General features: G+C 62.7%; 44 protein-coding genes, 2 pseudogenes and 1 riboswitch (2 of these 47 running past the window's edge). Of the genes and pseudogenes, 22 read left to right on the forward strand and 24 right to left on the reverse strand.

Going from position 1 to position 57,671, the window contains the following annotated elements; translation table 11 throughout:
• A protein-coding gene (locus tag V6767_RS09335; RefSeq protein ID WP_448473223.1) for an autotransporter outer membrane beta-barrel domain-containing protein crosses the window boundary here: on the reverse strand, positions 1 to 427 show its beginning. 2,948 nt of this gene lie to the left of the window's left edge; 427 of the gene's 3,375 nt are visible here — the first part of the coding sequence; it begins with the start codon at positions 425 to 427; its stop codon lies off the left edge, out of view.
• A 393-nt stretch (positions 428 to 820) separates the two neighbouring features.
• Here V6767_RS09335 and V6767_RS09340 point away from each other — a divergent pair, with 393 nt between their 5' ends.
• Entirely contained in the window at positions 821 to 1,129 is a 309-nt protein-coding gene (locus tag V6767_RS09340; RefSeq protein WP_448473224.1) for a GNAT family N-acetyltransferase, read from the forward strand.
• Positions 1,130 to 1,238: 109 nt separating this feature from the next.
• Here the strand turns inward: V6767_RS09340 and thiC are convergent, their stop codons facing one another.
• From thiC to V6767_RS09365, 5 genes are all read right to left on the reverse strand, one after another.
• Positions 1,239 to 3,047 carry a phosphomethylpyrimidine synthase ThiC gene (gene thiC / locus V6767_RS09345; RefSeq protein WP_448473225.1) on the reverse strand — a complete coding sequence of 603 codons (1,809 nt, stop codon included), beginning with the start codon at positions 3,045 to 3,047 and terminating at the stop codon, positions 1,239 to 1,241.
• Between the two features lie 100 nt (positions 3,048 to 3,147).
• Positions 3,148 to 3,264: riboswitch (TPP riboswitch) on the reverse strand.
• A 161-nt stretch (positions 3,265 to 3,425) separates the two neighbouring features.
• On the reverse strand, positions 3,426 to 6,575 hold the full coding sequence (locus V6767_RS09350; protein ID WP_448473226.1) for an efflux RND transporter permease subunit: 3,150 nt from the start codon (positions 6,573 to 6,575) through the stop codon (positions 3,426 to 3,428).
• On the reverse strand, positions 6,572 to 7,915 hold the full coding sequence (locus V6767_RS09355; RefSeq protein WP_448473227.1) for an efflux RND transporter periplasmic adaptor subunit: 1,344 nt from the start codon (positions 7,913 to 7,915) through the stop codon (positions 6,572 to 6,574). Before V6767_RS09355 ends, V6767_RS09350 begins: the two co-directional genes overlap by 4 nt.
• A 322-nt stretch (positions 7,916 to 8,237) precedes the next feature.
• Positions 8,238 to 10,619 carry a YbcC family protein gene (locus V6767_RS09360; RefSeq protein ID WP_448473228.1) on the reverse strand — a complete coding sequence of 794 codons (2,382 nt, stop codon included), beginning with the start codon at positions 10,617 to 10,619 and terminating at the stop codon, positions 8,238 to 8,240.
• A gap of 11 nt (positions 10,620 to 10,630) precedes the next feature.
• On the reverse strand, positions 10,631 to 12,196 hold the full coding sequence (locus tag V6767_RS09365) for a proton-conducting transporter transmembrane domain-containing protein (protein WP_448473229.1): 1,566 nt from the start codon (positions 12,194 to 12,196) through the stop codon (positions 10,631 to 10,633).
• A 107-nt stretch (positions 12,197 to 12,303) separates the two neighbouring features.
• Between V6767_RS09365 and V6767_RS09370 the strand changes: the two genes are divergently transcribed.
• Positions 12,304 to 13,176, forward strand: a complete 873-nt coding sequence (locus tag V6767_RS09370) for a LysR family transcriptional regulator (RefSeq protein ID WP_448473230.1) — start codon at positions 12,304 to 12,306, stop codon at positions 13,174 to 13,176.
• Positions 13,177 to 13,224: 48 nt separating this feature from the next.
• On the opposite strand, the gene V6767_RS09375 is transcribed toward V6767_RS09370, so the two are convergent.
• From V6767_RS09375 to V6767_RS09400, 6 genes are all read right to left on the reverse strand, one after another.
• Entirely contained in the window at positions 13,225 to 13,353 is a 129-nt protein-coding gene (locus V6767_RS09375; protein WP_448473231.1) for a hypothetical protein, read from the reverse strand.
• A 45-nt stretch (positions 13,354 to 13,398) separates the two neighbouring features.
• Positions 13,399 to 13,824 (reverse strand): RidA family protein, encoded by a 426-nt coding sequence (locus V6767_RS09380; protein WP_448468042.1) that lies wholly within the window; start codon positions 13,822 to 13,824, stop codon positions 13,399 to 13,401.
• 106 nt (positions 13,825 to 13,930) lie between these two features.
• Positions 13,931 to 15,547, reverse strand: a complete 1,617-nt coding sequence (locus V6767_RS09385; RefSeq protein ID WP_448473232.1) for a hydantoinase B/oxoprolinase family protein — start codon at positions 15,545 to 15,547, stop codon at positions 13,931 to 13,933.
• Positions 15,548 to 15,550: 3 nt separating this feature from the next.
• Positions 15,551 to 17,599, reverse strand: coding sequence for a hydantoinase/oxoprolinase family protein (locus V6767_RS09390; protein ID WP_448473233.1), 2,049 nt, complete (start codon positions 17,597 to 17,599; stop codon positions 15,551 to 15,553).
• A 37-nt stretch (positions 17,600 to 17,636) separates the two neighbouring features.
• Positions 17,637 to 18,953: an NAD(P)/FAD-dependent oxidoreductase gene (locus V6767_RS09395; protein ID WP_448473234.1), complete on the reverse strand. Its 1,317-nt coding sequence runs from the start codon at positions 18,951 to 18,953 to the stop codon at positions 17,637 to 17,639.
• Positions 18,954 to 18,963: 10 nt separating this feature from the next.
• Positions 18,964 to 19,680, reverse strand: coding sequence for an SDR family NAD(P)-dependent oxidoreductase (locus V6767_RS09400; RefSeq protein ID WP_448473235.1), 717 nt, complete (start codon positions 19,678 to 19,680; stop codon positions 18,964 to 18,966).
• A gap of 303 nt (positions 19,681 to 19,983) precedes the next feature.
• On the opposite strand from V6767_RS09400, the gene V6767_RS09405 reads away from it, so the two are divergent.
• The 4 genes from V6767_RS09405 (at position 19,984) to V6767_RS09420 (ending at position 23,847) form a co-directional block, all read left to right on the forward strand.
• Positions 19,984 to 21,000, forward strand: coding sequence for a TRAP transporter substrate-binding protein (locus tag V6767_RS09405; protein ID WP_448473236.1), 1,017 nt, complete (start codon positions 19,984 to 19,986; stop codon positions 20,998 to 21,000).
• Between the two features lie 110 nt (positions 21,001 to 21,110).
• Positions 21,111 to 21,677 carry a TRAP transporter small permease gene (locus tag V6767_RS09410; protein ID WP_448473237.1) on the forward strand — a complete coding sequence of 189 codons (567 nt, stop codon included), beginning with the start codon at positions 21,111 to 21,113 and terminating at the stop codon, positions 21,675 to 21,677.
• 16 nt (positions 21,678 to 21,693) lie between these two features.
• Positions 21,694 to 22,998: a TRAP transporter large permease gene (locus V6767_RS09415; RefSeq protein ID WP_448473238.1), complete on the forward strand. Its 1,305-nt coding sequence runs from the start codon at positions 21,694 to 21,696 to the stop codon at positions 22,996 to 22,998.
• A gap of 48 nt (positions 22,999 to 23,046) precedes the next feature.
• Positions 23,047 to 23,847: a DeoR/GlpR family DNA-binding transcription regulator gene (locus V6767_RS09420; RefSeq protein WP_448473239.1), complete on the forward strand. Its 801-nt coding sequence runs from the start codon at positions 23,047 to 23,049 to the stop codon at positions 23,845 to 23,847.
• Positions 23,848 to 23,911: 64 nt separating this feature from the next.
• Here V6767_RS09420 and V6767_RS09425 read toward each other — a convergent pair whose 3' ends face one another.
• The 4 genes from V6767_RS09425 to V6767_RS09440 all read right to left on the reverse strand — a co-directional run bounded on the left by V6767_RS09425 (position 23,912) and on the right by V6767_RS09440 (position 30,926).
• Positions 23,912 to 25,024 carry an ABC transporter permease gene (locus V6767_RS09425; protein WP_448473240.1) on the reverse strand — a complete coding sequence of 371 codons (1,113 nt, stop codon included), beginning with the start codon at positions 25,022 to 25,024 and terminating at the stop codon, positions 23,912 to 23,914.
• Positions 25,025 to 25,027: 3 nt separating this feature from the next.
• Positions 25,028 to 27,808 (reverse strand): ribosome-associated ATPase/putative transporter RbbA, encoded by a 2,781-nt coding sequence (rbbA, locus tag V6767_RS09430; protein WP_448473241.1) that lies wholly within the window; start codon positions 27,806 to 27,808, stop codon positions 25,028 to 25,030.
• Positions 27,805 to 28,863 carry an HlyD family secretion protein gene (locus tag V6767_RS09435; RefSeq protein ID WP_448473242.1) on the reverse strand — a complete coding sequence of 353 codons (1,059 nt, stop codon included), beginning with the start codon at positions 28,861 to 28,863 and terminating at the stop codon, positions 27,805 to 27,807. The genes rbbA and V6767_RS09435 overlap by 4 nt, the downstream gene beginning before the upstream one ends.
• Before the next feature lie 281 nt (positions 28,864 to 29,144).
• On the reverse strand, positions 29,145 to 30,926 hold the full coding sequence (locus V6767_RS09440) for an SLC13 family permease (RefSeq protein WP_448473243.1): 1,782 nt from the start codon (positions 30,924 to 30,926) through the stop codon (positions 29,145 to 29,147).
• A gap of 365 nt (positions 30,927 to 31,291) precedes the next feature.
• On the opposite strand from V6767_RS09440, the pseudogene V6767_RS09445 reads away from it, so the two are divergent.
• The 11 genes and pseudogenes from V6767_RS09445 to V6767_RS09495 all read left to right on the forward strand — a co-directional run.
• Positions 31,292 to 31,501 (forward strand): annotated as a pseudogene (locus V6767_RS09445) (transposase); the annotation flags it as partial.
• 56 nt (positions 31,502 to 31,557) lie between these two features.
• Positions 31,558 to 33,033, forward strand: a complete 1,476-nt coding sequence (locus tag V6767_RS09450) for a protein adenylyltransferase SelO (protein ID WP_448473244.1) — start codon at positions 31,558 to 31,560, stop codon at positions 33,031 to 33,033.
• 205 nt (positions 33,034 to 33,238) lie between these two features.
• A pseudogene (gene istB / locus V6767_RS09455) lies at positions 33,239 to 33,751 on the forward strand (IS21-like element helper ATPase IstB); the annotation flags it as partial.
• Between the two features lie 264 nt (positions 33,752 to 34,015).
• Positions 34,016 to 34,414 (forward strand): hypothetical protein, encoded by a 399-nt coding sequence (locus tag V6767_RS09460; RefSeq protein ID WP_448473245.1) that lies wholly within the window; start codon positions 34,016 to 34,018, stop codon positions 34,412 to 34,414.
• Between the two features lie 504 nt (positions 34,415 to 34,918).
• On the forward strand, positions 34,919 to 35,008 hold the full coding sequence (gene kdpF / locus V6767_RS09465) for a K(+)-transporting ATPase subunit F (protein WP_045679702.1): 90 nt from the start codon (positions 34,919 to 34,921) through the stop codon (positions 35,006 to 35,008).
• Between the two features lie 248 nt (positions 35,009 to 35,256).
• Positions 35,257 to 37,329, forward strand: a complete 2,073-nt coding sequence (gene kdpB, locus V6767_RS09470) for a potassium-transporting ATPase subunit KdpB (protein ID WP_448473246.1) — start codon at positions 35,257 to 35,259, stop codon at positions 37,327 to 37,329.
• Between the two features lie 126 nt (positions 37,330 to 37,455).
• On the forward strand, positions 37,456 to 39,129 hold the full coding sequence (gene kdpA / locus V6767_RS09475) for a potassium-transporting ATPase subunit KdpA (protein ID WP_448473247.1): 1,674 nt from the start codon (positions 37,456 to 37,458) through the stop codon (positions 39,127 to 39,129).
• Positions 39,130 to 39,145: 16 nt separating this feature from the next.
• Complete coding sequence (locus V6767_RS09480; RefSeq protein WP_448473248.1) at positions 39,146 to 39,700, forward strand: potassium-transporting ATPase subunit C; 555 nt, start codon at positions 39,146 to 39,148, stop codon at positions 39,698 to 39,700.
• Between the two features lie 187 nt (positions 39,701 to 39,887).
• Positions 39,888 to 42,605 (forward strand): ATP-binding protein, encoded by a 2,718-nt coding sequence (locus V6767_RS09485; protein ID WP_448473249.1) that lies wholly within the window; start codon positions 39,888 to 39,890, stop codon positions 42,603 to 42,605.
• Positions 42,602 to 43,294 carry a response regulator transcription factor gene (locus V6767_RS09490; protein ID WP_448473250.1) on the forward strand — a complete coding sequence of 231 codons (693 nt, stop codon included), beginning with the start codon at positions 42,602 to 42,604 and terminating at the stop codon, positions 43,292 to 43,294. Before V6767_RS09485 ends, V6767_RS09490 begins: the two co-directional genes overlap by 4 nt.
• 62 nt (positions 43,295 to 43,356) lie before the next feature.
• A complete protein-coding gene (locus tag V6767_RS09495; protein WP_448473251.1) occupies positions 43,357 to 43,809 on the forward strand; it encodes a PTS sugar transporter subunit IIA in 453 nt (150 codons plus the stop codon).
• A gap of 636 nt (positions 43,810 to 44,445) precedes the next feature.
• On the opposite strand, the gene V6767_RS09500 is transcribed toward V6767_RS09495, so the two are convergent.
• The 6 genes from V6767_RS09500 to V6767_RS09525 all read right to left on the reverse strand — a co-directional run bounded on the left by V6767_RS09500 (position 44,446) and on the right by V6767_RS09525 (position 50,182).
• Entirely contained in the window at positions 44,446 to 44,946 is a 501-nt protein-coding gene (locus tag V6767_RS09500) for a ferritin-like domain-containing protein (RefSeq protein WP_448473252.1), read from the reverse strand.
• Positions 44,947 to 45,170: 224 nt separating this feature from the next.
• The gene (locus tag V6767_RS09505; RefSeq protein ID WP_448473253.1) at positions 45,171 to 47,009 is read right to left on the reverse strand and encodes a potassium transporter Kup; all 1,839 of its coding nucleotides are present in this window, start codon (positions 47,007 to 47,009) and stop codon (positions 45,171 to 45,173) included.
• 174 nt (positions 47,010 to 47,183) lie between these two features.
• On the reverse strand, positions 47,184 to 48,560 hold the full coding sequence (gene zwf / locus V6767_RS09510; RefSeq protein ID WP_448473254.1) for a glucose-6-phosphate dehydrogenase: 1,377 nt from the start codon (positions 48,558 to 48,560) through the stop codon (positions 47,184 to 47,186).
• Between the two features lie 19 nt (positions 48,561 to 48,579).
• Positions 48,580 to 49,581: a phosphogluconate dehydrogenase (NAD(+)-dependent, decarboxylating) gene (gnd, locus tag V6767_RS09515; RefSeq protein ID WP_448473255.1), complete on the reverse strand. Its 1,002-nt coding sequence runs from the start codon at positions 49,579 to 49,581 to the stop codon at positions 48,580 to 48,582.
• 1 nt (position 49,582) lies between these two features.
• Positions 49,583 to 49,801: a hypothetical protein gene (locus V6767_RS09520; RefSeq protein WP_448473256.1), complete on the reverse strand. Its 219-nt coding sequence runs from the start codon at positions 49,799 to 49,801 to the stop codon at positions 49,583 to 49,585.
• Between the two features lie 3 nt (positions 49,802 to 49,804).
• Positions 49,805 to 50,182 (reverse strand): hypothetical protein, encoded by a 378-nt coding sequence (locus V6767_RS09525; RefSeq protein ID WP_448473257.1) that lies wholly within the window; start codon positions 50,180 to 50,182, stop codon positions 49,805 to 49,807.
• A 1-nt stretch (position 50,183) separates the two neighbouring features.
• Between V6767_RS09525 and V6767_RS09530 the strand changes: the two genes are divergently transcribed.
• A complete protein-coding gene (locus V6767_RS09530; RefSeq protein WP_448473258.1) occupies positions 50,184 to 50,576 on the forward strand; it encodes a LysR substrate-binding domain-containing protein in 393 nt (130 codons plus the stop codon).
• A gap of 877 nt (positions 50,577 to 51,453) precedes the next feature.
• On the opposite strand, the gene V6767_RS09535 is transcribed toward V6767_RS09530, so the two are convergent.
• The gene (locus tag V6767_RS09535; RefSeq protein WP_448473259.1) at positions 51,454 to 53,913 is read right to left on the reverse strand and encodes an MBG domain-containing protein; all 2,460 of its coding nucleotides are present in this window, start codon (positions 53,911 to 53,913) and stop codon (positions 51,454 to 51,456) included.
• Positions 53,914 to 53,929: 16 nt separating this feature from the next.
• Between V6767_RS09535 and V6767_RS09540 the strand changes: the two genes are divergently transcribed.
• The 3 genes from V6767_RS09540 (at position 53,930) to V6767_RS09550 (ending at position 55,694) form a co-directional block, all read left to right on the forward strand.
• Entirely contained in the window at positions 53,930 to 54,667 is a 738-nt protein-coding gene (locus tag V6767_RS09540; protein ID WP_448473260.1) for a hypothetical protein, read from the forward strand.
• 72 nt (positions 54,668 to 54,739) lie between these two features.
• The gene (locus V6767_RS09545) at positions 54,740 to 55,210 is read left to right on the forward strand and encodes a hypothetical protein (RefSeq protein WP_448473261.1); all 471 of its coding nucleotides are present in this window, start codon (positions 54,740 to 54,742) and stop codon (positions 55,208 to 55,210) included.
• Between the two features lie 103 nt (positions 55,211 to 55,313).
• A complete protein-coding gene (locus V6767_RS09550) occupies positions 55,314 to 55,694 on the forward strand; it encodes a transposase (RefSeq protein WP_448473262.1) in 381 nt (126 codons plus the stop codon).
• Positions 55,695 to 55,777: 83 nt separating this feature from the next.
• Here V6767_RS09550 and V6767_RS09555 read toward each other — a convergent pair whose 3' ends face one another.
• Positions 55,778 to 56,536, reverse strand: coding sequence for a response regulator transcription factor (locus V6767_RS09555; protein ID WP_448473263.1), 759 nt, complete (start codon positions 56,534 to 56,536; stop codon positions 55,778 to 55,780).
• A 67-nt stretch (positions 56,537 to 56,603) separates the two neighbouring features.
• Here V6767_RS09555 and V6767_RS09560 point away from each other — a divergent pair, with 67 nt between their 5' ends.
• Positions 56,604 to 57,671: the 5' portion of a sensor histidine kinase gene (locus tag V6767_RS09560; RefSeq protein WP_448473264.1), read on the forward strand. 1,002 nt of this gene lie beyond the right edge of the window; only the first 1,068 of its 2,070 coding nucleotides appear in the window; it begins with the start codon at positions 56,604 to 56,606; its stop codon lies beyond the right edge, outside the window.

Below are 57,671 nucleotides of genomic sequence, written 5' to 3' on the forward strand. Positions count from 1 at the left end.
TGTCGACGGTCACCGCGCCGTTCTCCAGCGCGCTGTCGACGCGGAAGGCATCGGCTTTCTTTGACGTGATCGTGCCGGTATTGGTGAGCGTGAAACGGCCGCTGACGTCGTCCTCGGTGTCGATGGCCCGTTCCTTCTTGCCGTCGATCGTACCGTGATTGACGATGGAAATGCCGTCGCCGGTCGCGGCCCCTTCCCAGAGGATCGCCTGATCGTCCGTCGCCTCAAGCGTCGCGCCGGCCTCGATCACGCCCCTGTCGTCGCCCGAAACGGTCTGCGAGCCGGAAGCGGGCGGAACGGTGAAATCCGCAGCCTCGGCCGTCGCCATGACAGACAGGCCGCCCAGCACGAAGACGCTCGCGCTCAGCATGAACAGCGTGCGTCTGTTTCGGATGGAAGACATGCGGGAATGGGGCAAACGGGACATCAAGAAACTCCGGCTTCCGCGACTGCGGAATCACATTGGCGATAGGCAACGCGCACCTAACCAGAGAGCTGTTTCAGTTTTGCGACAACGCCTCCCGCCGGATTGCGGCCGGAGAAAAATCGCGCGGCAATTGCCAAAACCGGCGCGATATTCCGAAGCTGTCGAAAGGGGTCGTTTACGGAGATTCCGGCGACCTGAGGGCGGAAAACGCGAAAACGAAGGACGGGCGGATGGGGTATATCGGGCGGTGACAATTTCCATTTCCAGGCGAAGCGAAGCGACTATCTGATTTCGTCGGACCCGGCGAAGATCGATCGCGACTACGTCATCGATTTTCTGACCAAAGAGGCCTACTGGTCCAAGGGCACGGACCCGGCGCTGGTTGCCGAGGCGTTGAAGCACTCCGAGGTGCTGGGGCTCTATGACGCCGCCGGCGCTCAGGTCGGCTTTGCCCGCATCGTCACCGATTATGCCGTGTTCGCCTATATCAGGGACGTCTTCGTCGACGCGGCTCACCGCGGGCGCGGCCTCGGCCTTTGGCTAGCCGAGAGCGCGATCGCCCAGCCGCGACTCCAGACCGTTAAAAGCTGGATGCTCGCGACCCGGGACGCGCATGGCGTTTACGCCAAAGTCGGCTTCCATGCGCTGAACCATCCCGAATGGTACATGCAGCGTTTCGGCGATGGCGGCTCACGCCGGTAGGGCGCCCGCAGCGAAAAGGAGACCGTGACGGCGCCGGCGGAACGCAAGCGTGAGCGGAGCCCGCAAGGCACCGTCTGACGATAGGTTTCGACAGTCTCGTCTGCCCCGCTCACGCCTCCTCCTCGCTTTCGAGCGGAACATAAAGCGCCCCGCCCTCGCGGAATTTCTCCGCCATCTTCGCCATGCCCTCCTTCTGGGCCTCGGCGCGGATGTCATGGGAGATACGCATCGAGCAGAATTTCGGCCCGCACATCGAACAGAAATGCGCGACCTTGTGCGCCTCCTTCGGCAAGGTCTCGTCATGCATGGACCGCGCGGTTTCCGGATCGAGCGAGAGGTTGAACTGGTCCTCCCAGCGGAACTCGAAGCGCGCACGCGACAGCGCGTCGTCGCGGATGCGCGCCGCCGGATGCCCCTTGGCGAGATCGGCGGCATGGGCGGCGATCTTGTAGGTGATCACCCCGGTCTTCACATCGTCGCGGTCGGGCAAGCCGAGATGTTCCTTCGGCGTCACATAGCAGAGCATCGCCGTGCCGAACCAGCCGATCATCGCCGCGCCGATACCGGAGGTGATGTGGTCGTAACCCGGCGCGATATCGGTGGTCAGCGGCCCGAGCGTGTAGAACGGCGCCTCGCCGCAGGTCTCAAGCTGCTTGTCCATGTTCGCCTTGATCTTGTGCATCGGCACATGGCCGGGCCCCTCGATCATCACCTGGCAATCCTTCGCCCAGGCAATCTGCGTCAGTTCGCCCAGCGTTTCCAGTTCGGCAAACTGCGCCTCGTCATTGGCATCGGCAATAGAGCCGGGCCGCAACCCATCGCCGAGCGAGAACGACACGTCATAAGCGCGGGCAATATCGCAGATCTCGTCGAAATGCTCGTAGAGAAAGCTCTCGCGGTGGTGGTGCAGGCACCATTTGGCCATGATCGAGCCGCCGCGCGAAACGATGCCGGTCACCCGGCCCACCGTCATCGGGATCATATGCAGCCTGACGCCGGCATGGATGGTGAAGTAATCTACCCCCTGTTCGGCCTGCTCGATCAGCGTGTCGCGGAAGACTTCCCAGCTTAAGTCTTCAGCAATACCGCCGACCTTTTCCAGCGCCTGATAGAGCGGCACCGTGCCGATCGGCACCGGCGAATTGCGGATGATCCAGTCGCGGATATTGTGAATGTTGCGGCCGGTGGACAGGTCCATCACCGTATCGGCGCCCCAGCGCGTGGCCCAGACCATCTTTTCCACTTCCTCGGCCATGGAGGAGGTCACGGCGGAATTGCCGATATTGGCGTTGATCTTCACCAGAAAATTCCGCCCGATCACCATCGGCTCGGCCTCGGGATGGTTGATGTTGGCGGGGATGATCGCCCTGCCCTTCGCAATTTCATCGCGGACGAATTCGGGCGTGATGAAATCGGGGATTTCGGCGCCGAAACTCTCGCCGTCACGCGCCAAAGCCTCTTTCGCGGCCCGGCGGCCGAGATTTTCCCGGATCGCGACGAACTCCATTTCGGGCGTCACGATCCCGGCGCGGGCATAGGCCATCTGGGTTACGGCCTTGCCTTCCGTGGCGCGGCGCGGCTGATGGCGCACGGGAAACTCCGGCACCAGCCGCTTGCCCTCGGCAAAGCCGTTATCCTCGGGCTTCACATGGCGGCCGTCATAGGCCTGCGTGTCGCCGCGCGCGGTAATCCAGTCTTCGCGCAGGCGCGGCAGACCGCCCTCGATGGTAAAGGCGGCATCCGGATCGGTATAGGGGCCGGAACTGTCATAGACGGTGACGGGCGGTTCGCCGGCGCTCGGGTGAACATCGATCTCGCGCATCGGCACGCGGATACCGGCGTGCAGCACGCCCTTGTGCCAGACGCGACGAGATGCCGGCAGCGGGCCTTTGGTAACGGTCGGAGATAAGTCTTGCATCGGTCGGAGCCTCCATAGCTCTTGGCGTTGGAGACCCAGTTCGACGTTGAATGGAGGAGGCCGCGCATACTGCGCCTGAAAGGAACAGCGGGCTTTATCCCGCGCAGCCGATGCACCATCCCTACGCCAGTGTGAACTGGATCAGGTTCATCGGGTCACTGCGCTGCGAAAGCCAGCAGTATCTCAGCCCCTTGTCGGGACCCCCCGGGTGAGCGCGCCAAAGTTGCGCCGGATGTGTGAGCTTGTCAACGCCTTCCGCGAACAACGACATAAATCCACGCGCGCCAGGCCGGCAGGTTTTATCGCCCAGATGCCACATTGGGCCCTACGATCGATACCTTTTTGGCCACCTTCTTGCGGGCGCATGGCGGCGCTCAGTCAGGAAGCGTCGATTGCGCCCTTCCCCTTTCCATGATCGGAAAGCCTCAGATAGAGCACGCTGACGGCCGGGACGACGGCGAGGGTGAAGAACGAGCCGACAAGGATGCCGAAGCCGAGCGCGACCGCTGTCGGAATCAGGAACTGGGCCTGCAGGCTGGTTTCCAGAATGAGCGGCGTGACGCCAAGGAACGTCGTCACCGTCGTCAGGATGATCGGCCTCAGGCGCTCCACCATGGCATCAACCACCGGCCTGGAACTGCCGCTTTCGGCGCACTCGAAAGTGCGAATGACCAGAAGCAGGGCGTTGTTCAGAAGAATGCCCATCAGTCCGATGAGGCCGAACATCGACAGGAGCGTCAGTTCAAGCCCCAGCGCCCAGTGCCCGAGTATGGTGCCGACGAGACCGAAGGGCAGAACCGTCAGCAGGATCAGCGGGCGCGTATAGGAACCAAAAGCCAGCGTCAGAAGGGCGTAAATTCCCAAAAGCGCGAGGACAGCATTGCGCAGCAGCGCCGGCGCGAAGCGGCTCTGCTCCTCCTGCTCGCCGCCCAGCGTGATTTCGAGACCCGGATAATCCCGGCGCAGTTGTGGCACGGTTTCCGTCATCAATTGATCCGTCACTTCACTGCCGGTGGTCGAGCCGCCCGTGACATCGGCGGTGACCGTGGTCACGCGACTGCCGTCGATCCTTGTGATCGTCGATGGCGCCGGCTGGAAGGCGAGGTCGGCCACCGTGCCGATCGGAACCAGCCCGCCCTCGGCCGGCAGCCGCAGGTCCTGAAGATCGGCGATGGTTGCGCGGTCCGATGCCGGCAGGCGCACGCGCACCTCCACCTCTTCGCGGTTGCGTTGGAACTCCGTGGCCACCGCGCCGAACAGCGCGTTGCGAAGCCCGCGCGCCACCGAGCTCAGTTCAACGCCAAGCGCCTGGCCCTGATCGAAAAGCGTGGCGACGACTTCTTCGGAGGATGAGCCCCGGCTGTCCCTGACGGCGGTGACGCCGGCTTTTTCAACGAGCGCGCTCCTGATCCGGTCGACCGCGGCTGCGCGCGCCTCCGGCGTTCCGGCGGCAATATTGAGGACGATATCGGCGCCGATGCCGACCTCACTGGTGGAAAAACTCAGCGAGCGCGCGCCGGCGATCTCGCCCGCCTCGGCGCGCCAGAGATCGACCAGTTCGCCTGCGGAAAAGTCGCGGGTCTCGGCATCGGCGATCTTGACCTCGACGCGCGCCGTGCTGGCGGCTGTACTTTCCGTCCCGCCCGGCGGACCGCCGGAAACAGAGGGTACGCCGATCAGGATGGCGCTTGCCTGGCGAATATCGCTCGCATCCTCTCCGGTCTGCTCGGCCAGTTGGCCGGCCGCCCGGTCCATCGCCGCTGCCAGCTGTTCGGCTTGCGCGCGCGTGGCCGCCACGGATGTGCCATCGCTCATCTGCAGTTCGGCGGAGACGAAATTTCCTTCGATGTCGGGAAAGAACACGAAACGGACGAAACCGAGCGTCAGCGGCGCCAGCGAGGCAAGCAGCAGGCCGAGGCAGAGCACCAGCGTCGGGCCTGGATGACGGTCGACCGTTTCGGCGACCCGGCGAAAACGGGTATCGGCAAAGCTGTCGATCCGCCCGCCGACCTGCCGGCGCAGCGGATCGGCCAGACGTCTTGGCGAAAACCGGCGCGGCTCGCCGGAGCGCAGATGGGAGAGATGCGTGGGAAGCACGAAGAAGCTCTCGACCAGCGACAGACCGAGAACCATGATGACCACGGCGGCCACCGGCGCGAGGAAGGAGCCGGAAAGGCCCGGAATGAACAGAAGCGGCACGAAGGCGAGGACGGTTGTCGCCACCGAAAAGAAAACCGGCCGCGCCATTCGGAGCGTTCCGTCGATGGCCGCCTCCGGGCCGGATTTGCCGGACTGCCGCTCGGTATAGATGGCTTCGCCGACCACGATGGCGTCATCGACCACGATGCCAAGCGAGAGGATGAAGGCAAACAGTGAAAGCTGGCTGATGCTGACGCCGAACAAGGCCATCAGCGCGAAGGTGCCGATGAAGGACACGGCGATGCCGACCGACACCCAGGCTGCGATGCGGATATCGAGCGCCAGCGTCAGGATGACCAGGATCAGCGCCGCGCCGATGATGCCGTTCTTGACCAGGAGGTCGATCCGGCCCTGAAGCGACGTTGCCTGATTGCGCCACTCGGTGAGCGTCACGGTTTCCGGCAGGCGCGGTTCGAGCTCGTTTTCGAGATAATCCTGCGTCAGGCTGACGATGTTGAGCAGCGGTTCGCTTCCGGCACGGAAAACATTGACGAAGACGGCAGGCTTGCCGTCGATCTCGGCCAGAACGGGGTCTTCGGCAAGCCCGTCGGAAATTTCAGCGAAATCGTCAAGCCGCACCTGCGCGCCGGCCGGCGAGGAAAACATCACGATCTCCCCGATCGCCGCCCCGGTATCGCGTTCGCCGGCGGTGCGCACCGAAACGCGGTCCTCCGGCCCGTCAAGCGTTCCGGCGGAATAGTCGGCGGTCGCATTGCCGATGCGCTCGGCGAGCGCGCCGAGCGTCGTGCCATAGGCGAGAAGCTGCGCCTGCGGCACCTCGACCGAAATACGATCCTCCGGCGCGCCGCTGATCCTCACCTGCGATATGCCATCGATGGCCTGAAGGTCCTCGCGCGCGGAAACGGCGATCGCCTTCAGCGTATCCGCAGACAGATCTCCGGAAAGGGCGAACTGTATCGCGAGTTCCTCCGGCTCGACCTCGACAATCACCGGTTCTTCGGCGGATTGAGGAAGTGATGTGAGACTTCGGACCTCGGTCTGGATATCGTCCTTCACCGTCTCGGGGTCCGCCCCGCGCGTCAGGTCCGCGATCACCCTTGCCTGTCCTTCGCTCGCCGTGGCGGTGATCTTGCGGATGCCCTCGATGCTGCGGATCGCCGATTCGATCGGCTCGACGACGGAATCAGAAACATCCTGGGCCGTTGCGCCCGGATAGGTGACGGTGATGCTGATGGTTCCGGTCGAAAGGTCGGGAAAGTTCTTGACCGTCAGCGTGGCGAGCGACAGAAGCCCCGCCGCAACCAGACCGACCAGAAGAAGATTTGCAAAAACGCCCGTCTCGAAAACGCGTCTGATCAGCCAGTTCATTGCGCCGCGCCACCTGCCGTATTAGCGCCGGCGGCATTGTTGCCGCCGGTTGCGGTTGCGCCTGCGGCGGAGGACGCCGCGCCGGACGCGATGTCATCCGGCACGTCGACGAGACCTGATGGGGCCGACGCGATCCGGTCCGCGACCGGGTCGGAGAGATCGCCGACGGTGACCGGCTTATCGCCGTCGACCCTCACCTTCAGCCCGTCGACAGGCGTGTCGACCGGCGTCAGCAACAAACGTCGTCCCTCAAGATCGCCGCTTAGCAAGACCGCGCCTTCGATCCGGCGGCGCACTTCCGCCTCCAGCCGAACCAGCCTGTTGTCGCTGTCAACGCCCCAGACCTGCTGGCCGGCCTGCACCACGCCTGACGGGGCAGCGAAAGGGCTCTCTTCATCGGGAAGGGCGAAATGGACGCGAACGACCTCTCCGATCCTGAGCGCCGTCGCGCCTTCGTCGGCGGCGAAGGGATTGCGGATGCTGACGATGACCTCGGTGGTTCTGGCAGATGATTCAATGCGCGGAATGACGGCCGTGACCGTGCCGATCCGAACGTCTTTGACTTCGCCCTCAGCCCGCACGGGGCGGATGCCGACAGGCTTGCCCAGAAGCGCGGCCTCGCCGCCCAGAAGCGCGAAATCGCGTTCGGAGAGCCCGACAGCCGCCTCCGCATATCCCGCGAGCGCAGCCGTGCCGACGCTTGTGCCGGCGCTGACCAGTTGGCCCCGCGCCGCATCGGCGCTCAGCACGACGGCGGGAAACGGCGCTTCCAGGCGCGTATCGTCGAGCGCGATCTCAGCGCTTTGGCGTTGCGCGCGCGCCGAAGACAGGCTGGCGCGGGCGCGTTTGACCCGTGCGGCGGCATCCTCGGTCGTGGCTTCCGGCGTTGCGCCGCGCTCGGCAAGCTGGTTCTGACGATCGAGATCGGCGCGGGCTTCATCGAGGCTCGCCTCGGCCTCTTCAACAGCCGCCTGTGCAGCCTGCAGATCGGATCGGAAACGGGCATCATCGAGCTCGATGACGAGATCGCCCTCGGCCAGTCGCCCGCCTGCCGCGAAATTTTCGCCGATCCTTTCGATGCGTCCGCCAACCTCAGGTGCCAGGACCACCTCAGTGCCCGAACGGACCAGCGCCGTTTGCGAGATCGTCAACGGCTGGTTCAGTTCGACGGGGCTGGCGACCCTGACCAGCGGGGCGGCCGGCGCCTCCGCCTGGGTCTCGTCCGAGGACCAGAAGAAACTGAAGGCGACGACGGCGCCGCCTGCCAGCAGAACCACAATGGCAATCGCCCAGCCCATAAGCTGTATTCGGTTTTCGCGGCCTTTGCCGTCTTCGGGCATAATGTCGCTCACTCGTGGAGGATAGCTGTGCGTGCGCCGCGCTCACGCAGCGGGGTTCATAAGTTGAACCGGCGGGACGGCAGATTGTTCCGATCGCATGTCCGTATCGGCAAATGCCTCCGATACCCTTCCACCTGGCAATGCGCCTGAGGCTATCGCGCGCGGCATCCGCTGTCCCGCGAGCGTCACCGTTTCGATGGATGATGGTCGCGGCGGGGAAGGTTGACCGCCGCCGCGAACTCATAAAAAAGGACTTGCGAACAACAGAGCGGAGACGGGCGGCACGGTTGGCTACTGCCCCCCTCCAGCGACGAGGCGGGGCTCACGCCGCCTGCTCAACCTCCCCTTCTTCCGTCCAGACGCCACCTGGATGATACCGTCTTGCCATCCGCCCATCCTTCAAGGCGAGCAAGTGCAGCCAACGGTTTTCAAAAAGCGCTCTGACTTCGGGATGCACATTGAGGACAGACGAAATTGCCTCCTCAGGGGCCTCGATCAGCACGGATAGCCTGAGCGGCGCATGCTCCAGGTTTTCGCCATTGTGGAGGGTCTGCCACGGCAGGCCGGGCCGCAGGCGGCCGCCATTGCCCTCCACCACGCCAATGCCGCCGACCACGTTGTGGATCAGCTTGTTGCCGCCGCCGAAGGCCTCCGGCGCAACCGTGGAGCCGTAATATTGCAGACTGATCCAGCTTGCGACGACCACCGGAGCGGTCAAGATCAGTTCCAGCGTCCTGAAGTCCTCGTCCGCCCGCCAGTCATAGCTGTGCAGAAAGGCGCGTCCGTCGAGGTTGGCTCCGGCCGTCACATGGCGCGGCGCGGCGATGAAGGCGGCGCATCCGGCAAGGCCCCATTCGGGTCTGATCTCCGACCAATCGGCGGCCCTTGCCGAAATCGACTGGGCGCTGGCGCCCGGCAGGCGGATGGCCCTTTCGGCGCGCGCCTGCGCGCCCGCGCGGCTCAGCCATGTCCGAACAGGTCCCATCTGGTCCTTTGCGGACGGAAAATCTGCGTCGAACACGGTGATCTCATCCGTCGTCGTATCATGCAAGGCGGCCACAAAACGGGTGTCTTGCGGCAGGTCGATGCCGTGACCGGGCAGGCCTGCGCGGGTCTCGTCATCGTTCAGCAGGCTGGCCAGCAGCCTTGCCGAGACTTCGCCCGAATAGCCCCCGCAAGCCCCGCAGTGATAGGCGCTCCTGTGCGGATTGTTCGTGACATTGGCGCCATGGCCGACCAGCAGAACCGTTTGGGCGTGACTGCGCGTCAGGCTCATCGCCTTCAGGACGGCGGCTGCCGTGGCGGCCTTCGCCTGAGCGGTAAGTTCAGGATCGAGTTTCGGCGCGGAGTGGCAGCAGGCAGCCCCCCTGCCGCCCAGGCCAAGCGTGTCCTTCACCAGCTTGCCGGCATAAAACGGTCCGGCGGCTTCCACATAGGCAAAGGACGAGACCGCCGCCTGGCGGAATCGTCCGAGAGCCCGGATCGTCCGCGCCTTGATGCGGGTCTCGTTTTCACTCGCCGCAGTGCCGTGACCGGTCGACCGCAGCGCAGGTTTCAGCAGTACCGGAAGATGGCTTTCCTCGATATCCGAACCATGGTCCCGGTGGGCAACCGGCAGGCCGAAAAAGCCCGCAAAGCCGATCGTCTCGATATCCGGGCTCTGGTTTTCCAGCGCCCGCCGGAACACTTCCGAGCGCACGTCGATGCAGAACGCCGCCTGCAGGACCGGACGGTTGCCAGCCTGCGGCTTCGCTGCGGAAAGGCTCGCGGAGAGCGCGCGCAGATGTGCCCGCTCCGAGGCGTCCTGCAGGATCTCGTCGATTACCTGGTCCTGCGTGGGCGCAAGCGGCGCGGCATGCGCCGAAAGCGTTGCCTGAAAGTCTTCCGTGAGTTCCGGATACCGCTCCAGCAGCGCATCTTCCCAGATCAGCCGAATGGCCAGCAGATCGCCCAGCGTCTCGTCGGACGTTCCGTCCTGCTCGGCGCGCCACAGCAGCCAGCGGGCATGCTGCGCCCAGCCGCCGAGATCCATGATCAGCCGATGGAAGAAAAACTCCGCCACTCGCGGATTGACCTTCAGCCGGCCGCAGGCCCTGAGGATCGCCTGCTCCGTCGTATCGGGCGCTGCGGACACATGCGCGCAAAAGCCGGAAAGCCCGGCGATCTCCGGGGTCAGGTCGCGGCTCGCCCAGGTCCGCCAGGCAGCGAATGCCCTCTGGTTCGGCGCTGGCGACCAGAGCGCCTGTCCGCGATCGAAATAGCCGGCGGCCCACAGTCCGATCGTCTTTTCAATGATCGCCGGCCAGTCGATGCCGGACAGTTCGGCAGCCAGATCGGCAATCGTCGGCACGGGCCTTGGCAAGGGCCGCTCCTTGCTTGCCATTTCCTTCAGTTGCGCGAGGCTGTCCGGCTTGCCGGCGGCCGGGCTCGCGAGAAGCGCGGCGAGGAGATCTTCATCGCGAATGCCGCCCGAGGCGATGTTCGCCTGGTAGGACTGCCTTGCCTGGGTAAGGCTTGCGCCCGCGCACCGCGCGAGGCGCGCGGACGCCGTGGCGAAATCCTGCCCGGTCTGGCCGAGAAACGGGTTGACCGCAACCGTCGCTTCCAGCGGGAAGGCCGGCGGAACGGCCCGGATCGCCCGCATGCCCGCGTCGAGAATGTCCGTCGCCTCAAGCGGGGCGCGGTGACCATGATCGATAAACATGGAAATTCCTTTCACTGTCTGGATTTCGCGAGCCGATAGCCGCCGATGAAGCGGTCGAGCAGCGCGTTGAGATAAAGGCCGTTCGCGATGTGGACCCTGAGCCCCGCCGTGGACGGATGGTGCGCCCAGAGCGGGAACACCGCCTGGGCAAAGGCGACCAGACCGAAGGACACAACGGCCAGTACGATCAGCGCCCATTCAAGCGGGCCTGCGACCGGCGCATGCGGCAGGCTTGCGCCCCACATCAGCTTTGCGATCTGCTGGAAGGTGAAATAGGCAAGTGCGACGAACAGCGCCGAAAGCGATGTGCGCCATGTCAGCTCCGCGGGCGCGGCGTCGGCCAGCCCCTGGGCCACCAGATAGGCGACACCGAAGATCAGCATCGCGCCGATGGCGAGCGCCTGCGGCGTTTTCGGGCCGGCAGCCAGCGAGAAGACGACGGACACGAGGCCGTAGAGGACCAGCGCGATGGCAAAGGACCGCAGGACGTTGGCAACGCTCGGGATGGCGATCGGGCCCGGCCGGCGCAGGTTGGCGACGGCAGCGACGGCCCCGCCCGACGACAGGAAGGCATGGGCCTTGTAAAGCGAGTGGGCGACAATATGCAAAAGCGCCAGCGGCCACAGGCCGAGACCGCATTGCAGCAGCATGAAGCCCATCTGCGAGATCGTCGACCAGGCGAGCGCCGTCTTGACCGCGCTTTGCGTCAGCATCACCACCGCGCCGAAAAGCGCGGTCAACCCGCCAAGGGCAACGACGACGCCCATCGCGCCGGGGCTCGCCTGCACGAGATCGGCCGTCCGGACCAGCAGGAAGCCGCCCGCATTGATGATGCCGGCGTGAAGCAGGGCGGAAACCGGCGTCGGCGCCTCCATGACCTCGGTCAGCCAGCCGTGCAGCGGGAAGGTTGCAGCCTTCAGGGCTGCCGCCAGCACGAGGCAACCGACGGCCAGATGCCCGGTAAATGACAAATGCGGTCCGGCGGTCTGAAACAGCGCGCCGAGTTCGACCGTCCCCGTGCCGGCAAAGAACAGGGCGGCGGCGCAGAAAAGCGCCACATCGCCGGCATGCCAGACGAGTGCGAATTTCGCCGCGGCCCGCCGGGCGGCAGGACGCTCCGGATAGAACAGAAGCAGCTTTTTCAGGCAGATCCCGATAGCGACGAAACCGAGGAAAAGCAGCGTCAGGCTTCCGGACTGGACAACGATCTGAACCGCCGCCAGAGCGGCCAGCATCAGGCCGTGAAACCGGCCCTCCCGCGCTTCGCCGTCGAGGTAACGGCGCGAATAGCGCATCACCACCCAGCCGATGAAGGCCACCAGCAGCGACATCGTCACGCTGACGGGATCGAGCCGGACGGCAAGCATGAACGGGCCCTTGAAAAGGCTGGCCGTGGCGGGGCCGGAGAACAGAAGCTGTGCCAGGCCGGCCAGGGCGAAACCGAAAGCGGCGAGCGCGGTTGCCTCGGCGAGCGTGGGATACCACCCCGGGCGGCGGCCGGGTCGGACGATCGCGATGGCGGCGGCGGCCAGCAAGACGATCGGCGCCAGGAGCGGCCAAAAAACGAGATGCGACATGGAAACCTCACGGGCGATTGAACATGCCGCCGATATAGCGCCTCGCTTTCATTGAAAAAATTACATATATTCTTCGAAAACGTTCTGTTTTATGAAAGTGAAAGGCCTTGAACCTCCACCACCTGAGACTGTTCCGGGCGGTCGCCCGGGATGGCACGCTGACCGGGGCGGCAAGGGCCCTGAACCTTTCGCAATCGGCCCTGTCGTCCCAGATCAGAACGCTGGAAGCGGCTCTCGGCCACGACCTTTTCGAACGACGCGGCCGGGGGCTGGTGCTGACCGAGGCAGGCCGGATCGCGCTGGATCATGCCGAAGCGATCTTCCGGGCGGCGGAAGATCTGACGGCCACGCTGAGGAACGCGGGAACGGCGCGCCGGGCCTTGCGCGTCGGCGCGCTGGCGACGCTCTCCCGAAACTTCCAGATCGGGTTCATCGAACCCCTGATCGACCGCTCCGATGTCGAGGTGGTGCTGCGCTCGGGCGCTCAGCCGGAGCTGCTGCGCGCGCTCGAAGCGCTGTCGATCGATGTGGTGCTGACAAACCTCGTGCCGGCGCGCGATGCATCCAGCCCCTATCTGGTGCACGCCCTGTCGGCGCAACCGGTGAGCCTGATTGGGCCTCCGACAGCATCCAAACTGGTGGGGCGGCCGTTGCCGGAGCTTTTGTCTGTGCATCCGCTGATCCTGCCGACGCCGGAATCGGCGCTGCGCGCCTCCTTCGATGCGTTGGTGGAGCAGCGCGGCATTTCCACGCGGATTGCCGCCGAAGCCGATGACATGGCCATGCTGCGCCTGCTGGCCCGCGCCAATGCCGGTCTTGCGGTCATCCCGCCGATTGTCGTGAGAGATGAACTCGCCTCGGGCGCTCTCATCGAACTCGGAACGCTGGAGAGCCTCAGGGAAGAATTCTTCGCCATCACCCTGCATCGACGCTTCCCGAACCCGCTGGTCGGCGAGTTGATCAGCGCGTTTGAGAGCTGAAAGGCCTTGCGGTTCGCAAACGCTGCAGGAGGAGGAGGATTTTGAAAATCACGGCGTGACCCGGACGCGCAAGCCGGTAAGGCGGCCCGCGGAAATCGACGGCACAGAGGTAACGAGGATCAGCAGCAGAACCGCCGCGCGCGGCGCGGCGGTCCCGACAACGTTGGCCAGACGCATGTCCGGCGGCTTCGGAAAATCGAGTGCGATTTTCTGACGGATGCGTCAGCCGAGCGAGATGGTGATTTCCTCGACTTCGGCCTTCGAGGCGCCGCGATAGGCGGTGACTTCGATCTCGACCTTGAAATCCGGCGCGCCGAGCGGCGAGCAGGTGACGGTGCGCTGCGGATCGATGCCGCGGAAGCGCTCGCCGACATATTCCATCACCGCCTTGGCATCCTCGACGTAAGGGATGAAGATTTTCGACTGGACGACATCGGCAAGGCAGGAATCAACCGACTTCAGCGCGCCCTCGATATTGTCGAAGCACTGGCGGGCCTGCTCCACCGGATCGGTCGACATTTCGCGGGTCTTGTAGTTGCGGCCGGCGGTGTTGGAAACGAAGATCCAGTCATCGACGCAGACGATGCGCGAATAGCTTTCCTTGGTTTCGAAGATGGAGCCGGATTTGACTTTGGTGATCTTGACCATGGTGTTTTCCTGTTCTGTTTGGGTTTGAGAAGGACAAAGGAACACTGTCCGCAGGCGTTGCCGCCTGCGACGAGGATGGAAATTGGATGAAAGGCCGGACGGGCGTTTACTGCTTGTAGAAGCGCTCCGCCGTGGCCCGGCTGATGCGCCCTTCGGCGAGGTCGCGCCGGACGGCTGCCGGGTCGCGGGCCGCCGGATCGCCGTAACCACCGCCGCCGGGCGTGGTGATCGAGACGATCTGGCCGGGCTTCAGGTCGACCATGCCGGCGAAATCCGTGCGGCCGTCGCCGAAGTCGAGCACGGTGCCTCGGGCGGAGGTGCCGCCATCAAGGCCCCAGGGTTCGGAGGCCACCCGCGAACCCTCGACGGTGAACCGGCAGGCCTTTTCCGCGCGGTAGACCCGGCGCACGCCCATGCCGCCGCGCCAGGTGCCGGCACCGGCGGAATCATCCACCAGTTCGTAGCGCAGCAGCGTCAGCGGATATTCGAGCTCCAGCGATTCCACCGGCAGGTTCGAGGTGTTGGTGAGGCTGACATGGATGCCCGAGAGCCCGTCGGAGGACGGCCGCGCGCCGCCCCCGCCGCCGATGGTCTCAAGATAGACCCAGATCGACCCGTCCTCATGGGTGCCATTGAAGATCGCGCCGGTGCAGCAGCCATTGCCGGCCGCCATGACCTTGCCGGGAAGCGCCTTGGCGAGCGCGCCATAGACGAGGTCGCAGACCCGTTGCGCGGCGGCGATACGGCCATCGACGGCCGCCGGATGCTCGCAATTGAGGATCGAGCCCTTCGGCGCCGTCACCGTCAGCGGGCGGGCAAGGCCGGCATTGGGCAGGATCGTCGGATCGACGACGGATTTCACCGCGAAATAGCTCGCCGCCAGCAGCGAGGTGTAGATCAGGTTCAGCCCGGCCCTGAACTGCGGCGGGCCGTCGAAGGCGAGCGTCATTTCCTCGCCGGCGATAGTGATCTCGACCGAAAGCTTGATCCGGTCGCCGCGCTGGTTTGAATCGAACTGGTCGGAGAAGCTGTAGGTGCCGTCCGGAATGGCGGCGATGCCGGCGCGCATCTTGCGTTCGGCATAATCCTGCAGCGCCTCGCCGGCGGCCAGAACCTTCTCGGTCGTGTATTTGACGCAGAGATCCTGCATACGCTGGACGGCGAGCCGGTTGGCCGACATCTGCGCCCTGAGGTCGGAGAGGCGCTCGCGCGGAACTTGGCAGTTGAGCAGGAACATCTCCTGCAGGTCCTGGTTCAGCACGCCTTCGCGATAGAGACGAACCGGCGGAATGCGCAGCCCCTCCTGGTAGATATGTTCGTGGCCGCGATCGGCGAAATCCGAATGGTGGGCGGTGTTGACCGCCCAGGCGACCAGCGTGCCCTCGACGAAGATCGGCTCGGCGAGCACGATATCCGGCAGGTGGGTCGCCCCGCCGGCATAGGCGTCATTGGCCATGAAAACATCGCCCGGCTTGATGTCGTCCAGCTTGAAGCGGCCATAGATCGCGCCGATGACGCCTAGGAAGGAGCCGAGATGCATCGGGATATGTTCGGCCTGGCAGAGCGTGTTGCCGTGGCGGTCGAACAGCGCGGTCGAGCAGTCGCGGCGTTCCTTGATGTTGGTGGAATAGGAGGCGCGCACCAGCGCCTCGCCCATCTCCTCGACGATGGACTGCAGCGCCGAGCCGATGACTTCTACCGTGATGGGATCAATCGTGGTCATCGTTCAAACCTCCAGGATGAGATTGAGGTACGGATCAACCGTGCCGGTCATTTCCGGCAGCAGCACGGTGGTTGTGTCCATCTGTTCGACAATCGCCGGGCCGGTGATGACATTGCCGGCCTTCAGCAGGCTGCGTTCATAGACCGGGCAGTTGACGAACCCACCGGCCTCCGACATCCAGACCTCGCGTTCGCCGATCTTCGCCTCTGAGGCATCGGGGCCGTGATCGTCCTGTTTCTGGAACTCGGCCTTGTCGACGATGCCAGCGGCCTCAACCCGCAGGGTGACGAGCTGGATCGGCTCGCCCTCGGCGATGAAACCGAAACGCTGGCGGTGCGCCGCCTCGAAGCCCTTTTCGAGCGCCGCGAAGGTTTCCGCCGTGATGGGTCCGGCCGGAACCGTGACCGAGAGCTCGTAATTCTGCCCGGCGTAACGCATGTCGACCGTGCGGGTGATGACGCGGCGGTCCCCGGCGATGTTTTCCGCCGCGAACCAGACATCGGCCTGTTCGGCAAGGCTTGCGAAACCCTCTTCCAGTGCGGGGCGGGCGGTGTCCGAAAGCTCCATCAGCCGTGACAAGGCGAAATCCGAGCGCAGGTCGGTGAGCAGCAGGCCGAGCGCGCAGAGCGTTCCGGGCGTCAGCGGCACGATCACCTTCGCCATGTCCAGTTCGCGTGCAAGGCGGGCGGCATGCAGCGGACCGGCGCCGCCGAAGGCCATTAGCGCATAATCGCGCGGGTCATGGCCGCGCTGGACCGAGATCACCCGGATCGCCTTCGCCATATTGGCGGTGACGACCGAGATGATGCCCTGCGCGGTTTCCATCACGTCGACGCCGAGCCTGTCGGCGAGCCTCTGGATCGAGGCCAGCGCCAGATCGTGCCGCACCTTCATGCGGCCGCCGAGGATTTCGACCGGGTTCAGGGTCTGCAGCACGATATTGGCATCGGTGACCGTCGGCTCCTCATTGCCGAGCCCGTAGCAGACCGGCCCCGGATGGGCGCCGGCCGAGCGCGGGCCGACCTTCAAAAGGCCGCCGGTATCCACATGGGCGATTGAGCCGCCGCCGGCGCCGACCGTGTGGATATCGAGCATCGGCGCCTTGATCGGATAGCCGTGGACATCGGCCTCCCCGGTGAGCTGGCAGACGCCGTTCTGCAGCAGCGCCACATCGGAGGAGGTGCCGCCGACATCGAAGGTTATGATGTTGTCGAAGCCGGCCATGCGGCCGATCGCCTGCGCGCCGACAACGCCGGTCGAGGGACCGGAGAGCACGGTGCGCACCGGCAGGCTGCTCGCCTGATCGAAACCGATGACGCCGCCATTCGATTGGGTGAGCTGCGGCGCGACCTTGAGGCCGATTTCGGACAGCCTATCCTTCAGCCGGCGGATATAGCGCTGCATCACCGGGCCGAGATAGGCGTTGACCACAGTGGTCGATAGCCGCTCATATTCGCGGAACTCGGGCGCGACGGCGTGGGAGGCGGAGACAAAGACATCCGGCAGTTCTTCCGCCGCGATCTCAAGCGCCCGCTCCTCATGCGCGGTATTGAGGAAGCCATAGAGGAAGCAGATCGCCAGCGCCTTGATATCCTCGGCGGCGAGCGCCCGGAAGGCTTCGCGCAGCGCGTCCTCATCCAGCGGAACGGCGACGCTGCCATCGGCCTTCAACCGTTCCGGCACTTCCCGGCGCAGGTCGCGGGTAACGAGCTGTTCCGGCTTTTCGGCGAACATGTCATAGAGGTTCGGACGTTTCTGGCGGCCGATCTCGAGCAGGTCGCGAAACCCGTCCGAGACGACGAGGCCAGTCCTGACGCCGCGCAGCTCGATCAGCGCATTGGTGGCAACCGTGGTGCCGTGCCCGAGAAAGGCGAGATCGGCGGCAGACGCCCCGACCTTTTCCAGTCCTTCGACCACGCCTTGCGCGATCGCCCGCGACGGATCGTCCGGGGTGGAGGAGACCTTCCAGATCTCGATTGCTCCGGTCTCATCATTGAAGAGGCAGACGTCGGTGAATGTTCCGCCGGAATCGACGCCGATTCTCCAGGCCATGTCATGTTCCCTTTGGTTATTGCCGTCGCGCCGCTCTTCAGGCGGCCTTGGCAGTCTTCGAAAAGCGTTCATACCGGAAAGGCGCCGGATCAACGCAGGTTTTTTCATTGCGGACAATCTCGGCCATCAGCCGGCCTGCGCCCGGTCCGCTGCCGAAGCCGTGGCCGGAAAAGCCCGATGACAGATAGAGCCCCGGAACGGCCGCAATCGGGCCGATCACCGGGATCGCGTCCGGCGTCGCATCGATCATGCCGGCCCAGCTGTGGGTCAGGCGGGCATCGGCGAAGGCCGGAAAGGCGCGCGTGAGGTTACGCACTGCATTGCGGTTGAATGGCGCATGCGGCACCGGATCGAGCGTCCGGATCGACTCGAAGGGCGTCACTTGGTCGAGCGACCAGCGGCGCGGCATCTTCAGCTCACTGACCGTTTGCCCGTTGACGCGCAGCTTCAGCTCCCGCCAGCTCGTGAGCAGCGTCGGGAGGAAGTCGAAGAACAGGCGGAAACTGTCGGGCGTGACCGGCGCAACATTGGCATTGCGCTGGGCGATGGTGTAGCCGCCGTCGAGACGCTTGCGGAAGGAGAAATCGCCGCCGCCGACCGGCATTTCCGGAACGCGGCCATCGCTTTCGATCCGCGCCGCCGTTCCGAGCAGCTTCAGCTGCGGGAAATTGAGCCCGAGATTGCCGAGAAAGAGGCGCGACCATGCGCCCGCCGCGACGACGACGCTCGATGTCACGATCGTGCCCTTTTCGGTCACCACCCCGCTGATGCGACCGCCCGCCGTCTCGATCCCGCGCACGGCGCAGTTTTCTGTGATCGTCGCACCGAGACGCATGGCGGCGGATGCCATTTGCGGTACGGCCCGTTCCGGTTCGGCGCGCCCGTCATTGGCGGTATGCAGCCCCAGCGTATATTGCGCGGCAATGCCCGGCAGCAGTTTCTGCAGCCCGGCGGAATCGAGAAGCGTCGAGGGCATCCCGGCCTCGCGGCCATATTTCTCCCAGGCGGTGAATTCGGCGATCTCGGCCTTGGTGCGGCAGACATAGGTGATGCCGGTTTCGCGGAAGCCGGTCTTAATGCCGAAGCGACGGTCGATATCACGCCAGAGATTGAGGCTCTCGATCGTCAACGGCAATTCCTTGGGATCGCGCCCCATCTGCCGCACCCACCCCCAGTTGCGCGAGCTCTGCTCGGCGGCGACTGCGCCCTTCTCGCAGAGAGCGACATTCACCCCGGCCTCGGCCAGGAACAGGGCGGTCGTCACCCCGGCGATCCCGCCGCCAATGATGACGACATCGGCGCTTTCGGGCAGGGGCGCGGCAAAGCCCGGACGTTGCAAATTCGGAACCGGCATGGCGCTTACCTCAGAGCATGTCTTCGAGGCGGCAGTTGACCAGCATTTCCGCCATCGCCGCGTTGTTGGGAAGCTCGATCGCGGTGCGCACCAGTTCGGCCATGGTTTCCGGCTGGATCATGTCCTCCGGCTTGACCTTGCTGGTGTAGGAGCTCATCTCGGTGCGCACGAAGCTCGGGCAGATCGCGGTGGCGCGCACGCCCTTTTCCCAGGCGACGTGCCGGGTCGTGTGGGTCAGGCCCATCACCGCGAACTTGGTCATGTTGTAGCCGACGAAGCCGTTGCGCACCCGCTTGCCGGACATCGAAACGATGTTGACGATCCGGCCGCGACCGGTCTCCTCCAGATGCGGCAGGCAGAGCCGGGTCAGCCGGAGCGGCGCCTTGACATTAACGGCCCAGAGCCGATCCAGCGCCTCTTCATTGTCATCGGTGAGCAGCACCTGTTCACCGCTCCCGGCATTATTGACGAGGCCGTCGATACGACCGAAACGAGCAACCGTCCCGTCGACCCACGCTTTCGCCGTCTCCGGCTCGAAGGCATCGAAGCGATGATAGAACAGCCTCTCGCCGGGCACGCCGAATTCGGCTTCAAGCTTGGAAACATCGCGCGCGCCGAGCGAAAGCCGGTAGCCATGCTGAAGCAAATCCCGGACGATCGCCGCGCCGATGCCGCGATTGGCGCCGGATACCATGATGACAGGCGCGTCCTGTGGTGAAGTATGCATGTATCGAATTCTCTTGAAACGTTATCAGAAGGTCGTTCGCCGCTTTATGCGTTTATATGACGTTTTATGGTCGATTTGCAGAGAGATGGCAACTATCAATCAGCATAGAGGTCAAAATATTGGTCGAAAATGCGTCAAGCCGCGCATCAACACGCGTTATTCCGCAAAAAAGATGATCTTTTGTGCGTTTTTAATTGACAGTTTTTGGCAAGGCTGCTTACTTTGTCAAATCCGAAGAACGAAAACGTCTCGGTGCCCGGCCGAACAGCGGGCGGGCGCGAAGCCTTACGAAAGGGGAACCGAATGACCATCACTAGACGCATGCTGATGCGCAATGCAGCCCTGGCCGGCGCGATCGGCGCCCTTGGCAATCGTGCTTTTGCCGCCTCTACCATTCGCTGGGATATGGCGGACGAGTACAATGCCGACGCGCTTTCTGGCAAGGCATCGAAATACTTCCTGAGCGAGTTGCAGAAGAAGGTCGGCGACCAGATCGCCATCACCTATCAGGGCGGCGGCGCGCTGGGTTACAAGTCGGCGGACCAGTTCGACGCCGTGCAGGATGGCGCGGTGCAGACCGCGGTAACCCTGATGACCCAGCTCGGCGGCATCGATCCGTTGTTCAACCTGTCCTCCCTGCCCTTTATCGCGAAGACGCCGCAGGAAGCCTATCTCCTCTGGCAGGCAGCCCGGCCGGAATATGAGAAAATCTTTGCCGACAACAACATGGTGCTGCTCTGGGCCATGCCGAACCCGCCGTCCGGCATCTTCGCCGACCGGGCGATTACCTCTACCGACGCGCTCAACGGCCTGCGCATCCGCACCTACGATGTCAACGGCACGCAGACGCTGATGAAAGCCGGCGCGGCGCCGCTGCAGATCGCCTGGTCCGACCTTATCCCCCAGCTTTCGACCGGCGCGATCGACGCTGTGCTCACCTCCGCCGATGGCGGCGTGCAGCTTTCACTGTGGGATTATCTCAGCGATTTCACCGAGATGAACTACGCCATGGGTCTGTTCATGTGCCATGTGAACAAGGATGCGTTCGACGCTCTGCCAAAGGACGTTCAGGACGCCATGCTCGCCATCACGGAAAGCTGCGACGCCTATAACTGGAAGATCATGACCGAAAGCATCGAGGCTTCCTACAAAATCCTGCGCGACCACGGCATGACGGTCACCACCGCTGCCGACGTGCCGGATGATGTCTTCGCAACGCTCAATGCCGCCGGTGCTGCCGTGCGCGAGGACTGGGTGGCCAAAACCGGGTCGCGCGGCGCCGATGTGCTGGCCCAGTTTGATGCCCTGAAGGCCGGCTGATATCTCTCCTCCTGCGGCCCGCTCCTGCTATGGGGCGGGCTGTCTGATGCATTTCAATCAGCGGGCTTGCAGCACGAAGACTGTGATTGCCCGCTGTAGCGGAGACGATCATGGCGCTTGAAGAACCGCATTCACATCACCTCTCCGAGGCGACCGATGATCCACGATGGTTGCGGCTGATCGCCCATGCCTCGACGATCCTCAATCGGGCGGCGGCCTTCATTGCCGCCTGCATCCTCGTCTTGATGACCGCCTTCACGCTTCTGGAAATCTGCCTGCGCTTTTTTTCGAAGTCGACATTCATGGCCGACTCGCTGGTCGGCAACGGCGTCGCCGCCGTCGCCTTCCTGTCGGCCGCCTGGGCGCTGGAAGAGGGCTTCATGATCCGCGTCAAGGTGCTGACCGACCGTGCCGGGCCGAGACTGTCCTGGATGTGCGAATTCTTCACGCTCGTCGCCGTCGAGGCGCTGATGGTTTTCCTGGCCTGGTACCAGTGGAAGTCCGTTTTCAAGAACTGGAGCCGGGGCACCGTCTCCGAAACCTATCTCCCCATCCCGATGTGGATTCCCGAGAGCTTTTTCCTGATCGGCCTGTCGCTGATCGCGTTTCAGGTTTTCGTGCGGATCCTCCGGCTTCTGGCCGTCGGCCACGCCGACGAGCGCGCGCTGACGCTCTAGCTGAGGAACGCAAGCCATGTCCGTTTCAATGTCTGCCCTGACGCTGCTGCTGCTGCTCGTGATCTTCCTCGGCGCCGGAACGTGGATCTTTGCCGGCCTGATGCTGGTCGGCGCCGGCGCGATGTATTTTGCGCTCGATTTCAACTGGGTCCGGATCGGCTCGATCGCCACCAAGGTCATCTCGTCTTCCGCCGTGTCGTGGGAACTCGCCGCGATCCCGATTTTCATCTGGATGGGCGACATCATCTTCCGCACGGATATTTCCAACCGTCTGTTCCGCGGGCTCTCGCCGCTCGTCTCCCGCGTTCCAGGCGGCCTGCTCCACACCAATGTCATCGGCTGCACGATCTTCGCCGCGATCTCGGGCTCGTCGACGGCGACAACCGCCACGGTCGGCAAGATCACCATTCCCGAATTGAAGGCGCGCGGCTATGACGTCTCGCTCGCATCCGGGTCTCTTGCCGGGGCCGGAAGCTTCGGACTGCTCATTCCGCCATCGATCGCGATGATCGTTTATGGCGTTTTGGCCCAGGTCTCGATCGCAAAGCTGTTTGCCGCCGGGCTTTTGCCGGGACTGATGATGGCGGTGCTCTATTCCGGCTATATCGGGTTGGTCTCGCTCATCCGTCCCTCGGTTGCGCCGCCTCATGGCGAGCCTGTCTCATGGCGCGTGATCTGGAGAGGCGTTCTCGATCTCGTGCCGATCCTGGTGCTGATGACGATCGTGCTCGGCGCGATCTACACCGGCGTCGCAACGCCTTCCGAGGCAGCCGCCGTGGGCGTTTTCGGCGCGATCGTGATCACGCTCGTCACCGGGCAGTTCGCATGGCAACTGATGATTGACAGCCTGAAGAGCACGATCCGGGTCTCCTCGATGATCCTGATGCTGATTGCGGCCTCGGCCTTCCTGTCATCCGCCATCGCCTACATGCACCTGCCGTCGATGATCACCGAAAGCATCGCCGCGATGAACCTGTCGCCCTATGGCGTGCTGCTGATCCTCGCCGTCCTCTATATCGTCCTCGGCATGTTCCTCGACGGCACCTCGATGACCGTCATGACCGTGCCGATCGCCGTGCCCCTGATCGTGCATGCCGGTTTCGATCCGCTGTGGTTCGGCGTCTACCTCGTCATCATGATCGAGATGAGCGCGCTCACGCCGCCGGTCGGCCTCAACCTCTTCATCCTGCAGGCGCTTACCGGCGAAACCATCGGCAAGACCGTGCGCGCCGCCTTGCCGTTCTTCCTGCTGTTGTGTATCGGTACCGCCCTGCTTGCGATATTCCCGCAGATTGTGCTTTGGTTGCCCAACGCCCTTTGATGGCGGCGTAGCACGCATCTCCACTATCGACGACCCGAAGGCCGGACATTGAACGAAGAGACCAACAGCGAAGAACTTCTGCCCGCCGAGCGTCGCCAGCAACTGGTGGACTGGTTCAAGAGCAACCAGGCCGGCACCAGCCAGGACCTGGCGCGCATGTTCGGCATCTCCGTGTCGACGATCCGGCGCGACCTCGACCTTCTGGCCTCCGAAGGGCTGGTGAAACGTACCCATGGCGGCGCCGTCAGCATTCGTTCGCGCGCGACATACGAGCCGTCGACGGATCTCGCCCGCCGCACGGCGCTTGAGGAAAAGCAGGGGATCGTGCGCGAGGCCTTGCGCTTTATCGAGCCCGATCAGGCCCTGCTGATCGACACCGGCGCCGTCATCTGTCATCTGCTCGCCGAAGAAATCGCCGGCCTCGACATTCCGCTGACGATCATCACCAACGACCTCCATGTCGCCCAGGTGCTGACATACAAGCCGAACATCAAGCTGATCGTGCCCGGCGGAGCTTGCCGGTTCGGCTCCTTCAGCCTTCTCGGCGAACCGGGCCTGAGCTTCCTCGCCGATATACGCTGCGACCTGTTCTTCATGTCCGCCGCCGCGATTGACGAGCAATGTGTCTCCGAAACCCTGCTGGAGCTGGTCCAGTTGAAGCGCGCCATGATCGCCGCCGCCAACAAGGTGATCCTGCTGGCCGATTCCAGCCGCTTCATGGAACGCGCCCTGCACAAGACCGCCGCGATTGACGCCATCGATACCATCATCACCGATGAAGGCCTGGCACGCGAGCAGATCGACAAATTCCCCTCCCCCGGTCCGCAGTTCATCACCGCGCTGGTATAATAACGAACATCGCTGATTGTGATTTTTTGAAGATCGCGAGACCAGGCTCTGGCGGTCGCGATGACTACCTTAGCGACCGCCGGAATCGCCATAACGATAATGAAAACAGGGCGAGGCCGATGGCGGCGAGGCTTAGAAGCTGCGGCCAGATGACTGCAAGCCCCGCGCCCCGGAACATGATCGATTGCGCCAGCGCGACGAAATGCGTGTCCGGCGCCAGCGACATGAGGGTGCGCAGAACCGCGGGCATGTTCTCCACCGGCGTCAGGCCGCCGGCGAGAATCTGCAGCGGAAACAGAACGAGCATCAGCAGCAGTCCGAATTGCGGCATCGAGCCGGCAATGGTGGCCAGGAAGATGCCGAGCGAGGTCGTCGCAAACAGCTGCAGCGCCATGCCGAGTATCAACAGCCACAGCGAGCCCGCCACGGGAATCGCAAGCCATGTCTGCACCACGACGGTGATCGAAAAGCAAGCCGCGCCCATCACCACCGCCGCCATCGGCCATATCTTGCCGAGCATGATTTCCGCCGGCGTCACCGGCATGACGAGAAGATGTTCGATGGTGCCGCGTTCGCGCTCGCGGATGAGCGCGGCACCCGTCAGGATGACGGACAGCAGCGCGACATTGTTGACGACCTCCATCATGGCGCTGAACCAGTTCGGGTTGAGCTCGGGATTGAAGCGGGCGCGCAGCACCAGACCAACGGGAGCGGGTTCGCTGGCGCGGTAGCGCTCAAGGAACTCGGAAACCTCGCCCGATACGATTGCCTGCACATAGCCTGCGCCGGTAAAAGCCTGCGTCATCCGCGTGGCGTCGACGTTGAGCTGCATGGCCGGCTCGCTGCCGGCCAGAAGGTCGCGCTGGAAATTCGGCGGGATGACAAGCGCGAATGTATCGACGCCCTCGTCCATGCGCCGTTTCATCTGTGACAGCGTGATCGTCTGCGGGGGAAGGAAATAGGGCGGGTAGAAGGCCGAGGCGATGCGCTCCGACAGCGCAGAGGCATCCTCGTCCACAATGGAGATCGGCGCCTTGTTCAGCGTGAAGGGCACCGCGACCGCCGCCGCATAGACCTGAAGCGTGAATACGGCGACGATCAGCACCAGAAGAGCGGGCGTGCGCAACAGGCTCCACAACTCCTTTATGCCCAGTCGCCAGATCGTTGATACTCGCATGGCTCAGCGCGCCTGTTTTCGGAGGAAGAGAACGCTGAGCAATAACAGCGCGAGGCCGGCCGCAAGCAGCGGCAGGAGCGAGGCGGTCAGATCGCCGAAACCCAGCGCCTTGGAAAAGGCGCCGCGCGAGATGGTGACGAAATGGCTTGCCGGGTTGATGGCCCCGATCAGCGCGGCCTCGCCCTCCATGGAGGCGATCGGATCGATCATGCCGGAATACTGGACGGCCAGCATCATGGTGACGACAGTGGTCAGGAAGATCGCGGCGATCTGGCTATTCATGAAGCTCGAGATCAGCAGTCCAAGCCCGGTCGCCGCGATGGCGTAAAGCAGGCCGCCAAGCGCATAGGCCAAAACGCTGCCGGTGAACGGGACGCGCTGCACGAGGATGGCGAAGGCGGTCATCATCGCGAGATTGATCATGGCAAGGCCGACATAGGGTATCTGCTTGCCGAGAATGAATTCCAGCCTGGTCACCGGCGTCACGTAGAGATTGACGATGGAACCGAGGTCCTTCTCCCGCACGATCGAGAGCGTGGCCAGCATGGTGGGAATGAACAGGAGTACCAGGGCGATGACGGCCGGAACCATGGCGATGATGCTTTCCACGTTGGGATTGTAGCGGAACCGCGTCTCAAGCCGGAAGTCCTCGGCCAGCGCCTCTTCTCCAAGGAGCGCGCGTGCCTGCCGCATCAGCCAGTGCGCGTGCAGCCCGTCGACATAGCCCTTGGCGGTCTCCGCGCGCGACGGCATGGAACCGTCGAGCCACCCGCCGATTTCCACGTTGCGGCCGGCCGCCACCTCGCGCGCGAAGCCGGACGGTATCTCGAGGGCAAGGCTGATCTCGCCGCTGCGCATGCGCCGGTCCATATCGGCATGATCGACGATCGGAGGACGCTCGGTGAAATAGCGCGAGCCCGCAATGTCGAGCGTATAGTCGCGGCTGACCGTCGTGCGGTCGTGGTCGAGCACAGCGAAAGGCAAATCCTCGACATCCATGCTGATTCCGTAGCCGAGGACGAACAGGAGCACCAGACTACCGATAAAAGCGAAGGCGGCGCGGATCGGGTCGCGGCGCAGTTCCAGCGCCTCGCGCCGGGCATAGCTCATGATCCGCCGCGGATCGAGCCGGCGATTGTGCACAGGCTGATGCCCGGGTCCGATGGCGTGGACGATATCCGCGGAAACGGCATCCGTTTGCGGCCCGCCTGCCGTGCTGCCCCCCTCCCCGATCGCATCCTCCAGATAGGAAACGAAGGCTTCCTCGAGATTGGCAGTGCCGCGCGTCTCGACGATCGCGGCCGGTCTGTCCGACACCAGCACCTTGCCGGCATGCATCAGCGAGATGCGATCGCAGCGCTCCGCCTCGTTCATGAAGTGCGTGGAGATGAAGATCGTCACGCCGTCATTGCGCGCCAGATCGACGAAACTCTGCCACAGCTGGTCGCGCGCGATCGGGTCGACGCCGGAGGTCGGCTCGTCGAGGATCAGCATCTCGGGCGCATGGATCATGGCGACGGCGAGCGACAGGCGCTGGGTGACGCCGAGCGGCAGGGCGTCGGGCAGCGTTTCCAGCACATCCGTCAGGTCAAAGCGTTTCGCCATTTCGGTGATTCGAGCCGGAATATCCGCCGCCGGCAACTGGAAAAGGCGGGCATGCAAATCCAGGTTCTGACGAACGGTCAGCTCGGAATAGAGCGAGAAGAACTGCGACATGTAGCCAACGCGCCGGCGGGTATCGAGATCGCGCGGGTCGACCTCGCGTCCGAACAGCCGCGCGGTGCCCCCACTGGCCGGCAGCAGGCCGGTCAGCATCTTCATCGTCGTCGTCTTGCCGCATCCGTTCGAGCCGAGAAAGCCGAAGATTTCGCCCCTGGGGATGCGGAAGCTGACATTGTCCACGGCGGTGAAATCGCCAAAGCGCATCGTCAGCCCGTCGGCCTCGATCGCGGGCGCGCCGTCGCCGCGCTCGGGCCGGGGCGGAATATCCACCTTCTTATGGCGGCTGCGCTTTTCCTGCGGCAGAACGGCAATGAAGGCGTCATCGAGCGAGGACGTATCAGTCTTCGCCTGAAGCTCGGCCGGCGTTCCCGTCGCCAGCACGCGGCCGCCGTCCATGGCGACGAGCCAGTCGAACCCGGCCGCCTCCTCCATATAGGCGGTCGCGACGATCACCCCCATGCCCGGCCGGTTGGCCCTTATGGCGTTGATCAGTTCCCAGAACTGCCGCCGGGAAAGCGGGTCGACGCCCGTTGTCGGCTCGTCGAGGATCAGGAGGTCAGGGTCGTGGATCAGCGCACAGCACAGGCCGAGCTTCTGCTTCATGCCGCCGGAAAGCTTGCCGGCCGGGCGGTCGGCAAAGGGATCAAGACCGGTGGCGGCCAGAAGTTCATGAATGCGGCGCTCGCGCTCCCTGCGGGCATGACCGAAGAGGCGGCCGAAGAAATCCACATTCTCGAACACGGACAGAGTCGGATAGAGATTCTTGCCGAGCCCCTGGGGCATATAGGCGATGCGGGGGCCGATCGCGCTGCGGTCGCGCGCCTTGCGCATGTCGGCGCCCAGCGCCTCGACCGCGCCGGCCTGCACCTTGCGCGCCCCGGCAATCAGCGAGAGCAGCGTCGATTTCCCGACGCCGTCAGGGCCGATCAGGCCCACCATCCTGCCGGCGGGAAAGTCAATCGATACGTCGTCGAGCGCGCGGGTCTTCTTGAACGCATGGCTGACGTTAAGCAGGCGCGCCGCAAGCGCGGGAGCATCGCTGGTTCGCGCCGGCCCGCTCATTCCAGCAATCCGGTGCGCAGGCTTTCAGGCCATGCCGCCTCCGGGTCGGTCTTGACATAGGCTATGCCGGGCAGACCCGGTTTGACGTAGTCGGCGTATCGTTCAAGAAGCGCCGGCGCAACGCGTACCCGAACGCGGAACATCAGCCCCTGGCGCTCCTCGGCTGTCTCGACGGTGCGCGGCGTGAACTGCGCGACATCGGACAGAAACGAGACGGTAGCCGGAATCACCACGCCCGGCGCGGTATCGAGGACGATGCGCGCCTCCGAGCCGATGGCGAGACGTCCGGCCTCCAGCGTGGGCAGAAAAACGGTCATGTAGACATCGCCGAGATCGATAAGGTTCAGGACCCGCCCGCCGCCGGCGACAACCTCGCCGGGCTGGGCGACGAGATACTGCACCCGGCCGTCTCGCGGCGAACGCAACGTGCTGTCGTCGATCTCGGTTTGGATCCGCTCTATCGCCGCCTTGGCCGCCTCGATATTGGCCTCCGCATCCACGATCCGCGCCCGCGCCGTGGCGATGCCCACCTCGGCGACGGCGACCTGGGCGCGAGCGGCGTCGAGCGCCGCACGGGCGCCTTCGAAACGGGCGCGATCATCCTCCACCGTCTGTTGGGCCACGGTGTTGCGTTCGACGAGCTGTTGCGAGCGGTTGAAGCGGCTCTCGGCCGAGCCAAGCTCGGCCTCGCGTTGGGCGACGACCGCCAGCGCGGCGGAACGTTCGGCCTCGGCTTGCTTGACGCCGCTTTCCGCCACGTCGCGGCCGATCCGGCCGCGCTGCAACTGCGCACGCGCTTCCCGCAACATCGCGTCGAGCTGCTGGGTGTCCATATGGGCAAGCACCTGGCCGGCCGCCACGGTGTCACCCTCCTGCACGAGAATATCGCTGATCCGGCCGCCGGAGCGGGCGGATATGTCGATGGAGACCGCCTCGATGCGGCCATTGCCCGAGGCAATACCGGCCGGCAATCCCTCTTCCGCCAGGCGCTCGGTCAGATACCAGCCGACAACGGCCGCGACCGCCACGAGCGCCAGCGCGAACCAGAGGTTCATGAAGAGTCGTTTCAGCCGCTCAAGCATATGCATCTTTCTCTTGGGCTGGCAGTCGATCCGGTATGGGTCCGCTCATCATAGGCTGGCTTTGCGATCAAACAAGTGGATATTCGCCGCGGGCTTTTGGAAGGCGAGACGTGCCGCTCCGGCAACAATCTCGAAAGCGCGAAAGCGGATGGCACGCCGCGGTTGGAGCCGGATATTGAGATCATCATTGGCATCTTCACCGGCGCTGCTATCGCGCGTCTTCTGTTACGCGTTAGCCCTGCAGGGCGCCTCGCTCACATCGGGAAGAAAAGGCCGATCGCGAAGACCGAGGTAAGTCCGACGATGATGTTCATCGGAATCCCCATTTTCAGGAAGTCGCTGAAGCGGTAATTGCCGGCGCCATAGACGAGCGTGTTCGTCTGGTAACCGATCGGCGTCGCAAAGCTCGCGCTGGCCGAGAACATGACCGCGACGACGAACGGACGGGGATCAAGACCAAGCTGGGTGGCGAGCGCTATGACGACGGGCGTATAGACAACCGCCACGGCATTGTTGGTGACGGTCTCCGTCAGGATGGAGCCCACGAAATAGACTGCCAGCAGCATCAGCATCGGCGAAAGGTTTTGCAGCCAGGGTTTCAGCATGCCCACGACAAGCTCCACGGCGCCGCTGTTTTCCAGTCCGGCGCCGACGATCAGCATCGCGAAGATCAGAATAAGAATGGATCCGTCTATGGTCTTCCAGGCCTCATCGCTGTCGATACAGCGCAGCGCGAGAATGACGGCAACGCCCAGCAGGGCAAGGATGCCGATCGGCAGAACATTGAAGGCGGCAAGCGTGACGATGCCGATCAGGGTCAGGACGGCAATCGGGGCCTGGCGACGCCGAAAGGCGCGGCCGCCCGGTTCCGTAACGGAAACAACGTCGCCGACCCTGGACAAATCATTGAAACCTTCGGACGTGCCTTCGAGAAGCAGTTTGTCCGCCGGCCGCAATTGAACATTCACCAGGTCGGGGCCGGCCACGTGGCTGGCGCGGTAGGCGCCGAGCACACGCATGCCGGCGCGCCGCCCGAGCGCCAGGCCCGCTATGCTCGTGCCCGAGCTTCTGCGCGATGGCGACACGATTACTTCGGCCACGCGTGTCTCGGCATCCGGGTCCAGCAGAACCGACCGGCTCAGCCCCACCTGCAATCCGTCCTGCTCTTCAAGGGTCAGGAGCTCGGATGTCGGCGCAATGACGATCACCGTGTCTCCCTGTTGAAGCACGTGTTCGGGCAGGTCGCCACGTTCGATCTCGCTCCCGCGCTTTACGCCTGTCACGCGAATGCCTGAACGCTGAAAATCGCTGGCTTCGGAGAGGGGTTTTCCGATGCCGGCATACTTGGACAGAATCGTGATCTCGGACAGAAACGGCGTCTCCTCATCGAGGACATTCTCATCGCTATCGCGTTGCGGGAGAAGGAACTTGCCGAGCACGAAGACAGAAACGCCGCCCACGATCGCGGAGATGATGCCGACGGGCGCGATCTCGAAGATCGAGAACGCCCCCAGACCGTTCTGTTGCGCAACGCCTGCCACCAGAAGATTGGTGGAGGTGCCGATCAATGTACAGGTTCCTCCGAGAATGGCCGTGTAGGAAAGCGGGATCAGCAACCGGGTCGGCGCCATGCTCAGGCTCGCCGCAAGACGTACAACCACCGGAATGAGAACGAGAACAACGGGCGTGCTGTTCATGAAGGCGGAGGCAGCGGCGGCGATGAAGATAAAGATCACAATCGCAAGAACGGGGTGGGATTTGGCGCGCTCCACGATGAAATCGGCAAGCGCGTCCAGTACGCCGGTGCGCAACAGCGCGCCTGAGACCACGAACATCGCGCCGATTGTGATTGGGGCCGAGCTGGAAAACACGCCCATCACATCATCCGCAGGCACCAGTCCAAGGACAATGAACACTGCGGCGCCGATGACGGCCGTGACATCCGGCGGGTACTTTTCGAGCGTGAAAGCGGCGAAAAGAAGCGCCAGAAGCACCAGTGCCGCGATTGCAGGGGAAATGCCGAAGAACTCTAACATAACTTTCCGTTCTGCTGTCCGAAATGAACGCACATGCTGACAATCGATTTCCTCGCCTCTGAGAGCGAGAAATTCGAATAACGAGAAACGAACGTCTGCGAACGAACGCCTGCAACCTCTTAGACCGTTTCAGTTTTTGGCGAAAGATACCCAGAATTTGCGAGATAACCCAGGCGCTCTTAAGCCGGATGGTCGTGAAAAGACCAGCAGCTGGCGTGGCTCGCAACGGCTGTGTCGGCGGCAGATAGCCGTTGCTTGTCTTGGCCAGGCATCATCATCCGATCGGCCGGCGCTCCGGGCCCGCTTTCGACGCATTCATCCGAGAGACATCGAGCAAACTCAACCCGTCACGGTCACACATCAGCGTGACCACGAATTCTATGGCGACGCTCAACTTGAAAATCCGCTGCGCAGTCAGAACGCTCGATCACTTCACGAAAGATGAAGCCGCGGCCAAGTTGATCTATCTGGCGCTCAATGTTACCTCAACCGAATGGAAACGTTCAGGGCGGGAATGGCACACCGTCAAAAGCCAGCTCGCCATCATGTTCAAAGAACGTTTCCCTATGTCCTGAGACAACGCCAGGGTAGAAATTTCTAGACAGTTTCCCGCGGAAGCAATGCGGAAAAGATGACGGTAGATTTCGACTTCGACAACAGCTACGCGCGTCTCGGCGCCGCCTTCCACCGGACAACCGTGCCGTCGCCCGTCGCCGCGCCGCATCTTCTGAAGCTGAACCGACGGCTCGCCGTGGAACTCGGGCTCGACGCGGATGCGTTAGACAATGCTGACGGGGCCGAAATCTTCGCCGGCAACCGGCTCCCAACAGGCGCCGAGCCGATCGCGGCCGCTTACGCCGGACATCAATTCGGAAACTTCGTGCCGCAACTCGGCGATGGGCGCGCCATCCTCCTCGGCGAGGTCGTCGACCGAGAGGGCCGGCGTCGCGACATTCAACTGAAGGGGGCCGGCCCCACTCTCTTCTCGCGCAACGGCGACGGACGGGCAGCACTCGGTCCGGTCCTGCGCGAGTATCTCGTCAGCGAGGCCATGGCCGCGCTCGGCATTCCAACCACGCGGGCGCTGGCCGCGGTCGCTACGGGAGAGCCAGTCTACCGGGAAACGGCCCTGCCGGGCGCGATTCTGACGCGTGTCGCCTCCAGCCATATACGCGTCGGCACGTTCCAGTTTTTCGCGGCACGGGGCGACGATCCCGCGGTGCGCCAACTCGCCGACCATGTGATCGACAGGCATTACCCCGAGGCCGCGGACGCTTCCAACCCCTACCGCGCTCTTCTCCAGGGCATCTGCGCCCGTCAGGCCGAACTCGTCGCACGCTGGATGAACATCGGCTTCGTGCACGGCGTCATGAACACCGACAATATGTCGATCGCCGGGGAAACGATCGATTACGGCCCGTGTGCCTTTCTCGACGTCTACGATCCCGCGACCGTCTTCTCCTCGATCGACCGGAACGGGCGTTATGCCTACGCCAACCAGCCGAGGATCGCGCACTGGAACCTCGCACGTCTGGCAGAATGTCTGCTTCCGCATCTCGATCCAGACGAAAACAAGGCCATTGAAGCCGCACAGGACATCCTCTCCAGTTTTGCCGACGCGTTCAACACCGCTTATGTCGACGGCTTCCGCGCGAAGATCGGATTGCAGTTACCGCAGACGGAAGACGCCGCGTTGATCGAGGATCTTCTTGGGCGTATGGCACAGCAGAATGCGGACTTCACCCTGACCTTCCGCAATCTCGGCAAAGCAGCGGAAAGCGAGCAGGCCGATGGGGCGGTGCGCGGTCTCTTCGCCGACCCAGCCGCCTATGACGGCTGGGCAGCGCGCTGGCGTCAGCGCCTCGCGGCCGAACCGAGAGAGCCGGGTGAGCGCCGCGCTGCGATGGATGCGGTCAACCCGGCGATCATTCCGCGCAACCACCTCGTCGAGGAAGCACTTGCCGCCGCGATGGCCGGCGACCTTGCACCCTTCGAACGCCTGAACGAAGCGCTGGCCACACCCTTCGAAGACCGGGCGGAGTTCGCCGATTACGCCGGCCTTCCGCCGGTGCCCGAGGCGCCCTACCGAACCTTCTGTGGCACGTAAGCGCGCGGCCTGCGAACGGCGCAATCCTAAAAAGGGGCATCCCTTTGATACCGTCAAACACAGAACCGCTCTAGTGCATCTCGCGACGGGTGTTCCGGCGCAGAATAGCAAAAAGGCCTCACCCGTCGAGAGTGAAGCCTTTGATATGTTTGATAAAACAGTATTGGTTGCGGGGGCAGGATTTGGACACTGTTTTTTTTTCGCACGATGCGCGTTCATGGACGGAGCGCAGAACATTGTCCTCGTCGGCGGGCCGGGCACAGGCAAAACACACGTCGCGACCGCTATCGGCGTCCAGGCTATCGAGCGTCACCACCGAAGAGTCCGCTTCTTCTCGACCATCGAATTGGTCAACGCGCTCGAACAGGAGAAGGCAAAGGGCAAGGCAGGCCAGATCGCCGAGACGCTGGTCCGTTTCGATCTGCTGATCCTCGATGAGCTCGGATACCTTCCGTTCAGTGCTGCCGGCGGAACGCTGCTCTTCCACCTGTTGAGCAAGCTCTACGAACGCACGAGCGTCGTTATCACCACCAACCTGAGCTTCAGCGAATGGGCCAACGTCTTCGGCGATGCCAAGATGACCACGGCTCTGCTCGATCGTCTGACCCACCGTTGCCACATCCGGGAAACAGGGAACGACAGCTTCCGCTTCAAGGCCAGCTCGGCCGCAGCAGCACAAAAGAGAAAAGAAAAAGCCAGCCCGTTGAGCAAACCCTGATCAGAAAACCACACTCAGATGTGGCTCACTTCTCGGTGGAAAACCGGCTCAGTTCCGCGTGGAAACCAACACGGCGAAACGCTCTAGAGCGATAGACTGCCGGGCGGCGGCCAGGCCAATCCGCTCGTGGACGAAGTCGCGGGGCGACAGTTGGTGATCATCTATCCCGGCGGCCACCACTTCATGGAGACGCCGATCAGTGACACGATCATCGCCTACGGTCTGCCCGAGAGCTGACGGGAGCTTTCGCTCTTTAGACGCACCTTGAATGGCCGATACTGGTCCGCCTCCCCCTCAAGGGAGGCGGACTTCGCTTATGCGGCTTCGAGTACTGTTCATCGCAGCGCCATAGCGGCGGCTGTTCTGACTGAAACGGTCAACACTTCCGGCGCGTCGGCCATCGACCGAGAATCAACCCGTTGTCTTTTTGTGACCGGAAAACACGGCGCGGAAGAGGCCCTGGTGCAGCCAAATCCGCTCAAGCAGGCGCTGACGAACTTCGAACAGGCCGGTTCCAGCAACAAGACGTTTTTCCCGATCGAGGATCGTCGCCTTGGTGGACTGGAACACTGCCAGGTCGATAACAAGCATGTTGCGCGCGAAGTGGTGTTGAACTGGCTTTGCTCAATCGGCCTCGGTCCGTCGGCGCCGCGCGCTGCATGATCGGGACCCAACGGCCTGGTCCGGCCGGTCCGATTTCATTTCGGGCCGGCCAACAAGGAAGTTCGGGTGCTTACTTTGGGCTCGGCTATCCCGGCTAACAACTGCTATTACCAGCGACGTCCGAAGATCACACCCATTTGCGCCGGGATCGGAGCCTTGCGGGCAATCTCCCAGATGATTTCGTCCACGTTGCTCGTGTGCATCTCAAGGTCTTGAGGGGATATCTCTCTTGCCGCGACACGCCGACGCTCCCGGTCGACAGCGACCTGACCTATCTCCCGATTGAGCTTTCGCGCTTTTCCTATGAGATTTTTATGTCTTGGCCTCTCCCCCTCTCTCGAACCCTTATGCGGTTCCGCGCCATATTCTTGCCATCATCGGTAAACGGCCGGAATGCGACTGGCGCTCTCATACCTCCGCATAGCGCGTCCGATCTTGTGGCGATGACCTGCATTGCAAATGCGTGGCGCGAATAAAGGCCCCGCATACGAGAAGAGGTGAGAAATGATCGTCGAGTATGCTCTGAGCGGGGCGGTGACGCTGTTCGTCGCTGCCTATCTGATCTACGCGCTGCTTCGGCCGGAACGCTTCTGAGTTCCCGAAGGTCCAGCCCGATGAAACCGGCACGGACCATAGGAACGTCGCTTCGCCAGATCCGCAAATCCCCCGATCCGCAGCAGCCCAAACCCCCAAGGCAGGAAAGCCGCTGCGGGCATCGGACATCATCCTCGCCTTGACCTTAGCGACGGTGCTGATCGCGCTTGTCGCCCGGCTTTCCGCGACGCTTTTAGGGCGCGGCTGAACGGACCGAGCCGTCATTCATCAACATGCTGGAGTCGCATATGAGCCAGTCTCAATCCGCGAGTCTCTTCGACGCTCGCATCCTTGTCCCCGCACTTGGGGGCGCATTCAAGAAACTCAATCCGCGTACGCTGGCGAAGAACCCGGTGATGTTCGTCGTCGGCGTCGTCTCAGTTCTGACGACAGTGCTGTTTCTCAAGGACGTCGCGACCGGCGCGGGCGACCTCGGCTTCTCCTTCCAGATCATCCTCTGGCTCTGGTTCACGATCCTGTTCGCGAATTTCGCCGAGGCGGTCGCGGAGGGACGCGGCAAGGCGCAGGCCGACTCGCTTCGCCGTTCGCGCACCGAGACCCAGGCGCGGCTCCTTGCCGATCCGGACAGCAACGAGACCAAGCTCGTGCCGGGCACAAGCCTGAAGGCGGGCGACATCGTCCTGGTCGAGGCTGGCGACATCATTCCGTCCGACGGCGAGATCATCGAGGGCATCGCCTCGGTGAACGAGGCGGCGATCACGGGCGAGTCCGCGCCGGTCATCCGGGAATCCGGCGGCGACCGCTCGGCGGTGACCGGCGGCACGCAGGTGCTGTCGGACTGGATCAAGGTCAGGATCACCGCCGAGGCGGGATCGACCTTCATCGACCGCATGATCGCCCTGGTCGAAGGCGCCGAGCGCCAGAAGACGCCGAACGAGATCGCGCTGAACGTGATGTTCGCCGGGCTGACGCTGATCTTCGTCATGGCGACGGCGACGATCCCCGCCTTCGCAGCCTATGCCGGCGGTTCCATTCCGATCATCGTGCTGGTGGCGCTGTTCGTGACCCTGATCCCGACCACGATCGGCGCGCTGCTTTCGGCCATCGGCATCGCCGGCATGGACCGCCTGGTGCGCTTCAACGTTCTCGCCATGTCCGGCCGCGCCGTCGAGGCGGCCGGCGACGTTGACACGCTGCTGCTCGACAAGACCGGAACGATCACGCTCGGCAACCGTCAGGCGACCGAGTTCCGGCCCGTCAAGGGTGTCACCGCTCAGGAACTGGCCGATGCCGCTCAATTGGCCTCGCTCGCCGACGAGACGCCGGAAGGCCGCTCCATCGTCGTGCTCGCCAAGGAGAAATACGGCATTCGCGGACGGGACATGCAGTCACTGCACACGACCTTCGTGCCGTTCACGGCGCAGAGCCGCATGTCGGGCGTCGACTTCGATGGGTCATCGATCCGCAAGGGCGCCGTCGATGCCGTTCTCAAATATGTCGAACAGGCATCGGCCGCAAATGGGTCGACACGCGCCAGCGCCGAAAGCAAACGCGAACTCGAGACGATCGCCAACGACATCGCCAAGACAGGCGGCACGCCGCTTGCCGTGGTCAGGGACGGCAAACTGCTCGGTGTCGTCCATCTCAAGGATATCGTGAAGGGCGGCATTCGCGAGCGTTTTAACGAACTGCGCCGCATGGGCATTCGCACGGTGATGATCACCGGCGACAACCCGATGACGGCGGCGGCGATCGCGGCCGAGGCCGGCGTCGACGACTTCCTCGCCGAAGCCACGCCGGAAAACAAGCTGACGCTGATCCGCGAGGAACAGGCCAGGGGCAAGCTCGTCGCCATGTGCGGCGACGGCACCAACGACGCCCCTGCCCTTGCCCAGGCCGATGTCGGCGTCGCCATGAACACCGGCACGGTCGCAGCCCGCGAGGCGGGCAACATGGTGGATCTGGATTCCGATCCGACCAAGCTGATCGAGATCGTCGAGATCGGCAAGCAACTGCTGATGACCCGCGGGGCGCTGACCACCTTCTCGATCGCCAACGACGTCGCGAAATATTTCGCGATTGTGCCGGCCATGTTCATCGCGCTTTATCCGCAACTCGGCGTGCTCAACATCATGGGGCTCGCAACGCCGCAAAGCGCGATCCTGTCGGCGATCATCTTCAACGCGCTGATCATCATCGCCCTCATCCCGCTTTCGCTCAAAGGCGTTGCCTACAAGGCCATCGGCGCGGACGGGCTCCTGAGGCGCAATCTTCTCATCTACGGGCTTGGCGGCCTCATCGTGCCGTTCATCGGCATCAAGGCGATCGACCTCGTCATCACCGCCATCGGCCTCGCCTGACCACAAGGAGTTCGACACATGACCATCCTCTATCTCGTTCTCGGCCTGGCGGTCTTCGGGCTTCTGCTCGTCATGACCGACGCCGTCGACCGCGCCTGATCTTCCAACGATGTCGGAGACTTCTCGATGTTCATTCAATCCATAATCTTCGTCGTCCTCGTCGTTGGGGGCACGGCGCTCATCTCCTGGCCGCTCGGCCGCTACATGAAATGGGCCATGGACCCGAACAGGGGCGAGGCCGGCGGCTTCACCCGCCTGTTCCAGTCGATCGGCGGCGCCACATGCATGCAGGACCAGAACTGGAAGCGCTACATGGTCGCCATGCTGGCCTTCAACATCGTCATATTCGTGGTCACCTTCGGGTTTCTCGCCCTGCAACAGGCTCTGCCGCTCAATCCCGACGGCAAGGGCGCATTGGAGGGCAGCCTGATCTTCAACACGGCGGCCTCGTTCACCTCCAACACCAATCTGCAGCATTATTCGGGTGAGGTATCGCTCAGCTACCTGTCGCAGCTCGGCGGCCTGATGTGGCTGCAGTTCGTGTCGGCGGCCACAGGGATCGCGGCGCTTGCCGCGCTCGCCCGCGGTCTTGCCGGACGGCCACTTGGCAATTGCTTCGTTGACCTGCAGCGTGCGTCCTTCCTCGTCCTGCTGCCGGTTGCTGTCGTATTCGCCATCCTGCTCGTTCTTGGCGGCGTGCCGATGACGTTCGATGGGACGGCGGTCGCGACCACGCTCGAGGGCGTCCAGCAAACCATCGCCCGCGGTCCGGTCGCCGCCTTCGTGTCGATCAAGCAGCTCGGCACCAATGGCGGCGGCTTCTTCGGTCCAAACTCGACCCATCCGCTGGAGAACCCGAGTTTTTGGACCAACATCGTCGAGATGGTCGCTATCATCCTGATCCCGATGGCTTGCGTATGGATGTTCGGCCGGATCATCGAGCGCAAGCGCCACGCAATGGTGATCTTCGCGGTGATGCTGGGCTTCATCGCGGTCAAGATCGCTGGCGCGGTCTATTTCGAATCCGCGCCCACGCTGGCCTTCGCCAACCTTCCGATCGAGCAGACCGTCGGCAATCTCGAGGGCAAGGAACTGCGCTTCGGCGCGACCGGCGGCCCGCTCTGGTCCGTGCTGACCACGTCCACCTCGAACGGTTCGGTCGGGGCCATGCATGACAGCCTCAACCCGATGACGGGCCTGATGCCGATGGTCGGCATGTGGCTCAATTCCACCTTCGGCGGCGTCGGCGTCGGCATGATCAACATGTTCCTCTATATCGTCGTCGGCGTCTTCATTGCCGGGATGATGATCGGCCGCACGCCGGAATATCTCGGCTGGCGCGTGGAAGCGCGGGAGGTGAAGTTCGCGCTGTTCGCCCTGTTGGCGCATGGCCTCTTCATCCTGGGCGGGACGGCAATCTTCGCCGCAACACCGTGGGGCGCCGACACGCTCAACAATGTCGGCCCGCACGGCTTCTCCGAAATGCTCTACGAGTTTACGTCGGCCAGCGCCAATAACGGCTCCGGCTTCGAGGGGCTCGGCGATGGCACCGTTCCGTGGAACATCGCGACCGGGATCGTGATGCTGCTCGCGCGGTTCATCCCGATCATCCTGCCGCTCGCGATCGTCGGCTCGCTCTCGACCAAACGTCGGAGCGTCGAATCGAGCGGCACGCTCAGCGTCGAAAGCGGCGTCTTCGCGACCATGCTCGCCTCGACGATCCTCGTCATCGGCGCACTTACCTTCTTCCCGGCGGCGACGCTCGGCCCGATTGCCGAACACGTCATGTTCATGAACTGATCCGGAGATCCGAAAGATGCAACTTTTTCTGTCGAGTATTCGCATTGCCGCGGCGACCATGCTGATATGCGTCGCGGGTTATGCAACAGCCGTCTGGGCCGTGGCCCAGGCGATCGCCCCCGACACCGCCAATGGTTCGCTGATCATCGACGAAAGCGGCGCGGTCATCGGCAGCCGCCAGGTGGCGCAGGCCTTCACCGAACCCCGCTATTTCTGGCCGCGGCCCTCAGCCGTCGATTATAACGGCGCGGGCGCCGGCGGCAGCAACAAGTCGCCGACGAGCACCGATGTCGAACATCGCGGTCGCGCGATGGTGGAACGCTACGGCGCAACCCCGGACAACCCGTTGCCTGCCGACCTTGCCACCGCATCCGGAGCGGGTCTCGATCCGCATATCTCCGAGGACGGCGCGCTCTATCAAGCAGGACGCGTGACGGCCGCGCGTGGACTGGAGAGGGCACAGATCGAGGAACTCGTCCGCCAGGCGTCGTTTTCGACCGGCGGATTCCTCAGCACGGACCGCATCGTCAACGTCCTTGAACTCAACATCGCATTGGACGCAATGAACTGAGCGTGATTGTCCGCAGACCAAAAGCGCCATACCTATGCGATGGCATGTCCATCGAAGCCGTCTCCGGGATCGACGGTTTGCAGACCCGAAGGCGGCATTATCGAAAGTGGAATTGCGGACGGCTCGACAAGCGACTGCACGATCAGGTGGTTGCATTTGATGGCCTCAACGTGGCGGGAATAACAAGATGGGAACGGAAGAGTCAGCGCGCGATACACGCCCTTCTCCTGACGCGCTGCTGGAAAAGGCGGAGCAGGAAACACGCGGCCGTCTGAAAATCTTTCTGGGCGCCGCGCCCGGCGTCGGCAAGACCTACGAAATGTTGCTATCCGGCCGGGCCCGTAAGTCCGATGGCGACGATGTCGTCATCGGCGTGATCGAAACCCATGGCCGGAAGGAAACCGAGGCTCTGGTTCGCGGTTTCGAGATCATTCCAAGGACAAAGATCGAATACAAGGGCCGGGTCCTCGAGGAAATGGATCTGGATGCGGTGCTGGAACGCGGTCCGGCCCTGGTGCTTGTCGATGAACTGGCCCATACGAACGCGCCGGGCAGCCGTCATCCCAAGCGTTATCTCGATGTTCTCGAACTCCTCGACCATGGCATCGACGTCTATACGACGCTCAATATCCAGCATCTGGAGAGCCTGAATGACGTGGTCGCGCAGATCACGCGCATTCGGGTCCGGGAGACGCTTCCCGATTCCATTCTCCAAAAGGCCGATGACGTCGAGATCATCGACATAACCCCCGACGACCTGATCAAGCGGCTGAATGAAGGCAAGGTCTATGTTCCGAGGACCGCCAAGCGCGCGATCGAGAACTATTTCTCGCCGCGGAACCTGACGGCGCTGCGCGAACTGGCCTTGCGCCAGACGGCCCAGCGCGTCGACCAGCAACTCCTCTCCCAGATGCGCCAGAGCGCGATCGAGGGGCCGTGGCCGGCCGGCGAGCGGATCCTTGTTTGCGTCAACGAGGACCCGTGCTCGTCAGGGCTCGTGCGCTACGCCAAAAGGCTCGCGGACCGACTGCACGCGCCGTGGGTCGCGCTCCATGTCGAGGGGCGGCGCACGCAGAGCCTGGATGATGATGGTCGGGACCGGATCGCCGCGGCGCTGCGTCTGGCCCAGAGCCTCGAGGGAGATGCGGTGACCGTTCCCGGCGGCGGCGGTCGTGTCGCCGCCGATATCGTGGCCTATGCCCGCGCCAACAACATCACCCATATCGTCATCGGCAAGAGCGAGCGGTCTCGATGGTTCGAGATCCTGCACGGTTCCGTCGTACACGAACTTGTCCGTCATGCCGGCGACATCAGCGTCGATGTGGTGGCCGGAAGCAAGCCTGGCGGGGCGCCGGCGTCCAGAACCTCCGTCGCGGTCGCGGAACCGCGTTCGCGCCCGGACTGGAAGGCCTATCTGAAAGCGACGATGGTCGTTGCGATGGCGGTCGGCTTCGGCTTGGCGCTCTGGCCCTGGCTCGGCGTCGAGCACATCGCGCTGATATTCCTGACCGGCGTGGTCACCGTCGCTGTCTGGTTCGGCCTGCTGCCATCGCTTTACGCCAGCGTGTTGTCGGCCGCCTGCTACAATTTCTTCTTCACCAATCCCTATCATACATTCCTGATTTCGCGGCCGCGCGAGATCGTATCCGTCGTGTTTTTCACGATCGTGGCCGTGATCGTGTCGAATGTCGCCGCGCGCGCCAGGGCGCAGACGATCGCCGCCAAGGCGCGGGCCCGAACGACGGAAGCGCTCTATTCATTCAGCCGGAAACTGGCCGGAGCAAGTACGCTGGATGACGTGCTGTGGGCATCGGCCCATCAGATGGCCTCCATGCTCAAGGCACGCATCATCATCCTTCTGCCGGAAAACGGCACGGTGGCGGTCAGGGCGGGCGTGCCTCCGGACGATAGGCTTGTCGATGCCGACATCGCGGCGGCACGCTGGGCGTTGGAACATAACCGACCGGCCGGACGGGGGGCGGACACATTGCCGGGCGCCGCCCGCCTCTATGTCCCCCTTACCACAGGCGAGACGCCGGTGGGCGTTGTCGGTCTGGACAGTGACAGGCAAGGACCGCTGCTCACGCCTGAAGAACAGCGGCTGCTGGATGCGCTGGCCGACCAGGCAGCGGTTGCGATCGAGCGCATCCAGTTGGTCGCGGACGTCGACAAGGCAAGGCTGGCCGCGGAAGCCGACAAACTGCGCTCCGCATTGCTGGCATCGATATCGCACGACCTCAAGACCCCGCTGGCGGCCATTCTGGGCGCTGCCGGAAACCTCCGCGACTATTCGGCGGCACTGAGCGAACAGGATCGCAACGACATGCTTTCCACGATCGTCGACGAGTCCGAGCGGTTGAACAGGTTCATTGCCAATCTCCTCGACATGTCGCGGATCGAAACCGGCGCGATGGAGCCGAACGCCTCGCTGCAATATCTCGACGACATGGTGGGATCGGCGCTCCGCCGGGCGCAAAAGATGTTGTCGCGGCATCATGTCCGCACCGAACTGCCGGTGGATCTTCCCATGCTCAAGGTTGATCCCGTCCTGTTCGAACAGGTGATCTTCAATCTTCTGGACAATGCGGCGAAATACGCGTCGCCGCAGACCACGATCCGGATGCGAGCGTGGAAGGACGGAAAGTGGGTGACGATCCAGATACTGGACGAGGGACCGGGCATTCCGCCGGCCGACCTGGAAAGAGTCTTCGACAGCTTCCATCGCGCGCGCAAGCGCGACCATGTTCTCGCCGGCACGGGCCTCGGTCTCTCGATATGCAGGGGGTTCGTCGAGGCGATGGGGGGCACGATCACATCCGCCAACAGGACGGATCGCAGCGGCGCCGTCTTCACGATCCGGATGCCGACGCCGGCGAACCCGCCGAGAGTGGGAGATGCATCATGACCAATCCAACCATCCGGATACTGATTGTCGACGATGAAGTGCCGATCCGCAAACTGCTGCGCGTTGGTCTGTCGGTCGAAGGCTACAAGATCGTCGAAGCGATGAATGCGAGGGAGGCGATGGAGAGCGTTGCCGCAGGCGAGCCCGACCTGATCATCCTGGACCTCGGCCTTCCCGACATGCCAGGTCATGACCTCCTGGCCAGGTGGCGCAACGAAGGCGTCGAACTGCCGATCATCATTCTATCGAGCCGGACAGATGAAGCCGGCATCGTCAGGGCGCTGGAACTCGGCGCGGACGACTATGTCACCAAGCCCTTCGGCACCAAGGAACTGGCGGCGCGCATCCGCGTCGCGCTGCGGCACAAGCTCCAGCAACAGGGCGAACGTCCGGTCTTCCAGACCGGCGCGCTCTCGGTCGATCTCGTCAAGCGGATCGTCAGGGTCGGCGACAAGGAGATCAAGCTGTCGCCGAAGGAATACGACATCCTGCGCGTTCTCGTGCAACACGCCGGCAAGGTGATCACCCATCGACACTTGCTCGAGGCGGTCTGGGGCGGTTCCGCCGACGTCCAGTATCTCCGCGTCTATGTCCGGCAGCTTCGCCAGAAGATCGAACTGAGCCCCGACGAGCCGCAATACATCACGACGGAAACGGGCGTCGGTTACCGGCTGCGCGAAGCCGACTGATATCGACTTGGAAGCGCCCGCGAGCGCAGCCCACGGGGTCAAGCACTGGAAGTGAGTAGCATATGAAAATCTCCGAAGTCATGCGGCCGGACGATGTCCTGATCGATGTATCTGCCGCCTCCAAAGCCAACCTGCTGCAGCTGATGTCCAATCGGGCGGCGCAGGTCCTGGGCGTCGATCGATCGGACATTGTTGGCGCGTTGGAGCATCGCGAGAAGCTGGGATCAACAGGTTTCGGCGCCGGGATCGCCATCCCTCACGCCCCGGTTGAAGGCGTAGCCGCGCCGTTCGCACTCTTCATCCGGCTTGCGAGACCGATCGCGTTTGAGGCGATCGACGATCGACCCGTGGATGTCACTTGTCTGATCCTCACGCCGCCCGGCGACCAGGCGGAGTACATGAAGCTTCTATCGGCGATATCCCGCAAATTGCGGTCTTCCGAAACACTCAAGACCATCAGATCCGCCACCGACGTCGGGCAGATCTACGCCACGATCACGATGTGCGACGACTGACAGATGTCGCGCGGTTCGTTGGAGCAATCGATCTTGCCATTGTTCGATCTTTTTGGTGTGAAGGTCGACTCGGCAAGAAGGCCCGGCCAAAGTCTTCCTGCCATTGATCGCGGCCGCGAAAATGCCGCAGAAGTCTCCAGGATCAAACGATTCAGCTTTCACGGGCAGAGCACTCCCTTTCGGGTCTTTGCCCGGATATCGGAATGAGATAGCCCTTAGCGACGGCAGCATCAAGGTCTTGAAGGGATACGGACCGACAACCCGTCATTTAACAGCTATGGCGGCATTGGCTTTCTCGTTCGGTCACGAAGTCGCGCTCCAAAACAGCTGGTATGGGGCCGTAACCTGGCAGGTAGGTTTCCAAATCGCAGGTCAAGAAAGCGGACATTAACCTGCATGGCATCCAGCGGCACTCTCGGATCTTTGGTTTTCCGAGGGCGAAACAATCTGCGGCTCAGCTTCAAACAAGCCCTCGTGGAGAGCCCATGGTGGCATCCACCAAGAGCGCCGCCGACCTGCACATGACCCCGAACCAGACGTCAATGCCATCTTCCGGTAGCCGACTTTACGAATGTCCACACCATGAAAGGGGCCGCACGATCTTTTCGTACGGCCCCTTCCAGGTTGCGAACAAATTCAGGACGCGGCGTCCTTGTTGACCCCGCCCTTCGTGGCGATCTCTGTCATGCGGCGATCGCCGTCATAGGTCTGATCGAGGCAATTCTTCAAAACCGCCGCGTCACCGTCCAGACCGAGGCGGTTGGCGAAGGCGGCCAGCGTGCCGTAGCCCGCAAGTGCGTAATGTACCATACGCTGGTATTGCGGGATGATGGCGGCGTCGCGCACGTCAGCGTCCGTGATCTCATCGGACAGGCCATGCTTGCGCGCTTCCTTCACGAGGCCTTCCATACCCTTGCAATGCTCCGCGTTTGGCTTGATGCCGTGATCATTGCACAGCTTTTCTATCTGGGCGATACCGTCGGCAATGCCGTTGCCGCCATCGATAAGCGCCTCGGACAGCTCCTCGTCCTTTGCGGCGCGGCCGAGTTCGGTCACGACGGGCAGGCACTGCGTGTTCGCGCTCCAGATGTCCTGCAGTTGGTCGAGGTAGATGTCTTTGAGCGAGTTCATAGCCATGTCGGAATCCTTTGTTCTATTTAGTCCTCCAACGGGTGGCGCCATGGAAAGTTCCTCTGCTCGATATGGCTTGGCGGTATTGAATAGCCCCGCGAATTGTAGACACCTTCCTGTCTGTATGTGAGGTCAGATGACGATCATTGGAAAATCGATTGCTCCATCTAACCCTTCGCAATTGATTGGCGCGCCGACCACGCTCCAGGCTCGCGCAGCACGTCAGATTTCTATCTGCATGCCGAGCTCGACCACTTTTTCAGGCGGCAGTTTGTAGAAACTGCCGTCGCCCTGACAGCGTTGCGCGTCAAGACCGCAAACAACTTCTCCTGCCAGCGGCGCAGAAAGGAGGCATCCTGAGAGGGAATGATCGTCTCGTGTCCGACGAAATAGGTCACGTGATCGAGATCGATGCTGTCGTCGATCTCGCCAAGAAGCCTGAGCGCGACCGGGATATTCGGTGACTGCATGAACCCGTAATGCGCGTGCACCACCGAGAAGTTCTGCCCGAGATCCTTGACCTCGAGCCGCTGGCGGGCGTTGACCTTCGGCACCTCCTCGCTTTCCACATGCAGGAGAATGATCCGCTCGTGAAGCACCGGCAGATGCCAGAACTGGTGCAGGAGCGCCGGCGGCACGTGCGGCAGCGACGCCGTCAGAAAAACCGCCGTGCCAGGGACCCGCGGGACGTTCTTGTGACGAAGGTCGTCCAGGAACGCATCCATATATTGTCCGTTCCGGTTCAGATAGGTGATGAGCCGGCCACGGCCGGATGCCCAGGTCCGCATGATGATGAAGATGCCCGCCCCGACCGCCAGCGGAAGCCACCCGCCGTCCATGATCTTGAGGCTGTTGGCCGCGAGAAAGGTCAGGTCGATCAGGGCAAGACAGATTATGAGCGGCAGGACGAAGCGGGCTTTCCACTTCCACCGGTAAACCATCACGAAATAGAGCAGGATCGTGGTGATCACCATGGTCGTGCTGACGGCAATGCCATAGGCCGCCGCGAGGTTTTCCGAACTGCGGAAGGCCAGCACCAGCGCCACGGTGGAAACGGCCAGGAACAGATTGATCGAGGGCACATAGATCTGCCCGGTCTCTTCCGCTGAGGTCTGACGGATCTCGACGCGGGGGAACTGCCCGAGCTGGACCGCCTGGCGGGTCAGCGAAAAGGCCCCCGAGATCACGGCCTGGGACGCGATGATGGTCGCGGCCGTCGCAAGCAGCACCAGCGGAATGCGCAGGAAGCCGGGGGCCAGGCCATAGAAGGTCTGCCCCGCATGGGCGCTGTCGGACAGCACCAGGGCGCCCTGGCCGAAATAGTTGATCACGAGGCAGGGAAAGACGCAGGCAAACCAGGCGAACCTGATCGGCGGGCGGCCGAAATGGCCCATATCGGCGTAAAGCGCCTCGCATCCGGTGACGGCAAGGAACACCGCGCCCATCACCATCGCCGTGATCCCCGGCCTCGCGAGGCCGAATTCCACCGCATAAAGCGGACTGAGCGCCTTCAGCACGACGGGGTGCTGAATGATCTGCGCGAGGCCGAGCAGGGCGATCACCAGGAACCAGACGAGCATGACCGGTCCGAACAGCACCGCGACACGGGCCGTGCCGCGCCATTGCACGGAAAAGAGCCCGAGCAGGATCACGATGGTGATCGGGACGACAAAGTCGGCGATCGTCGGTTCGATCGTCTGGATGCCTTCGACGGCGCTCAGCACGGAAATCGCCGGCGTGATCATGCCGTCGCCATAAAGAAGGGCGGCGCCGAACAGACCGATCACCAGCAGAACGCCTTTGCCCCTGCGCGATGCTCCGCGCCAGGGCTGGAGAAGGGCGAGAAGCGCAAGAACCCCGCCCTCGCCATGATTGTCGGCGCGCATGACCAGCAACAGGTATTTGAGCGAAACGACAATCACCAGCGACCAGACGATCATCGACAGAATGCCAAGCACGGACGTCTCGTCCGGCGTCGCCATGCCGAGCGCCGTGCGGAAGGCATAGAGAGGGCTCGTGCCGATATCGCCATAGACGATGCCAAGCGCCGAAACCGACAAAGCCGCCATCCCTGCCGGCTGATTTTCGTCCTGCCCAGTCGCCAAAGTCCCGCCCCCTGTCAGCTTGTTATCCTGCCGCGAGCGGAAACCGCCGCCCTTGACGATATAGCCAGGCCGCATCGTCGATGGCGAGAACGCGGCGATCTCTGCCCTTCAGATTGGTCCGTTCCATCTCTCGCTCCTTCAGGATTGCGCTGGATCGAACCAGCCACCCGGCGGGGCAAAGCGTGTCATCTTCTCCGTCCCCCATGTGCCGGACTTGTATATTTCCGGCTGGGCCTTGTCGTCCAGGATGGGTTCGAAGATTGTCCATGCGAGTTCGGCGGCGTCCTCGCGTGTGAACAGTTCGCGCCGGCCGGCCATGGCATCGCCGATCAGCCGGTCATAAGGCGCGAGATCACCGACGCCGTCATCGACGGCGGCAAGCTCCACCGCCTCGCCGCGCATGTCCTCACCCGGCGACTTGCGCCGCGCGCCAAGGCCGATCGCGATCTCCGGCCCCAGCCGGAAGCGGACATAATTGGCACTGGAATGCTCCACCGTGTCGAACAGCGCGATCGGGGGGCGCTTGAACCGCACCACGACCTCGGTTGCGTGAACGGGCAGGTTCTTGCCGGCGCGGATAAAGAAGGGCACGCCGCTCCAGCGCCAGGTGTTGAGGTGAAACCGCACGGCGGCAAAGGTCTCCGTCGTCGAGCCGGCGGCAACGCCCGGCTCATCGAGATAGCCGTCGAACTGGCCGCGCACCACATCCTCATGCGTCAGCGGCGGGATCGCCTTGAGGATCTGCACCTTCTCGTCGACCAGATCGTCGGACGAACCGGTTACCGGCGGCTCCATCGCCAGCAGCAGCAGCACGTTGACCAGATGGTTCTGGATCACGTCGCGGATACAGCCGACCTCGTCATAGAACTTGCCGCGTCCAGCAACGCCGAAGTCTTCGGCCATGGTGATCTGGACGCTGTCGATATGGTCGCGGTTCCACACCGGCTCCAGAAAGGCATTCGCGAAGCGGAAATAAAGCAGGTTCTGGATCGCCTCCTTGCCGAGGAAATGGTCGATGCGGAAGATCGCATCCTCCTCGAACACCGCATGCAGCACCGCGTTGAGCGCCTCGGCCGATTCCAGATCGCGCCCGAACGGCTTTTCCACCATCAGCCGGGCGCCCCTGGCGATCCCCGCCTTGTGGAGCCCGCCCGCGACCGTTTCGAACAGCGATGGCGGAATGGCGAGATAGTAGAGCGGACTCTTGGCGTCGCCGAGCGTCTCGCGCAATGTGTCGAAGGTCGACTGGCTGCGATAATCACCGGAAACATAGGATAGAAGCCCGGTGAATTTCGAAAACACCGCCTCGTCGATCGCCTCGACATGGGTCTCCACCGCGTCTCTGGCGCGGGCAATGAGCTGGTCGAGGGTCCAGTCGTCGAAGGCGACGCCGATCACCGGCGTCACCAGCGCGCCCCGCTTCACCATCGCGTAAAGCGAGGGGAAGATCATCTTGTGGGCCAGATCGCCGGTCACGCCGAACACGACCAGGGCGTCGGATTTTTGCTCCGTCATCGTCTCGACCTCCACCCCGTCACGATTTTTCCAGATGGCCGCCGAAGGCGTAGCGCATCGCCGAGAGAACTTTACCCGCGAATTCCGCCTCGCCGCGCGAGGAGAACCGATCGAACAGCGCTGATGACAGGATCGGCGCGGGAACGCCGGTGTCGATTGCCGCCTGCAATGTCCAGCGGCCTTCGCCCGAATCCGACACCCGGCCGTCGAAGCCTTCGAGATGCGGATTTTCCTTCAGCGCCGCCGCGGTCAGGTCCAGAAGCCACGAGCCGATCACCGACCCATGGCGCCAGACCTCGGTGACGGCCGCGAGATCAATGTCGAACTGGTAGTATTCCGGGTTCGAGAGCGGCGTGGTCTCGGCGTCGACTTCGCGTTCGGACTTGCCGGCATTGGCCGCCTTCAGCACGTTCAGTCCTTCCGCATAGGCCGCCATCACGCCGTATTCGATGCCGTTATGCACCATCTTGACGAAATGGCCCGCCCCGGTCGGCCCGCAATGGAGATAGCCCCGCGATGCCGTGCCCGTGGATGCGTCCGGCGCAGCCCCCGCATCGGCGCCCGGCGCAAGCGAGGCAAAGATCGGGTCGAGCCGCTTGACCGCAACCTTCGGGCCTCCGATCATCAGCGAATAGCCGCGCTCGAGACCCCACACGCCGCCCGACGTGCCAGCGTCGATGAAGTCGATACCGGCGGGCGAAAATTCCGTGGCGAGGTCGATTGCGTCGCGGTAGTGCGAATTGCCGCCATTGATGATGGCGTCGCCCTTTTCGAGCTTGCCCGCAAGGTCGCGGGCAATCCGCGGGGTGATCGCCGCCGGCAGCATCATCCACACCGCGCGGGGCTTTTCCAGCTTGGCGACAAGGTCTTCGACGGAACTGGCGCCGACCGCGCCTTCCTTGACCAGTGCGGCCACGTTGTCGGCGTTGACGTCGTAGACGACGCATTCATGGCCGTCCTTCATGAGACGCCGCACCATGTTGGCGCCCATACGTCCAAGACCCATCATTCCAATCTGCATGTCAAAACTCCGTTTCCATTTGCCGATCGACCTGTTCGCCGACGCGAACGGTGAACTCTACATTCTCCCACTGACCGCTTTCCGGCCAGAAAAAAGTGAAAACCACCGGGTCTTCCAGCTTGCCGACGCCAAGATAGCCGGCGGCGCCGCCAAACAGGCAGAACAGGATCAGGAGCCAGGTATAGAGCGGCTTTTCGATGGCGAGGCGGGCGATCGGCATGGCTCAGTCCTCTGCCCGGGCCATCAGACCGTCATAGCGGGAGACGCGATCTCCTTCCTCCAGCAGGTGCCCGCCAACCGTCACGATCTCGGCATCATCCTCGAGACCGAGCACACGGACCGTATCGCCCTCCGGCATGGCCACATCGACGGGCCGGCGGCGGGCAATGAGAACCTCGCCCTCGGATTCCACCACAAACACGAAATTCTCGTCCGCGCCGCGCGTCACCACCGCGGTGGCCGCCGTCACGCGTCGTCCTTCCACCGCATCGAGGCTGACGATGCGTCCGCCAACCTCGAAGGCAAGATCGACCGTCGCGCGCGCGGCGACCCGCCCGAAAAACACCCGGACCGGCGGCTCATGGCCATCTTCGGCGCGCATGGTGAGCACCGGCTACCTCGCAGCCCGGGGGACGCCCGCCTCTGTCGCGGATCTTTGCAACCATACGCTGTTCGGCTATGCTGACCGTCCGACCAACTATCAGGATGCATCGGAGGCTGAGGCGGAGTTTCCGTCGGCGGCGGCAATATCGGATTCCGTAGCGCTTCTTCCCGCCGTGCTCGGCGATGGCGGGATAGCCCGGTTGCCCGACTTTCTCGCCGCGCGATCCGTCTCCAACGGTCAGCTTGTCAGACTGTGGCCGACAACCCGCCATGAAGAGGTTCCAATCAACGCCCTCTGCCCCAGCCAACGCGCGCTTTCACCGAAAGTGCGCGTATTCATCGATGCGCTTGTCTCGGCGGTGTCGATCTTGAAGGTAGAGGGTCCAGGATAGCAGACCGATAAAATCAGTGTATGTTCAGTAGGAGCGCTGACCCTCGCGCCCGAGATCGAAAATCAGTTTGATTTGCAACTGCATTAAGGTCTTGAAAGGATATGAACCGATGGCCCGGTGGTTTCTCTTGTGTAGCGACATCGATTTGCTAATTCTTACAAAAAATTGCGCTCCGAAATGAACGGCATTTGGGCCGAAGACAGATTGACGATGTCATTCGGTGCGGTTTCGTGACCTCGCAAACTTTATTATTCGAAGGTCTTAAAGCGCCGATCGACATCGAAGGCCTTCGCCGATTTACATCTAAACTTCTACTGCAATAAAGTTTTGAACAAGAGAGGTAATAAAAGCAAAGCGAAAACAAAAATGAGGAAACAAAGCAGCCAAAGGGGCCAGCGCCGATTGTAAACAGGCGTATCACGGCCGCACCGACCACAGGCCGACGTCCCGAAACGCAAGCTATGACCGCAAGAACAGACGAAGAGGCGCAAAGCCCTCCTGTTGGAGCGGCCGGATCTGGAAGGCTGAAATCTGTCGTTGAAAGTCATTTTTTTGATAGGGTCGTCGAGGTTTGGCCGCAGCCGCGTATTTTTCCTGCGAATCCAAAGTAAAGGACACGGCCGAGGCTACGCGCCGGTCGGACGACAGCCAAAGCGGGATTACGTCGGGAAAGCGCGCCCTCGCCTCTTATAGCGTTAACTGGCATTTCATATCTCCGGTCCCCCATGCCCGTGGGTTATCCATGAGCATTCGCAATCGCTGCCCATCGCATCCACATCCTGACTAAAGGAAAGAAAACGCCTTGTATCGCTCGAACGTCCTTAATTATATGTCGAACGTCCTGAAATGACATTCTCCGGCACTGCGCCGGTCCGTCTCAGAGGCGCGTATACCAGTCAGACCAGATATATTTGGATGCGGCAGCGTTTGCGGAGAGCGCGGCGCCCACAAGCGGCTGGCGCCTGGCTTCGCCCGGCGTCACTCCGTATTGCCGGCGAAAAGCCTTAATGAAGGCGCTCTCGGATTGGAACCCCACCGACGTGGCGACGATGTTGATATTGGGTTGCGGCGCCAGCGGATCGGTAAGCTTCTGATAAGCCGCCGCCAGACGTCGCTGACGCACGAAAGCGGCGACGCCACCATGCGGTTCGAAGTGGGTATAGAGCCGGGAGCGCGACATCCCGAACCGTGCAGAGATGTCCTCTACGGTGAGTTTGTCGCTATCCAGGTTGTTGTCGATATGCTGGCGCACCTCCTGCATCAAACTCTTTCGCAGCAAGGTCTTCTGGTCGCCGGTGAGGTCCCTGCCGCCGTTGATGACAGCAGCGAGGAAATGGACGAGCGCCGAAAAAACCTGCGGGCCGTCCTCCGCCTTCATGGTAGGCGCCATGCGATAGACATCCATAACATGAGAACGGAAAAGGCGGGCGAGCGGAATGTCGCCGCGGACGCGACGATAGTGCTGTCCGTCCGGATCATGCAGCAACGGAGCGAGCCTGCTGCGCGGAATGGCGAGCGCCATGAGGTCAAAGTCCTCATTGACGGTGTCGAGGGGTTCGGTGTTATCGAAAATACAGATGTCGCCGGCATCAAGCGTGATATCGCCGCCCACCGCGCGGGCATGGCACCGCCCTTTTCGGAATATCTGAACCATGTAGTTGTCGATGCCGTCTCGGCCGATCTGGGCACGGCTGCGCGAGAAGGGCTGTTCAACGCTTATACAGCGTCCTAGTGTCCCGATCCCCAGCATGAAGCTGTTCATCTCGACCCGGAACGGACGCCTGGCCGCGTCTTCACGAGTCGGTACGTAAAGCTGACTAATGGCTTCCCGCCACTGTCCGTAATCGGTGCTAGAGAACGAATCGCGCGGGATCAAATCCTCACCGATTGGCCCGGTTCTGGTCTCTTCTGGCAAAAAAGTCTCCCTATGGAAGCAGTACTGCCGACACCTATTTTCTTCTCTTAGCTTGACGAAAGATAAGCTGAAGCGCAAGTCGCCTCGGCGGCGGGCCTGCCCATCGCTGGCCCCTTGGTTTCGTCTCCCGCTCGCTGGATCACCGGGAAGCGCGATATGTCGCTGTTCGCACTCCCAGACAGCGATACTTCCTTGAAGAAGGTTGCTTTGATGTACCTTTCGAAACAACCGCTTGACACTCTGAGCTGTGTCCGCGGTCGGCGGATTTTCAACGTTCGGCGCAGCCACGAACAGGCATGCAGGCTCGATAACTGCAACGAAACCCGCGCTGGCGAGCGTGCCCGACAGCTTGTCACCATTGACGAGATTACCGGCGCTGACGAACCAGGTGAACGCCCCCGCCGGGGTGCCGACTTCCTTTTCCGCATCATTGGCGGTCACGGTCACCGCGCGCGGGGTGACGGCAAGCGTGTTGCCCTCATAGCTAATCGCGTAATTGCCATTGGCGGCATCGGTCACCGAGCCTTGCGTGATCGCATAGGAGCCGACATCCGCGAGCCCGGATACGCCGGCGCTTACAAGCTCGCCCGAAAGGCTATCGCCATTGACAAGCCCCATGCCGCCAACCGTGTAGCTCAACAGACCGAGATCGCCATAGGTCTTAACGGCGGCATTGGCCGCAACCGTGATCGCACGGCGCTCAACCGTCATCGACCCGGCCACATAGCTGATGTCGTAATTGCCCGCGGCAGCACCGGAAAGCGCGCCGCCCGAAGCGGCGGTGCTATAGCCGGCCCCGACATCGGAAGAGGAGGTCGCCTCCGTCGTCACGACAACCCCGGAAAGCAGCGACCCGTTCTGACCGTTCTTCCAGCCCGAAACCGCGTAGCCGATCGCCGGCACGGCATCGCCATAGATCATGAGGCCGTTGTCGGCCGTGACCGTCAGCGCCGCCTTTTCGGCCGTCAGCGTGCCCTTGTCATAGCTGATCACGTAGTTCGAAAGACCCTTGCCCGTCGCGCCACCGACGACGATGTCGTAACTTCCGGCATCAGCCTCTGCATCCGCGCCAAGGCTCTTTTCGGAAACGGCGGAGACGCTGTCGCCATTGACGAGTCCGGCGGCGGTGAACCCGGTCAGGCTGGCTGTATCGCCATAGGTCTTGACCACATCCGACGCCGTCACCGTCAGGGCCCGCGGGGTCACAGCGAAGCTGCCATCGACATAGTCGAGCGTGTAATTGCCGAAGGCCGCGCCTGACAGATCCCCGCCAGCGGCAAAAGTGGAATATGTGCTGCCGACATTGGAGATCGAGCGCGCATTCGTGGCAACGCTCACCCCGGTCAAAAGCGCATCGCCCTCTCCGTTCTTCCAGCCACTGACAGCGTAGCCGATCGTCGGCACGGCATCGCCGTAGATCATCGAGCCATTATCGGCCGTGACCGTCAGCCTGCCGGAATATGAAGGGATCTGGATGCGCTGGTTCTGTGACGAACCGGACGATGTCCCACGCTATGTCTGCTCAGGCCCGGAGGACCACTTCCTGCTGGAGGAGATCGCTCTTGATGATGAGCAATTTGCGAACTGGCTGTTGGTCCGGGCGCTCGTTTACACGGATGGGGACGATGAGACGGAAGAAATAGCAGCATTCAGCAAGGCGGCCGGGATTTCGGGTCGTCAATTTGCTGAAATAGACGCACATACCCTCGAATTCGGTGACGATCCGGACAAGCTGGACAAGCTCGCCGCGTATACTGGACGCGTGCCCATTGGCATCGGCGAACGACGGGCTGCGCTGTCGGCGATCAGCCTGTCCGGTTTATCTGACGAGAATACAAATGATGTCGCCTATTTCGAGCTCAGTGAGCACGGGCGCTCGTGGCTGAGAGATGGGGCATCTCAACTGCCGCCTTGGCTTGTCGCGAATGCGCCGCTGAACCAGGTTTTCGGAGAGTACCTTAAAAGCGGTCGTCTAAAGGAGGCCTGGTTGACCCTCAACAGTACGGGTTGGTCGATCGGAGAGGCCCGCAGCGCCGCTCTTGCCCTTGCCAGGGCAGCAGACGAGCCGCTGTTCACACTCCATATGCGGGCTTGGGTGGCGTTCACGCTCGATGAAGAAGAATTCATTCCGGACGATGAACTGAGTACCCGCGAATATGAAAACTACGATTATTGAGATGACCGGCTGGAAGATGCGTCCCGCAAAACGCGCGCTACACTCGGGGCTCGAAACGGCAGGCCCGCGCGGATGAGCAAAGCGGAAGCCACGATTTTCATTTTCGCCATCGTCTTGCTTATCGGTGTCGGCTGGCTGACGATATTTCTCTATATCAAGAGCCGCCTGTCGGCGGTAAGGCACAGCAGGATCGAGACCGAAGGAGAGGTCGCGAACATTCCGTTGGTCGCCGCATTTTCGGGCTGGCGGGGCGTACCCTGGATTTGCTGGTCATCGAGTGACCTGAAGCCAACGCTTATTTTGCACGCCGACCATATCGAGTGCCGTGTAATCAGGCGGCGCAGGAAACCCTATGACGTGGTTTCCCGTGTGGACTACCGACAAACTGTCGGGACGGCCAATATCGTGCTGGAATTTTCGGATTCTCTGTCGAGCTTCGTCGGCAACACGGGCAACAGGGATATCGCACGCGACGCGATCAAACGGCTTGCAGAGAAGGGGTGCCCCCTGTCGGCTCGGGCGAGCGACCTGCTTGATCGCTGAACCCTGGCCCGGTCGTGGGACGGACGTTTTTCACGTGTCGTGATCCGCCATGAAATCCCGTGCAAGACTTTCTTGGTCCCCGATTCTGGCGGGAGCGATGAGGATGCCGACGCCATCCACCAAGGGCGCGACCCAGGCGAACATGCCGCGCGGCCTTCTCCGCAACCTTCGTTCGTCGCCCGCGAGGAGACCCACAAGGAAATCGGCTTCATCTGGGGCGGGGTTGGTGCCCCTGACCCGACAATCGAGCCAATGGCGCGGCAAGGCCTTCATTCAGGGTGGACGAAAGTTCCTGCGCGACGCCCTCTATATGCCCGCCCTCGTCGCCATGCGCTTCAACAAGCAGATGAGGGCAAAATACGAGGCGCTTAAAGATGCAGGAAAACCCGGAAGAGTCGCCGTGACAGCAATCATGCGAAAGCTCATCGAACTGGCAAGCGCACTCATCCGCAATGACAGAAAATGGGCGCAAAATCCTGCTTAATAAAGACGGATACTCTAAAGCAAGGTTTGTGGTTAAGATGACGCGGGCTCGCTCGTAGCGCTCACGCGGTGAATGAAAGAGCGTCAAACGACTTCGGTCTTCGCAGCAAAGCTGATGCCGATCGAGCGGATGGACTTGATCGGCAGGTCGACGTTGGCGGAAGCGGCCTTCTGCTTCAGCCTGTGAACGATCGCATCAATGCCGCGCGTTTCGGGTTTGTCGTCATAGCCAAGCTCGGACGCCAGTTTGCTCCGGCTGACCGGATCTCCCCTGGCCTCGACAAGAATCGCCATGAGTTGCATCTCGCGACCGGTCAGATCGATTCCTATGTCATCGGGCGCCGTCAGTACATAATTGAGACGATCAAGCCGCCAGGTCTCATTGGTGGATTGTGCGACATCGGCATCGTCCCCTGCCTTTCGCGGCTCCGGCAAGCGGCGGACCAGATTGCGGATCGCCAGCACAAGTTCAAGGCCATCGACAGGCTTGGTGAGATAAAGATCGGCGCCTTGCTGATAACCCCGGACGCGATCATCGCGGCCTGTGCGCGCGGTGAGGAGGATGATGCCTCGGCCCTCCGCTTCGCCGGCAAGATCACTCACGAGTTCGAAGCCGCTGCAATCGGGCAGGTTCACGTCGATGATGGCCACTTCGAAGGTTGCGTTGCGCAGCGCCCTGTAACATTCCAGTCCGCTGGATGCCTCGGTCACGTCATAGCCGCTCAGCTTCAAGTATTCGGCGAGGCTCTGGCGCAAATCCTCGTCGTCCTCAACCAGGAGTATGCGGACTATTGCCTTGAGTTGCCCATCGGCATGCTTGATAGTTTGAACATCTTCCGTCATTGCTGTCTGATCGGGTTTTTGAATGCGCTTCCTTCGTAAGCGACGATAATCAAGGAGAGCATTCGCAATGTCCAGACGCCTCCGCCGTTTCTGGATGCACTTTCCGTGCCTGGAGTGGTTGAGCACCGTTCCAATACTGGCGATGGCGCTCTTTCTTGCACCCGGCGGATTGTCCTGGGCAAAGGACGTCGGTTCCGGTGACGTGCCCGATCTGCACTTTTCGATCTTCGTCGACGAAACTGCCGAGCTTACTCTTGCGGACATTCTGGCCGACGGCGAAGCCATCCGCTTCACGCCGTCTGCCCATGACGGGATAGGTGCGCGTTACAGCCGCGACGCCGTCTGGCTGAAAGTCCTGATGACGCCCGAGCAGACGATGCCCGCATTGATGGCGCTGTCGCCAAACTTCGTCGATATGATTGATGTTTATCTTGCCGACATGGCGCCGGACCTTGACGTGAACGACTTCACCCATATCGCGCTCGGCGCGCATCGGCCGCTCTCGACCAACGGATATTCCGGGCTGGACGAAGTGGTTCCGCTGTCGTTCATAGCCGGACGCCCGAAGATCGCCTACATAAGAGTCGCCTCGCCGAACGTCACCCTACTTCTTAATGTCAGACTGTACCGCCCTGAAGCCTATGTGGTGGAGGATGCCTTCGTGAGTATTGTGGGCGGCATCGTGCTGGGCAGCATGTGTCTTCTGCTGATCACCCAGTTGATCCTGTTCCAGTTCGATCGGGATCCTATTTATCCCTTGCTCGCCCTCAGTACGCTGAGCGCGGCCGCATATCACATAGGCAGTCTGGGATATTCGCGGCTGCTTCTGTTTCCCGCCGGCGGAACCGGCAACGACATTTTCCTGGCGTTCTTCTCTTCCTTCGGGCTGACGGCGGGAGCGCTGACAACCTGGCGTGTCTTCGACCTGCGTGGCCGGAGAAGCTGGATGCTCTGGACATGCGCCTTCGTCGCCGTGGCCGGCCTTGTTTGCACGATTGCCATTTTCTTTGGGCTCAATCTTCATTTCGCGCCGCTGCGAAACCTTCTGATCCAGATCTTCGTGACGATCACAGCCGGCTATAGTCTCTGGACGATCCGGCGCGGCGACTGGGCCTCCTATCTGCGCGCCGCCGCT

The organism is Martelella sp. FLE1502 (assembly GCF_053484255.1).

Coding starts and splice junctions, on each gene's coding strand:
- V6767_RS09390 (WP_448473233.1), bottom strand. CDS start 17,599: ATGGCCTGGAGAATCGGCGTCGATTCCGGCGGAACATTCACCGACGTC.
- V6767_RS09385 (WP_448473232.1), bottom strand. CDS start 15,547: ATGACCACGATTGATCCCATCACGGTAGAAGTCATCGGCTCGGCGCTG.
- V6767_RS09480 (WP_448473248.1), top strand. CDS start 39,146: ATGCAACTTTTTCTGTCGAGTATTCGCATTGCCGCGGCGACCATGCTG.
- gnd (WP_448473255.1), bottom strand. CDS start 49,581: ATGCAGATTGGAATGATGGGTCTTGGACGTATGGGCGCCAACATGGTG.
- V6767_RS09485 (WP_448473249.1), top strand. CDS start 39,888: ATGGGAACGGAAGAGTCAGCGCGCGATACACGCCCTTCTCCTGACGCG.
- V6767_RS09380 (WP_448468042.1), bottom strand. CDS start 13,824: ATGGTCAAGATCACCAAAGTCAAATCCGGCTCCATCTTCGAAACCAAG.
- rbbA (WP_448473241.1), bottom strand. CDS start 27,808: ATGAGCGGGCCGGCGCGAACCAGCGATGCTCCCGCGCTTGCGGCGCGC.
- V6767_RS09395 (WP_448473234.1), bottom strand. CDS start 18,953: ATGCCGGTTCCGAATTTGCAACGTCCGGGCTTTGCCGCGCCCCTGCCC.
- V6767_RS09490 (WP_448473250.1), top strand. CDS start 42,602: ATGACCAATCCAACCATCCGGATACTGATTGTCGACGATGAAGTGCCG.
- V6767_RS09545 (WP_448473261.1), top strand. CDS start 54,740: ATGAGCAAAGCGGAAGCCACGATTTTCATTTTCGCCATCGTCTTGCTT.
- V6767_RS09500 (WP_448473252.1), bottom strand. CDS start 44,946: ATGGCTATGAACTCGCTCAAAGACATCTACCTCGACCAACTGCAGGAC.
- V6767_RS09550 (WP_448473262.1), top strand. CDS start 55,314: ATGCCGACGCCATCCACCAAGGGCGCGACCCAGGCGAACATGCCGCGC.
- V6767_RS09360 (WP_448473228.1), bottom strand. CDS start 10,619: ATGTTTATCGATCATGGTCACCGCGCCCCGCTTGAGGCGACGGACATT.
- V6767_RS09400 (WP_448473235.1), bottom strand. CDS start 19,680: ATGCATACTTCACCACAGGACGCGCCTGTCATCATGGTATCCGGCGCC.
- V6767_RS09450 (WP_448473244.1), top strand. CDS start 31,558: ATGACGGTAGATTTCGACTTCGACAACAGCTACGCGCGTCTCGGCGCC.
- V6767_RS09350 (WP_448473226.1), bottom strand. CDS start 6,575: ATGAACTGGCTGATCAGACGCGTTTTCGAGACGGGCGTTTTTGCAAAT.
- V6767_RS09525 (WP_448473257.1), bottom strand. CDS start 50,182: ATGCGCGCCGAAGATGGCCATGAGCCGCCGGTCCGGGTGTTTTTCGGG.
- V6767_RS09440 (WP_448473243.1), bottom strand. CDS start 30,926: ATGTTAGAGTTCTTCGGCATTTCCCCTGCAATCGCGGCACTGGTGCTT.
- V6767_RS09425 (WP_448473240.1), bottom strand. CDS start 25,024: ATGCGAGTATCAACGATCTGGCGACTGGGCATAAAGGAGTTGTGGAGC.
- V6767_RS09415 (WP_448473238.1), top strand. CDS start 21,694: ATGTCCGTTTCAATGTCTGCCCTGACGCTGCTGCTGCTGCTCGTGATC.
- V6767_RS09410 (WP_448473237.1), top strand. CDS start 21,111: ATGGCGCTTGAAGAACCGCATTCACATCACCTCTCCGAGGCGACCGAT.
- V6767_RS09555 (WP_448473263.1), bottom strand. CDS start 56,536: ATGACGGAAGATGTTCAAACTATCAAGCATGCCGATGGGCAACTCAAG.
- kdpF (WP_045679702.1), top strand. CDS start 34,919: ATGATCGTCGAGTATGCTCTGAGCGGGGCGGTGACGCTGTTCGTCGCT.
- V6767_RS09405 (WP_448473236.1), top strand. CDS start 19,984: ATGACCATCACTAGACGCATGCTGATGCGCAATGCAGCCCTGGCCGGC.
- V6767_RS09520 (WP_448473256.1), bottom strand. CDS start 49,801: ATGCCGATCGCCCGCCTCGCCATCGAAAAGCCGCTCTATACCTGGCTC.
- V6767_RS09535 (WP_448473259.1), bottom strand. CDS start 53,913: ATGATCTACGGCGATGCCGTGCCGACGATCGGCTACGCTGTCAGTGGC.
- V6767_RS09365 (WP_448473229.1), bottom strand. CDS start 12,196: ATGTCGCATCTCGTTTTTTGGCCGCTCCTGGCGCCGATCGTCTTGCTG.
- kdpB (WP_448473246.1), top strand. CDS start 35,257: ATGAGCCAGTCTCAATCCGCGAGTCTCTTCGACGCTCGCATCCTTGTC.
- V6767_RS09505 (WP_448473253.1), bottom strand. CDS start 47,009: ATGGCGGCTTTGTCGGTTTCGGCGCTTGGCATCGTCTATGGCGATATC.
- kdpA (WP_448473247.1), top strand. CDS start 37,456: ATGTTCATTCAATCCATAATCTTCGTCGTCCTCGTCGTTGGGGGCACG.
- V6767_RS09355 (WP_448473227.1), bottom strand. CDS start 7,915: ATGCCCGAAGACGGCAAAGGCCGCGAAAACCGAATACAGCTTATGGGC.
- V6767_RS09435 (WP_448473242.1), bottom strand. CDS start 28,863: ATGAACCTCTGGTTCGCGCTGGCGCTCGTGGCGGTCGCGGCCGTTGTC.
- V6767_RS09375 (WP_448473231.1), bottom strand. CDS start 13,353: ATGCGTCTGGCCAACGTTGTCGGGACCGCCGCGCCGCGCGCGGCGGTT.
- zwf (WP_448473254.1), bottom strand. CDS start 48,560: ATGACGGAGCAAAAATCCGACGCCCTGGTCGTGTTCGGCGTGACCGGC.
- V6767_RS09495 (WP_448473251.1), top strand. CDS start 43,357: ATGAAAATCTCCGAAGTCATGCGGCCGGACGATGTCCTGATCGATGTA.
- thiC (WP_448473225.1), bottom strand. CDS start 3,047: ATGCAAGACTTATCTCCGACCGTTACCAAAGGCCCGCTGCCGGCATCT.